The sequence below is a fragment of the Mycobacterium simulans genome (assembly GCF_900232995.1).
Lineage (GTDB): Bacteria > Actinomycetota > Actinomycetes > Mycobacteriales > Mycobacteriaceae > Mycobacterium > Mycobacterium simulans.
This window is the reverse complement of sequence record NZ_OCVX01000005.1, coordinates 575031-628872: the sequence shown is the minus strand read 5'-3', so window position 1 is coordinate 628872 and position 53842 is coordinate 575031. Positions and strand designations below refer to the sequence as shown.

The 53842-nt window shown below is 64.5% G+C and carries 45 protein-coding genes and 5 pseudogenes; 22 read left to right on the top strand and 28 right to left on the bottom strand.

The annotated features are described in order from the left end of the window. The 8 genes from MSIMFI_RS28430 to MSIMFI_RS21465 all read right to left on the bottom strand — a co-directional run. Positions 1-338 (bottom strand): NADH-quinone oxidoreductase subunit H (locus MSIMFI_RS28430; protein WP_224770369.1); only part of this gene is annotated, 338 nt, incomplete at its 3' end. 85 nt (positions 339-423) lie between these two features. Further along, a complete protein-coding gene (locus MSIMFI_RS21495; RefSeq protein ID WP_191499032.1) occupies positions 424-2823 on the bottom strand; it encodes an NADH-quinone oxidoreductase subunit G in 2400 nt (799 codons plus the stop codon). Beyond that, positions 2820-4148: an NADH-quinone oxidoreductase subunit NuoF gene (nuoF, locus tag MSIMFI_RS21490; protein WP_191499031.1), complete on the bottom strand. Its 1329-nt coding sequence runs from the start codon at positions 4146-4148 to the stop codon at positions 2820-2822. The genes MSIMFI_RS21495 and nuoF overlap by 4 nt, the downstream gene beginning before the upstream one ends. Next, positions 4148-4903, bottom strand: a complete 756-nt coding sequence (gene nuoE / locus MSIMFI_RS21485) for an NADH-quinone oxidoreductase subunit NuoE (RefSeq protein WP_191499030.1) — start codon at positions 4901-4903, stop codon at positions 4148-4150. Before nuoE ends, nuoF begins: the two co-directional genes overlap by 1 nt. Next, positions 4900-6198 (bottom strand): NADH dehydrogenase (quinone) subunit D, encoded by a 1299-nt coding sequence (nuoD, locus tag MSIMFI_RS21480; protein WP_186242060.1) that lies wholly within the window; start codon positions 6196-6198, stop codon positions 4900-4902. The genes nuoE and nuoD overlap by 4 nt, the downstream gene beginning before the upstream one ends. Beyond that, positions 6198-6905, bottom strand: a complete 708-nt coding sequence (locus MSIMFI_RS21475) for an NADH-quinone oxidoreductase subunit C (RefSeq protein WP_191499029.1) — start codon at positions 6903-6905, stop codon at positions 6198-6200. Before MSIMFI_RS21475 ends, nuoD begins: the two co-directional genes overlap by 1 nt. Next, positions 6902-7456 carry a NuoB/complex I 20 kDa subunit family protein gene (locus tag MSIMFI_RS21470; protein WP_191499028.1) on the bottom strand — a complete coding sequence of 185 codons (555 nt, stop codon included), beginning with the start codon at positions 7454-7456 and terminating at the stop codon, positions 6902-6904. The genes MSIMFI_RS21475 and MSIMFI_RS21470 overlap by 4 nt, the downstream gene beginning before the upstream one ends. Positions 7457-7483: 27 nt before the next feature. Next, positions 7484-7873 carry an NADH-quinone oxidoreductase subunit A gene (locus MSIMFI_RS21465; RefSeq protein WP_186242063.1) on the bottom strand — a complete coding sequence of 130 codons (390 nt, stop codon included), beginning with the start codon at positions 7871-7873 and terminating at the stop codon, positions 7484-7486. Between the two features lie 369 nt (positions 7874-8242). Between MSIMFI_RS21465 and MSIMFI_RS21460 the strand changes: the two genes are divergently transcribed. Then, the gene (locus MSIMFI_RS21460; protein WP_191499027.1) at positions 8243-9541 is read left to right on the top strand and encodes a PPE family protein; all 1299 of its coding nucleotides are present in this window, start codon (positions 8243-8245) and stop codon (positions 9539-9541) included. Between the two features lie 8 nt (positions 9542-9549). Here MSIMFI_RS21460 and MSIMFI_RS21455 read toward each other — a convergent pair whose 3' ends face one another. Next, the gene (locus MSIMFI_RS21455; protein WP_191499026.1) at positions 9550-9951 is read right to left on the bottom strand and encodes an Rv3143 family two-component system response regulator; all 402 of its coding nucleotides are present in this window, start codon (positions 9949-9951) and stop codon (positions 9550-9552) included. Positions 9952-10031: 80 nt separating this feature from the next. Here MSIMFI_RS21455 and MSIMFI_RS21450 point away from each other — a divergent pair, with 80 nt between their 5' ends. Continuing rightward, positions 10032-10460 (top strand): DUF6188 family protein, encoded by a 429-nt coding sequence (locus MSIMFI_RS21450; protein ID WP_186242066.1) that lies wholly within the window; start codon positions 10032-10034, stop codon positions 10458-10460. A gap of 11 nt (positions 10461-10471) precedes the next feature. Here the strand turns inward: MSIMFI_RS21450 and MSIMFI_RS21445 are convergent, their stop codons facing one another. The 9 genes from MSIMFI_RS21445 to MSIMFI_RS21405 form a co-directional block, all read right to left on the bottom strand. Continuing rightward, entirely contained in the window at positions 10472-11008 is a 537-nt protein-coding gene (locus tag MSIMFI_RS21445; RefSeq protein ID WP_191499025.1) for a YceI family protein, read from the bottom strand. 7 nt (positions 11009-11015) lie between these two features. Next, positions 11016-11426: a nuclear transport factor 2 family protein gene (locus tag MSIMFI_RS21440; protein ID WP_191499024.1), complete on the bottom strand. Its 411-nt coding sequence runs from the start codon at positions 11424-11426 to the stop codon at positions 11016-11018. Between the two features lie 11 nt (positions 11427-11437). Then, positions 11438-11770: a DUF6285 domain-containing protein gene (locus tag MSIMFI_RS21435; protein WP_191499023.1), complete on the bottom strand. Its 333-nt coding sequence runs from the start codon at positions 11768-11770 to the stop codon at positions 11438-11440. Further along, the gene (locus tag MSIMFI_RS21430) at positions 11767-12738 is read right to left on the bottom strand and encodes a phosphotransferase family protein (RefSeq protein ID WP_396820522.1); all 972 of its coding nucleotides are present in this window, start codon (positions 12736-12738) and stop codon (positions 11767-11769) included. Before MSIMFI_RS21430 ends, MSIMFI_RS21435 begins: the two co-directional genes overlap by 4 nt. Next, positions 12735-13973 carry an acyl-CoA dehydrogenase family protein gene (locus MSIMFI_RS21425; protein WP_191499022.1) on the bottom strand — a complete coding sequence of 413 codons (1239 nt, stop codon included), beginning with the start codon at positions 13971-13973 and terminating at the stop codon, positions 12735-12737. Before MSIMFI_RS21425 ends, MSIMFI_RS21430 begins: the two co-directional genes overlap by 4 nt. Positions 13974-14003: 30 nt before the next feature. Next, positions 14004-14888 (bottom strand): hydroxymethylglutaryl-CoA lyase, encoded by an 885-nt coding sequence (locus MSIMFI_RS21420; protein ID WP_191499122.1) that lies wholly within the window; start codon positions 14886-14888, stop codon positions 14004-14006. 9 nt (positions 14889-14897) lie between these two features. Further along, positions 14898-16103 (bottom strand): CaiB/BaiF CoA transferase family protein, encoded by a 1206-nt coding sequence (locus tag MSIMFI_RS21415; RefSeq protein WP_224770368.1) that lies wholly within the window; start codon positions 16101-16103, stop codon positions 14898-14900. 330 nt (positions 16104-16433) lie between these two features. Continuing rightward, positions 16434-17405: an NADPH:quinone oxidoreductase family protein gene (locus MSIMFI_RS21410; protein ID WP_191499021.1), complete on the bottom strand. Its 972-nt coding sequence runs from the start codon at positions 17403-17405 to the stop codon at positions 16434-16436. A 21-nt stretch (positions 17406-17426) separates the two neighbouring features. Further along, positions 17427-18434: an acrylyl-CoA reductase family protein gene (locus MSIMFI_RS21405; protein WP_191499020.1), complete on the bottom strand. Its 1008-nt coding sequence runs from the start codon at positions 18432-18434 to the stop codon at positions 17427-17429. A 23-nt stretch (positions 18435-18457) separates the two neighbouring features. Here MSIMFI_RS21405 and MSIMFI_RS21400 point away from each other — a divergent pair, with 23 nt between their 5' ends. From MSIMFI_RS21400 to MSIMFI_RS29805, 7 genes and pseudogenes are all read left to right on the top strand, one after another. After that, positions 18458-19324 carry an oxidoreductase gene (locus tag MSIMFI_RS21400; RefSeq protein WP_191499019.1) on the top strand — a complete coding sequence of 289 codons (867 nt, stop codon included), beginning with the start codon at positions 18458-18460 and terminating at the stop codon, positions 19322-19324. A gap of 228 nt (positions 19325-19552) precedes the next feature. Continuing rightward, positions 19553-20107, top strand: a complete 555-nt coding sequence (locus MSIMFI_RS21395) for a nitroreductase/quinone reductase family protein (protein WP_224770352.1) — start codon at positions 19553-19555, stop codon at positions 20105-20107. Between the two features lie 493 nt (positions 20108-20600). Further along, positions 20601-26966, top strand: a complete 6366-nt coding sequence (locus MSIMFI_RS21390; protein WP_191499018.1) for a type I polyketide synthase — start codon at positions 20601-20603, stop codon at positions 26964-26966. Further along, a complete protein-coding gene (locus MSIMFI_RS21385; protein ID WP_191499017.1) occupies positions 26963-28345 on the top strand; it encodes an aminotransferase class I/II-fold pyridoxal phosphate-dependent enzyme in 1383 nt (460 codons plus the stop codon). The genes MSIMFI_RS21390 and MSIMFI_RS21385 overlap by 4 nt, the downstream gene beginning before the upstream one ends. A 9-nt stretch (positions 28346-28354) precedes the next feature. Beyond that, a complete protein-coding gene (locus tag MSIMFI_RS21380; protein WP_191499016.1) occupies positions 28355-31219 on the top strand; it encodes an MMPL/RND family transporter in 2865 nt (954 codons plus the stop codon). Between the two features lie 65 nt (positions 31220-31284). Next, positions 31285-32058, top strand: a complete 774-nt coding sequence (locus tag MSIMFI_RS21375; RefSeq protein ID WP_224770367.1) for a class I SAM-dependent methyltransferase — start codon at positions 31285-31287, stop codon at positions 32056-32058. 191 nt (positions 32059-32249) lie between these two features. After that, a pseudogene (locus tag MSIMFI_RS29805) lies at positions 32250-32471 on the top strand (PE family protein); the annotation flags it as partial. A gap of 8 nt (positions 32472-32479) precedes the next feature. Here the strand turns inward: MSIMFI_RS29805 and MSIMFI_RS29040 are convergent. Beyond that, a complete protein-coding gene (locus MSIMFI_RS29040) occupies positions 32480-32764 on the bottom strand; it encodes a hypothetical protein (RefSeq protein ID WP_263597429.1) in 285 nt (94 codons plus the stop codon). Between MSIMFI_RS29040 and MSIMFI_RS29800 the strand changes: the two are divergent. After that, positions 32733-33005 (top strand): annotated as a pseudogene (locus MSIMFI_RS29800) (cellulose binding domain-containing protein); the annotation flags it as partial. The gene MSIMFI_RS29040 and the pseudogene MSIMFI_RS29800 overlap by 32 nt on opposite strands. A gap of 299 nt (positions 33006-33304) precedes the next feature. Here MSIMFI_RS29800 and MSIMFI_RS29380 read toward each other — a convergent pair. The 4 genes and pseudogenes from MSIMFI_RS29380 to hisN all read right to left on the bottom strand — a co-directional run. Next, positions 33305-33952 (bottom strand): annotated as a pseudogene (locus MSIMFI_RS29380) (PE family protein); the annotation flags it as partial. Positions 33953-34623: 671 nt separating this feature from the next. After that, complete coding sequence (locus MSIMFI_RS21355; RefSeq protein WP_191499014.1) at positions 34624-35829, bottom strand: acyl-CoA dehydrogenase family protein; 1206 nt, start codon at positions 35827-35829, stop codon at positions 34624-34626. Positions 35830-35849: 20 nt separating this feature from the next. Next, positions 35850-37253, bottom strand: a complete 1404-nt coding sequence (locus MSIMFI_RS21350; RefSeq protein ID WP_191499013.1) for an acyl-CoA dehydrogenase family protein — start codon at positions 37251-37253, stop codon at positions 35850-35852. 76 nt (positions 37254-37329) lie between these two features. Next, positions 37330-38118 carry a histidinol-phosphatase gene (gene hisN, locus MSIMFI_RS21345; protein WP_191499012.1) on the bottom strand — a complete coding sequence of 263 codons (789 nt, stop codon included), beginning with the start codon at positions 38116-38118 and terminating at the stop codon, positions 37330-37332. 78 nt (positions 38119-38196) lie between these two features. Here hisN and MSIMFI_RS21340 point away from each other — a divergent pair, with 78 nt between their 5' ends. Beyond that, positions 38197-38538 carry a hypothetical protein gene (locus tag MSIMFI_RS21340; protein ID WP_396820519.1) on the top strand — a complete coding sequence of 114 codons (342 nt, stop codon included), beginning with the start codon at positions 38197-38199 and terminating at the stop codon, positions 38536-38538. Between the two features lie 17 nt (positions 38539-38555). On the opposite strand, the pseudogene MSIMFI_RS21335 reads toward MSIMFI_RS21340, so the two are convergent. Continuing rightward, positions 38556-38931, bottom strand: a pseudogene (locus MSIMFI_RS21335) (cbb3-type cytochrome c oxidase subunit I); the annotation flags it as partial. Between the two features lie 145 nt (positions 38932-39076). Here MSIMFI_RS21335 and MSIMFI_RS21330 point away from each other — a divergent pair. The 3 genes from MSIMFI_RS21330 to dosS are packed head-to-tail and all read left to right on the top strand — an operon-like array spanning position 39077 to position 42294. Continuing rightward, a complete protein-coding gene (locus MSIMFI_RS21330) occupies positions 39077-39880 on the top strand; it encodes a universal stress protein (protein ID WP_191499010.1) in 804 nt (267 codons plus the stop codon). 36 nt (positions 39881-39916) lie between these two features. Next, entirely contained in the window at positions 39917-40573 is a 657-nt protein-coding gene (gene dosR, locus MSIMFI_RS21325) for a hypoxia response regulator transcription factor DosR/DevR (protein ID WP_191499009.1), read from the top strand. Further along, on the top strand, positions 40570-42294 hold the full coding sequence (dosS, locus tag MSIMFI_RS21320; protein WP_191499008.1) for a hypoxia sensor histidine kinase DosS/DevS: 1725 nt from the start codon (positions 40570-40572) through the stop codon (positions 42292-42294). The genes dosR and dosS overlap by 4 nt, the downstream gene beginning before the upstream one ends. On the opposite strand, the gene MSIMFI_RS21315 is transcribed toward dosS, so the two are convergent. Next, positions 42274-43269 carry an Acg family FMN-binding oxidoreductase gene (locus tag MSIMFI_RS21315; protein WP_191499007.1) on the bottom strand — a complete coding sequence of 332 codons (996 nt, stop codon included), beginning with the start codon at positions 43267-43269 and terminating at the stop codon, positions 42274-42276. The genes dosS and MSIMFI_RS21315 overlap by 21 nt on opposite strands. Before the next feature lie 199 nt (positions 43270-43468). Here MSIMFI_RS21315 and MSIMFI_RS21310 point away from each other — a divergent pair, with 199 nt between their 5' ends. Next, positions 43469-44863, top strand: coding sequence for a WS/DGAT/MGAT family O-acyltransferase (locus tag MSIMFI_RS21310; RefSeq protein ID WP_191499006.1), 1395 nt, complete (start codon positions 43469-43471; stop codon positions 44861-44863). Between the two features lie 2 nt (positions 44864-44865). Further along, complete coding sequence (locus tag MSIMFI_RS21305; RefSeq protein WP_191499005.1) at positions 44866-45261, top strand: group III truncated hemoglobin; 396 nt, start codon at positions 44866-44868, stop codon at positions 45259-45261. Here the strand turns inward: MSIMFI_RS21305 and MSIMFI_RS21300 are convergent. Continuing rightward, positions 45254-45682: a pyridoxamine 5'-phosphate oxidase family protein gene (locus MSIMFI_RS21300; RefSeq protein WP_191499004.1), complete on the bottom strand. Its 429-nt coding sequence runs from the start codon at positions 45680-45682 to the stop codon at positions 45254-45256. The two genes, MSIMFI_RS21305 and MSIMFI_RS21300, sit on opposite strands and share 8 nt — an antisense overlap. A 16-nt stretch (positions 45683-45698) precedes the next feature. Further along, positions 45699-46655 (bottom strand): Acg family FMN-binding oxidoreductase, encoded by a 957-nt coding sequence (locus tag MSIMFI_RS21295; protein ID WP_191499120.1) that lies wholly within the window; start codon positions 46653-46655, stop codon positions 45699-45701. Positions 46656-46797: 142 nt separating this feature from the next. On the opposite strand from MSIMFI_RS21295, the gene MSIMFI_RS21290 reads away from it, so the two are divergent. The 3 genes from MSIMFI_RS21290 to MSIMFI_RS21280 are packed head-to-tail and all read left to right on the top strand — an operon-like array spanning position 46798 to position 49982. Next, a complete protein-coding gene (locus MSIMFI_RS21290) occupies positions 46798-48174 on the top strand; it encodes an HNH endonuclease signature motif containing protein (RefSeq protein ID WP_191499003.1) in 1377 nt (458 codons plus the stop codon). Positions 48175-48178: 4 nt separating this feature from the next. Further along, a complete protein-coding gene (locus MSIMFI_RS21285; RefSeq protein ID WP_186242090.1) occupies positions 48179-48382 on the top strand; it encodes a hypothetical protein in 204 nt (67 codons plus the stop codon). 10 nt (positions 48383-48392) lie between these two features. After that, on the top strand, positions 48393-49982 hold the full coding sequence (locus MSIMFI_RS21280) for an FAD-binding oxidoreductase (RefSeq protein WP_191499002.1): 1590 nt from the start codon (positions 48393-48395) through the stop codon (positions 49980-49982). 14 nt (positions 49983-49996) lie between these two features. Here MSIMFI_RS21280 and MSIMFI_RS21275 read toward each other — a convergent pair whose 3' ends face one another. Next, complete coding sequence (locus MSIMFI_RS21275; RefSeq protein ID WP_191499119.1) at positions 49997-51355, bottom strand: FAD-dependent oxidoreductase; 1359 nt, start codon at positions 51353-51355, stop codon at positions 49997-49999. Between the two features lie 114 nt (positions 51356-51469). Between MSIMFI_RS21275 and prfB the strand changes: the two genes are divergently transcribed. The 3 genes and pseudogenes from prfB to MSIMFI_RS28415 all read left to right on the top strand — a co-directional run. Continuing rightward, the gene (gene prfB, locus MSIMFI_RS21270; RefSeq protein ID WP_191499118.1) at positions 51470-52585 is read left to right on the top strand and encodes a peptide chain release factor 2; all 1116 of its coding nucleotides are present in this window, start codon (positions 51470-51472) and stop codon (positions 52583-52585) included. Then, a complete protein-coding gene (locus MSIMFI_RS21265; RefSeq protein ID WP_191499001.1) occupies positions 52575-53531 on the top strand; it encodes a mechanosensitive ion channel family protein in 957 nt (318 codons plus the stop codon). The genes prfB and MSIMFI_RS21265 overlap by 11 nt, the downstream gene beginning before the upstream one ends. Then, positions 53528-53842 (top strand): annotated as a pseudogene (locus tag MSIMFI_RS28415) (hypothetical protein); the annotation flags it as partial. The gene MSIMFI_RS21265 and the pseudogene MSIMFI_RS28415, both read left to right, overlap by 4 nt.

Sequence of the window (53842 nt, the reverse complement as noted above, 5' to 3'; positions counted from 1 at the left end):
GGTGTCCGATGCCCGAAAACGGACACCTCCGGACCGAACGGGATGAACGCGAACGCGGTAAACGCGGGGATCACCGAAATGATCGGCGCTACAAAGTAAACGAAGCGATCGATGCCGCCGGGTGTGATGCTTTCTTTGAGCGCTAGTTTGATTCCGTCGGCCAGGCTCTGCAGGGCGCCTTTCGGACCCACCCGATTGGGGCCAGGCCGCAGCTGCATTCGGCCCAGCAGCTTGCGTTCGGCCAGGATCGCCACCAGGACCGTCAGCATCAGGAATACGAAGATGGCGATCGCCTTGGCCCCCACCAGCCACCAGACGTCGTGCCCGAAGGTGGTCATGCCGCTGCCCCATCGCGCGAGGGTGCGCAACTGTACGTCGAAATCGGCGTGTCGGCGTGCAGACACGCACGCTCGCGGCAACGGATCATGAGCTCACCCCAATCTTCACGACGCTGCCAAGCGTCACGCCCAGTTCCCGGTACACCGCCGAACCTTCTGAGTTAAGCGGGAGCCACACCACCCGGTCGGGCATATCGGTGACGTTCAGCGGCAAGGTGATTGAGCCGCGCGGCGTGCTGACCGTGACCGGTTCACCTTCGACGGCGCCGATCTCCGCGGCCGTATCGGGCGACAGCCGAACCACGGGCTTACGTGCCGTACCCGCCAGATATGGTTCGCCGTCCTGCAGCCTGCCGCGGTCGAGCAACATCCGCCAGCCGGTCAGTATGGCCTCACCCAACCCTGGCTGGGCGGGCTTGACCGACGCGACGTGCGGGGTGGGGACGTGCTTGCCGTTCCACATGCCCAAGGCGGACAACTCCTTGCGGGCCGCCTCGACAGTAGGCAAACCGAGGTGAACGCCCATCTCGTCGGCCAGCGCGTCGAGCACCCGGTGATCAGGCTGGGCGCTGGCGGGCAGGGCGGGTTGGAAGCCGCGGTAGCGGCCCTCCCAGTTGACGAAGGCGCCGGCCTTCTGCGTCGTGGGTGCGACCGGGAACACCACGTCGGCGCGCTCGGTGACCTCGCTGTGCCGCAGTTCCAGGCTCACCACGAAGCCGGCGGCGTCCAGCGCGGCCAGCACAGCGTCCGGGTCGGCGAAGTCAGCGGGTTCGATCCCGCCGACCAGCAGCGCGCCCAGCGTCCCATCGGTGGCAGCGGCCAGGATGCCGTCGGCGTCACGTCCAGGCGCAGCAGGCAATTCGGTGACATGCCAGGCGGCGCTGACCTGCGAGCGGGCGGTGTCGTCGGCCAGTGGACGGCCACCGGGCAGCAGCGTGGGCAGTGCGCCGGCTTCCAGCGCGCCGCGTTCCCCGGCCCGCCGCGGCACCCAGGCCAACCGCGCCCCGGTGGCGTCGGCCAACCGGGCCGCGGCGGACAATCCGCCGGGCACGGTAGCCAGGCGTTCCCCGACCATGATGACCGCCCCCGGTGTGCTCAGCAGGTCACCTAGCTCACCGGTAGCGAGCCCATCGAGCGTCGAAGGCTCTTCGCCGGGAACGGTTTTCAGCAACCGGCCGAACATCTTCTGCAACGAGCGAGTAGCGAACGGCGCGATGGCGTAGATGGGCACACCATGCTTCCGGGCCGCCTTGCGCAATCGCAGGAAAACGACCGGCGCCTCGTCCTCGGGTTCAAAGCCGACTAGCAGCACCACCGGGGCCGACTCCAGGTCGGAATAGCTAACAGTGACCGGGCGACCGGCGATGCGGGCCGCCAGGAAGTCGGTCTCTTCTGCCGAGTGCGGACGGGCGCGGAAGTCGATGTCGTTGGTGTCCAACGTGATTCGGGCGAACTTGGCGTAGGCGTAGGCGTCCTCCCAGGTCACTCGGCCCCCGACCAACACACCCGTGTGTCCGCGGGCGGCCTCGAGTCCCTGTGCCGCGGCCACCATCGCATGCGACCACGACGCGGGCACCAGCTCGCCCGAGGCGTCCCGGATCAGGGGAGTGGTGATCACGTCCGGCAGGGTCGCGTAGGTAAAAGCCCACCGGCCCTTGTCGCAGTTCCATTCCTCGTTGACTTCCGGGTCGTCACCGGCAAGCCTGCGCAGCACCTTGCCGCGGCGGTGGTCGGTGCGCTCGGCGCAACCGCCCGCGCAATGCTCACACACGCTTGGGCTGGAAACCAGGTCGAACGGGCGGGCGCGGAACCGGTAGGCGGTTCCAGTCAGCGCTCCCACCGGACAGATCTGCACCGTGTTGCCGGAGAAGTAGGACTCGAACGGTTGGTTGGCGTATATGCCGACCTGCTGCAGCGCGCCGCGCTCCTGCATGTCGATGAACGGATCCCCGGCGATCTGGTCGGAGAACCGCGTGCAGCGCGCACATAGGATGCAGCGCTCGCGATCCAACAGGACCTGCGAGGAGATGTTGATCGGCTTGGCGAAGGTGCGCTTGACGTCGGTGAAGCGAGAATCGGCGCGTCCGTTGGACATTGCCTGGTTTTGCAACGGGCATTCACCGCCCTTGTCGCACATCGGGCAGTCCAGCGGATGGTTGATCAGCAACAGTTCCATCACGCCATGCTGGGCCTTGTTGGCGGCCTCAGAGGTGAGTTGGGTGCGCACCACCATGTCGTCGGTGGCCACGGTGGTACAGGACGCCAGCGGCTTGCGTTGGCCCTCAACCTCGACTAGGCATTGCCGGCATGCCCCAACCGGGTCCAGCAGCGGGTGGTCACAGAACCTGGGGATCTGGATGCCCATCAGCTCGGCCGCGCGAATCACCAAAGTGCCTTTGGGAACGCTGATTTGGACGCCGTCGATGGTCAGCGTCACCATCTCCGGCTGGGCGACGCGGTTTTCGGTGTCGGCCGTTTGGGTCACGCATTCACTCCGTTCGGCGTCAGCATGGAGTCTTTGGGGTCGAACGGGCAACCGCCTCCCTCGACGTGAGCTAGGTACTCGTCGCGGAAGTACTTGATCGACGACATCACCGGGCTGGCAGCGCCATCGCCCAACGCGCAGAACGACTTTCCCAAGATGGAGTCGGAAATGTCCGACAGTTTGTCGATGTCTTCGTGGGTGCCCCGGCCGGTTTCCAGGCGTTCGTAGATCTTGTCCAGCCAGAAGGTGCCCTCCCGGCACGGTGTGCACTTTCCGCACGATTCGTGTTTGTAGAACTCGGTCCAGCGGCGCACCGCACGCACCACGCAGGTTGTCTCGTCGAAGATTTCCAGCGCCTTGGTCCCCAGCATCGAGCCGGCTGCGCCGACGCCTTCGTAATCCAACGGGACGTCGAGATGCTCGTCGGTGAGAAGCGGTGTGGACGAACCGCCGGGCGTCCAGAACTTGAGCTGGTGCCCGGCTCGCACTCCGCCGGCGTACTCAAGCAACTCTCGCAACGTAATGCCCAGCGGGGCCTCGTACTGGCCCGGGCGGGTGACATGCCCGGACAACGAATACAGCGTGAAGCCAGGCGATTTCTCACTGCCCATCGACCGGAACCAGTCGACGCCGTTGAGAATGATCGAAGGGACGCTGGCGATGGTTTCGACGTTGTTGATCACCGTGGGGCAGCCGTACAGCCCGGCGACGGCGGGGAAGGGCGGTCGTAGCCGCGGCTGGCCACGCCGGCCTTCCAGCGAATCCAGTAGCGCGGTCTCCTCGCCGCAGATGTAGGCGCCGGCCCCGGCATGCACCACCAGATCCAGATCGAAGCCGGAGCCGTTGATATTGCGGCCCAGGTAGCCAGCGGCGTACGCCTCGGCCACCGCGTTCTGCAGCCGGCGCAATACCGGGAGCACTTCACCGCGCACGTAGATGAACGCGTGATTGGCCCGGATCGCGTAGGCGGCGATGATCACGCCCTCAACCAGTACGTGCGGTGTCGCCAGCATCAGCGGAATGTCTTTGCACGTACCGGGTTCGGACTCGTCGGCGTTGACGACGAGGTAGTGCGGCTTGGCTGCTGGTCCGGAGTCGCCCTGCGGGATGAACGACCATTTCGTGCCGGTCGCGAAGCCAGCACCCCCGCGCCCGCGCAGTCCAGAGTCCTTGACCATGCCGATAACGTCGTCGGGCTCCATTGCCAGGGCCTTTTGCAAGGCCTGATAGCCGTCATGTCGTTGGTAGGTTGCCAGCGACCAGGACTCGGGGTCGTCCCAGTAGCGGCTGATCACTGGCGTCAATGGTGTTGCCTGGGCAGTCATCACTGACCTTCCGGTCCTGACGGCGCTTGCATGCCGTTCTCCTGCGCCACCCGAAGTCCGGCCAATGTGGCCGCGCCGGCGCCTCCCTGTCCGTCATCGGGTCGCTGGTCGGGCATGCCCGCCAGGATGCGCGACGTCTCTCGGAAGGCGCACAGCGGCGCGCCGCGGGTAGGCGCCTTTGGCGTGCCCGACCGTAGCGAGTCGACGAGTTCGCGTGCCGATTCGACCGTCTGGTTGTCGAAGAATTCCCAGTTGACCATCACCACCGGTGCGTAATCGCAGGCGGCGTTGCATTCGATGTGTTGCAGGGTGACTTTGCCGTCGGAGGTGGTCTCGTCGTTGCCGACGCCGAGATGGTCTTTGAGGGCGTCGAATATGGCGTCGCCGCCCATGACGGCGCACAGCGTGTTGGTGCAGACGCCCACCAGATAGTCCCCGGTGGGTCCGCGGCGGTACATGGTGTAGAAGCCCGCCACCGCCGACCCCTCTGCCCCGGTCAATTCCAGCTGCTCCGAGCAGAACTCCAAACCCGCCGGCGTCAGGTAGGAGTCCTCGCCTTGCACCAGGTGCAGCAGCGGCAACAGCGCCGAACGCTTGTTGGGGTAGCGGCCGATGATCTCCTTAGCGTCGACCTCCAGCCGCGCCCGCACCTCCGGTGGGTATGTCTGCGGGGCGCCCTCAACCACAAACTGATTGGGCTCCTCCGGCGGCGGTCCCAGCCGGAGGAACACCGGCTCGCCTTGCGGGCCGGTCATCGGTCGACTCCGCCCATGACGGGATCGATGCTGGCGACCGCGGTGATGAGGTCGGCGACCATCCCGCCCTCGCACATCGCCGCGACCGACTGCAGGTTGGTGAACGACGGATCGCGGTAGTGCACCCGGTAGGGGCGGGTACCGCCGTCGCTAACCATATGCACGCCGAGCTCGCCGCGCGGTGACTCCACGGCGACGTAAACCTGGCCCGCCGGAACGCGAATGCCCTCGGTCACCAGCTTGAAGTGGTGAATCAACGCCTCCATCGAGCTGCCCATGATTTTGGCGATGTGCTCCGGTGAGTTGCCCATCCCGTCGGGTCCCACGTACAGATCGGCCGGCCAGGCGAGCTTGCGGTCCTCAATCATGGTTGGGCCTGGCCGCAATTTGTCCAGACATTGCTCCACGATCTTCAATGATTCCCACATCTCTTTGACGCGAATGATGTAGCGCCCGTAAGCATCACAACGGTCATCGGTGATCACGTCGAATTCGTAGTTCTCGTATCCGCAGTAGGGTTCGCTCTTGCGCAGGTCGTGCGGCAACCCGGTGGCGCGCAGTATCGGGCCGGTGATGCCCAGTGCCACGCAGCCGGTGAGGTCCAGGTAGCCGATGCCTTCGGTGCGGGCCTTCCAGATGGCGTTTTCGTTGAGCAGGTCGCCCATGTCGCGTAGTGGTTGCCGCAGTTGCTTGAGGGCGTCGGCGATGTCGTCGACGGCGTTGGGCGGTAGGTCCTGGGCCACGCCGCCGGGCCGGATGTAGGCGCTGTTCATCCGTAGCCCGGTGATCTTTTCGAACAAGGTGAGGACAATTTCACGCGCCCGGAAGCCGACGAACATCGGAGTCATGGCGCCCAGCTCCATGCCGCCCGTCGCCAATGCGACCAGATGCGAGGAGATCCGGTTGAGCTCCATCATCATCACCCGTATGACGTTGACCCGCTCCGGAATCTGATCGGTGATGCCCAGCAGCTTTTCCACACCCAGGCAGAACGCGGTTTCGTTGAAAAATGGTGACAGGTAATCCATTCGGGTCACGAAGGTGACGCCCTGGGTCCAGTAGCGGTACTCGAGGTTCTTCTCGATCCCGGTGTGCAGGTAGCCGATTCCGCAGCGCACCTCGACCACCGTTTCGCCTTCGATCTCGAGGATCAAACGCAGCACTCCGTGGGTGGACGGGTGCTGGGGCCCCATGTTGACAACAATGCGTTCGCCGGGATCCGCGGCTCGCGCGGCGTCGACGATCTTGTCCCAGTCCTGCCCGCCGGCGACCAGGACAGTTTCGACGTCTGTCATCAGTTGTAGCCCCTCCGCTCGTCGGGCGGCGGTATCTGCGCGCCCTTGTATTCGACCGGGATGCCGCCGAGAGGATAGTCCTTGCGTTGCGGATGCCCGTGCCAGTCATCGGGCATCTCGATCCGGGTCAATGACGGATGGCCGTCGAAGATGATCCCGAAAAAGTCGTAGGTTTCGCGCTCGTGCCAGTCGTTGGTCGGATAGACCCCGAACAGCGAAGGGATATGCGGATCGCTGTCGGGCGCAGACACTTCCAGCCGGAGACGACGATTGTGGGTGATCGACTGCAGCGGGTACACGGCGTGCAGTTCCCGGCCGGTCTCGTGCGGATAGTGCACGCCGTTGACACCAAGGCAGAGTTCGAAGCGCAATTCGGGTTCATCGCGAAGACGCTGAGCAACCTGCGGCAGCAGCTCCCGTTTGACGTACAGGGTGAGTTCGTCGCGGTCCACCACGACTTTCTCGATCGCGTCCTCGAATTCGACGCCCTCACGCTGCAGTGCCTCGGCCAACCGGTCGGCGACGTCGTCGAAGTAGCCGCCGTAGGGCCGCGGGCTGCTGCCCGGGACCGTGATCTCACGCACCAACCGCCCATACCCGGAGGTGTCGCCGCTGCCCTTGACCCCGAACATGCCGCGGCGAACATCGACGACTTCTTCACCTGGGCGCGCCATTGCTTCCCGCGGGTCCTGGTCTGGCGAGCTCATCGGAGCAATCCACGCATCTCGATCGTGGGCCTGGCGGCCAACGCCGCCTCCTCGGCCTCGGCTATGGCGCGCTCCCGGTTGACGCCTAACGGCATTTCCTGAATCTTCTCGTGCAGCTTGAGGATTGCGTACAACAGCATCTCCGGCCGCGGTGGGCAGCCGGGCAGGTAAATGTCGACCGGGACGACGTGGTCGACGCCCTGCACGATCGCGTAGTTGTTGAACATCCCGCCCGAGGAAGCGCATACGCCCATGGCCAGAACCCATTTCGGCTCGGCCATCTGGTCATAGATCTGGCGCAGCACCGGCGCCATCTTCTGGCTGACCCGCCCTGCGACGATCATCAGATCGGCCTGCCGCGGCGTCGCCGAGAATCGCTCCATTCCGAACCGGGCGATGTCGAACCTCGGCCCGGCGGTCGCCATCATTTCGATCGCACAGCAAGCCAACCCAAACGTCGCCGGCCACAGTGAGTTTTTTCGGACGTAGCCTGCCACCTTCTCGACTGTCGACAGCAGGATCCCGCCGGGTAGCTGTTCTTCCAGTCCCACGCCCTTACCTCAATCCCATCTCGGCCATCAATCCCACGTCAGGCCCCCGCGGCGCCACACGTAGGCGTAGGCCACGAATACCGTGAGCATGAACACCAGCATCTCGACAAGAGCGAAGGTCCCCAGCGAGTCGTAGCTAACCGCCCAGGGGTAGAGGAACACGATTTCGATATCGAAGACGATGAACAACATTGCGGTCAGGTAGTACTTGATCGGGAAGCGCTGACTGGCGGCGGCGCCGGGGACTGCGGCCCCGGTTCTCGCGCCGGTATCGGTGGGCTCGATCCCGCACTCGTAGGCCGCCAGCTTTGACCGGTTGAAGCGGGATGGGCCGACCAAGCTCGCGATCACGACCGACACCACGGCAAAGGCTGCGGCGAGTGCCGCCAGCACCAGGATGGGTATGTAGACGTTCAACTCGCTCCATGATCCGTCGTACGGGCCGCCAGCACGGCGGCCAGGCGGTGGCTGGGCTGCCGTGACGGACCGGGCTTGTGGGCCGTCACAGTGACCTTCAACATAGTCGCGCGACGGCCGAAGCACATGGCCGGGGTCCAGGCGAGGATCGGTTAACGCACCCTGGCGAAATGTCAGCGATCGCTTAGAGGCGAGTCAAAGATGCGCATTTTGGCATTGCGGGAGGATTAGCGACGGGATTATATGAATGTCAGGCGAACCGGCCGACGGACGGAGCGATCGTTGTTACTCTCAGGTCTGGGGTTGGGTAGTCGCATCGCAATCGCGAGGTCAGTGGGGTGCCGGCAGCTGATCTGGAAGGACTGAGCTGTGAGTTTCTTTACGCTGCCACCGGAGATCAATTCTCTGAGAATGTTTATCGGAGCGGGCACTGCGCCGATGTTGCAGGCTGCGGCGGCTTGGGAGGGGCTTGCCGAAGAGTTGGGGACTGCGGCGAATTCGTTCGCCTCCGTGACGGCAGGGTTGGCCGGACAGGCGTGGCAGGGCGCGGCGGCTGCGGCGATGGCCGCGGCGGCGGCTCCCTATGCGGGGTGGCTTGCCGCGGCGGCGGCTCAGGCGGGCGGTGCGGCCGGGCAGGCACGTAGCGTGGCCAGCATTTTTGAGGCAGCCCAGGCGGCCACCATCCATCCAGGGGCGATAGATGCCAACCGCAACGCCTTCGTGCAGCTGGTGATGACGAATTTGTTCGGCCAGAACGCGGGGTTGATAGCGGCTGCCGAAAGCATCTACGAGGAGATGTGGGCCGCGGACGTGGCGGCTATGGCCGGGTACTACTCCGGGGCGTCGGCGGTGGCCCAGCAGTTGGTGCCATGGGCGGGTGTGCTCAAGGGCCTTCCCGGTCTTGGCGCTGGTCTTGCCGGCGGCGGCGTTGGTGGTGGTAGCACGGGCATCGCCGGTGGGGGCGACGGCAGCACAGGCAGCGGCACTGGTGGCGGTGCGGGTGACGGTAGTTCCGGGTCTGGTGGTGTGGGCACCGCTAACGTCGGCGGCGGCTACGTTGGCGGCAGCGTTGGCAGTGCAGCGGGGACTTACGGCGTCGACAGCGGCAGCGTTGGCGATCCAACCGTTGGTACTGCGAGCGCTACTGGCGCCACTAGCCCGACTATGGGGGCCGCCGCTACCGGCTCCTACGCGGGCTCGGTCAATCCCGCGGTCGGCTTCGTTCCGGCCGCGATGATAGCCGGCAGCGCGATGATGGCCGGCAGCAATAGCGCCGCAGCCGGTTTTACCAGCGACAAACCAGCGGTGGTTGGCGATCCGAAGCCGGGAACTGAAAATGCCGGCCCCGCTGCGCCGGCAGCGGAAGCACCGCCTGCTGAAACTCCAGAAGCCGAAACGTCCCTTCCGCAAATTGGTGTATTGCCAACAGCGGTGCCGGACGCTGCCGCGAAGGCGGCTCCGTCCTCGGTAACGGCCGCAACACAGGCAACCGGTTCTGGAATTCCGGAGTCGGCACTGCGGGCGGCTACACCGCAGGCCGAGGAAGCTGCGGAGAATTCGACGGAGGCAGCGCAAACAGTGGCGCCGTTAAGGCCGGATGCGGCCACCGGCGAATTGCGGCCTCGGGCGGCAGAAGAAGGCCCGCGCCTGCAGGTGCGAGGCGGCTGAACTAGCCGCTAGTGCGCGGGGGTGCGCAGCAGCCCAAGCACCGTCCGGCCCAACACGATGGGGTCGACCGGATGCGGCACCGCGGCCTCCGCTCGTGACCAACTGGCCAGCCAGGCATCGTCGGGACGTCCCGTGAGTACCAGGATCGGGGGGCACGCCTCAAGTTCATCCTTGAGCTGTTTGGCGATTCCCATGCCTCCGGTCGGCGTCGCCTCCCCGTCGAGGATGGCCAAGTCAATGCCACCCCCATCCATCTGCCGTGTCACCATCGGACCCGTCGCCACTTCGACGTAGCTCAACTCCGGCAAATCCGGGTGTAGCCGCTTGCCCAGTGCCCGCATTACCTGTTCGCGGGTTTGTACGTTGTCGCTGTAGACGAGGATTCGCAGGTCGTGATTGGAGTCGGGCACGCTGCAGATGGTACTGGCATCCACCTACAGCCAGGCGCGCGGCGGTTGTGCACGTGACATATAGGGGCCAGAGTGAATATATGACCGAACAGAAAACGATCGAGCAATGGCTTGAGGGCTGTGCTTTACAGCGGATTATGTTCCGCGACGGTCTGGTGCTGAATTTCGAGGATTACAACGAGCTTGTCATATCGGTACCGATAGTCCTGACCCTCCCGGTTATCGAAAGCGCGCCCGCGGAGGTGGTCGTTATCGATCCGAACGATCCAGCCGACCAGGAGCGTCCACTCTTCGATTTCGCCGGGGCTACGTGCACGGGTGTTGCCTGGACTGACACCGGAGATCTCCACCTCGACTTCTCCGACGGTCACCAAATCGACGTCCGCCCGGATGAGCACGTCACCGCGTGGGAGCTGTATGGCAAGTACCACGGATACGCAGCCTGCATGGCGCACGGCGAGCTGCGGGTGGTGCGGCATGACGTCGCCGAAACCAGCGGCGACGAGTGACCGAGCGACAGCTACCGCGGCGCCCGAACAAAGAGGGCGTCTGCAGCTACCGTCGCGGTTTCGGCGATCATGCCGAACCGGTTCCAGTCGACACCGAACGGGGATCGATCGACCTTAGCTGCTCCCGAGACCTGCACCGAGCCGTCATCGAGCTCGGTGACCGTCACCGGTAGGGGCACGGGTTCGGTATTGCCTTTGATGGTGAAGCTGGCCCGCAGGTCAGCCGCCCTGCCGGCGGTCGGGCGCAGGGCGGTGACGACGACGGCGATCTGTGGGAAGCGGTCAGCTTCGAAAAAGTCGGCGGAGAGCAGGTGCTTGTCGCGGCGCCGAATGCCGGTGCGCAACGACGCAACATTGATGTCGACTCGCCCGGTCACCTCGCCTTTCTCGGTGAGCTGACCGGTTCCGCTGAAATCGGTGAACCTGCCTTTGACGTTCAGCAGGCCCCACATGTTCTTGATCCTGAAGGTGATGGCCGAGCGATCTGGGACGAGATTCCACGCGCCGGCGGCGTCGGAGTCGCTGAGCAGGGTTTCCAGTGTCGTCATCGTCGCCTCATTGGGATTCGAGCAGGGGGGCGAGCCCGGCCGGGTCGAAATATTCGTCAATACGGTTGATCAGTCCATTTTCGTCCAGCTTGATCAGGATGCACACCCGAAGGGCGATCGACTGGGCGTCCTGGCCGGTCGCATGCAGCACGTGCTGCTGGACGAACCCGGTGCTGGCCTCCCCGGAGTCGAAGATCTGTCGGTCCAGAACCTCGTAGCGGCGCTCAGTGGTGGCCGAGATGAACCAATCAATCACCCGCAGCGCCCGGGCCTTGTCGTTGTCCCGGCGGGTGCCGACCCGCCACACGGCGATGTTGTCGTTCCACAGTCGATCCACCGCCGCCAGGTCGCCGTTCTCGATGGCCGTGAACAGCCGATTGGCCACCTCGACGATGGTCTTCGCGGTGGTAGCGGGCATGTGACTGGCTCCTATTCGCTGTCATATCCGGGGTGGGCAACAGCCAACCGATGTCGTACCAGTGCGCGCAGACACGCGATGACCTCGTCGGCGCTCCCGTCCAACTCGCCGGCCCGGATCGCGGCGGCGAGTGCGGCCTCGTCGGCGAAACCGAGCTCGGCCAGCGGGGCGCTGGACTCATCGGAGGCGAGCAATTCGCGCTCGACGATGCGTAGCGCGTTGGCCGCTACCCTCGCGTGGAAGTTGACCTGCCCGCTGGTTGCCTCGCGGACATCGTTCTCGAGGAATTCGGCGACGGCCGCCACCAGTTCGGCCGCGGTCGGGCGGCCATAGGCTGCTGTCATGGCGTGCCTTCCTGAAGCAGGTTGAGCAGGTCCCACTCGTTCTCGCATACCCGGCGGCCGATCGTCGCCAACTCCACCGAACGAACCTGTCCGCTCAAGTGGCGCTCGGCCTGGTACCGGCAGATGATTCCCCAGCGCAGCGTGGCCAGCACTAGCCACCAGCGAAACGCCTGGCGATCGACGCCTACCCCGCTGGCCTCTTCGTAGGCCCGCAGAAAGCTGTCGATGCTGCCTAGGCCGCCGGCACCGCGGCTGGCGGGCGCACCGAACCTCCAGGCGCGCACGCAGAACCACGCCAGGTCCTCGTAGGCTTCGCCGATGTGTACCAGCTCCCAATCCAGAACGGCGGCAAGGTCGGATCCGTCGACGATCAGGTTTCCCATTCGGTAATCCCCGTGCACCAGAACTGCGGGTGACGACTGGGATGTTCGAGGCCGGTGGGCCGCGAGCCAGCGGAAGGCCCATTCGAAGGTGGCGGTGGTGTCGCCCATCGCGTCGAGCCGCTCGCGCGACTGCGTCACTGCGTCTTCGCGAGGCAGGCTGGGGTCACTCGAATCGGCCTGGTGAATGGCTGCAATCGCCTGAGCGCATTGCCGAAGCAGCCGCGCCCGGCCCGCTTCGTCGAGTTGCCGGTGGATGCGTCGGACGATGGTCTCGCCCTTGATCTCTTCGCTTATCAGAAACGGATTACCCAGTGCTGCAGGGGAATCGGTGGCTGTCAGGACGTAAGGGACGGGAGCCCCGGCCGCAGCGGCTGCGGTCTGGACCCGGGCTTCCAGTTCCATCCCGGAGTGCACGTCATCGGGCGGCCCGATACGCAGGACCAAAGGCCTGGATCCGGCGCTTGTTACGGCGTCGAATGCCCACGTACTGCGGCTGGCTCCGCCGCTGAGCGCGCGCAGGTTCTCGACGGCCACCTCGCCGAGTACCGGCCGCAGTACCGACGGCAAGCTCTCCTGCAGCCTCACTTTTTGCCAAACTTGAACAGCCGCTGCGCCACTCGGCGAATCTGAATTTCCTCGGCGCCCTCGGTGATTCGGTAACGACGGTGATGGCGGTAGATGTGTTCGAACGGCTCGTGACGGCTGTAGCCGACGCCGCCGAACACTTGCATGGCGCGGTCGGCCGCCTCGCACACCAACCGGTTGGCGCGGTAGTTGGCCATCGAGACCTTGTCGGACACTTCCATGTGGTGGTTGCGGTCCAGGTGTTCGGCGGCGTAGTACACCAGCAGCCGCACCATTTGCGCCTCGGTCTGCAGCTCGACCAGTGGCCACTGTACGGCCTGGTTCACCGACAGCGGCTTGCCGAAGACCGTACGTGCGCTGGCGTAGGCGACGGCGCGGTCGATGCAGTACTGTGCGGCGCCCAAGCTGCTGGCGGCCTGGCGAATCCTGTTCTCGTGCAAGAAGGTCTGGCCGACCTCGAGGCCACGGTCAACCTCGCCGAGCACCGCGTCGTCGGGCACCCGAACGTTGTTGAGCTCGACCTCGCCGTGGTCGGTCGGCATGTTGAACGTCCACCAGTAGTACGGCACGTCGAAGCCGGGAGTGTCGGTCGGGACTAGGAACGCGGTGATGCCCTGGGCCTGGCCCGGCTCACCCGAGGTGCGGGCGAACACCAGGTCGTGCGTGGCGCGATGCACGCCGGTGTTGAATCGCTTGGCGCCGTTGATGACCCAGCCGTCGCCATCTTTCTCGGCGCGGGTCTGCAGCCAGGTGGCGTCCGATCCGTGGTTGGGCTCGGTCAGCCCGAACGCCATGGATCGCTCGCCACTGATGAGCGCCTCGGTCCATTCCCGCTTCTGGGCGTCGGTGCCGAACCGGTCCATCATGATGACCTGGGGGAAGTTGCCGACGATCGACGACTCGTTTTGCAGGTCGTTGTGCAGGCCGAGTCCTTTGTGCGCCAAATGCTCCCGGATGACGGCCATGTCGATGTTGGTGCCGTCGCGGCCGCCGAACTGTGCCGGCAGACCATAACGCAGCCAGCCCGCCTTATCGGCGCGCCTGCGCATTTCGTCCAGCAGGTCCTCCCACTCGCGCCGTGGTATGCCGCCGTTGTCCCAGTCGGTGCGGGCATGTTCTCGGCGATGGTCGAAGTACTGAATATGTTGGCGCTCGAGCGGTTTGATCTCGATCTCGATGAACTCGTCCATCTCGGCGAGCAGGCCCGGAAGGTGTTGTGGGAGAGAGAAGTCCATGATGATCTCCTTACGCGCCGTACGGCGACTTCAGTTTCTGATCCGGTCTCCCGCACGTAACAGAGCGCTCGGCAAGTCATGTCCGACAACTGATTTCGCCACGCCAGCCGCGGCGACGGCGGCGTGCAGGTCGACGTCGACATCGAAACCGCTGTCGGTCAACAGGTACACCAGATCCTCGGTAGCGATATTTCCGGTGGCCCCCGGTGCGAATGGACAACCACCGAGCCCGCCGACCGACGCGTCCAGCCGAGTGACGCCCGAGTTGACGGCCGCATAGGCGCTGGCCAGTCCGGCGCCGCGGGTGTTGTGGAAGTGTCCGCCCAGCGGAAGGTCGCCGATCATCGAACGTAGCTGTGCGATCAGTGAAGTCACCCGTCCAGGGGTGGCGGTGCCGATCGTGTCGGCGATCGAGAAGCGATCGACGCCTTGGTCGCGCGCCGCCGCGGCGATGTCGAGGACCCGCCGCGGCGGGGTAGGCCCTTCGAAGGGGGAGTCCCATGCGGTTGCGACGATGACCTCGACGGAGACGTCGCTGTTATGCGCAATGGTGACGATGTCGCCGATCTGAGCGGTGGCTTCGGCACTGGTCCGTCCGACGTTGGCGGTGCTGAATGAGTCGTCGGCCGCCACGACGTATTCGATAGCGCGTAGTCCGGCGGCGATGGCCCGCTTGGCGCCGTTGGGACTGGCTACCAGCGCGGAGAATTCGATGTCGGGGTAGTTGTGCAGTTCGGCCGCGAGCTCAGCGGCGTCGGCCATCGACGGCACCTTCGACGGGGACACGAACGCCGTCGCCTCCACCTCGCGCACACCGGTGGCCGCAACCGCGGCGAGCAGTTCGAGCTTGGCCGACAACGGAATTGGCTTCTCGATCTGCAGGCCGTCGCGTAGCGAAACCTCGCGGATGTCGATGTGCGTCAGTTAAATCACCGCCTCAGCTCGCAATTCGGTAAGCTCGGCGGCGGTCTTGCCCAGCAGCCCGACATAGACATCGTCGTTGTGTTGTCCCGGATGCGCGGGCCCGGCGTGGCGGACACTGCCCGGTGATTCGGAAAGCACCGGCACCACCCCGGGGCCCAACACGTTACGCTCGATGCGTTCGTCATAGTGATCGACCAACATTCCGCGGGCCCGCAGCTGAGGATCCATGACGACGTCGGCGACCGTGTTGATTGGCCCGGCGATCACGCCGGCGGCGCTGAGCGTTTCGATGATGTCGCCGGGTTTGCGTTGCGCGGCCCAGTCGCCAATGATCTCGTCGAGCTCATCCTGGTTGCGGCCGCGTGCGCGGTGGTTGGCGAATCGCTCGTCGGTGGCCAGCTCTGGGCGGCCCATCGCTTGACACAGGCGGGCAAAGACGCTGTCCTGGTTGGCTGCGATCACCACCCAGTGGCCGTCGGCACTGCGGTAGATGTTGGAGGGCGCGATGCCCTCCAACCGGGTGCCGGACGGGCCGCGCACCACGCCGGCGACGTCGTAGTCCGGGATCGTGGAGTCCTGGACCGCCAAGCAGGCTTCAGTGAGCGCCACGTCAACCACCTGGCCTTGCCCGGTGATCCCGCGGCGGTACAGCGCGGCCAGAGCGCCCTGGGCGGCGAACATGCCCGCGAGGCTGTCGCCCAGCGATACCGAAAGTCGGGGCGGCGGCCCGCCGGGGAATCCGTTGAGGTGGCGTAGGCCGCTGGCGGCCTCGGCCATGGAGGCGTAACCGGCCTTGTGGGATTCGGGTCCGTTTTGCCCGTAGCCGGACACCCGAACCAGGACGATGCCTGGATTGCGGTCCCGAAGCTCGTCGTAACCGAGGTTCCATTTCTCCAGAGTGCCCGGGCGGAAGTTCTCCACCACTATGTCGGATTTGGCGACGAGTTCAAGGAACAGCTCCCGACCACGCGGCCTGCGAAGGTCGAGCGTGACGGCCTTCTTGTTGCGGGCGTGCACCGTCCAGAAGAAGTGGTGTCCGTCGACTTTGGCCTGGCCCCAGGTGCGCAGCGGGTCCGGAGCGCCAGGCGGTTCGATCTTGATGACCTCGGCGCCCATATCTCCGAGCAGCCGGCCGGCGAACGGACCGGCGATCAAGGTGCCGAGTTCGAGCACCCGGATGCCGTCGAGCGGCCCGGTGGCTGCTATGCGCCGCTCTCCCCCGCAAGCGGGAGGTGCCCCCACCTCATCGCTTCTCGCGAAGTTCTCGCGGGCCATCATGATGGCCGTTCGCCCGGTGAAGCCGCCGCGGCCCAGCTGGTCGTCCTCGACGCCCTCGTGATGGTCATTCTCGCGTGTCGCTGCATTTTCGCAGGTGGACAAAGGATTCCATGGCTAGCTCCCGGGGATCTTTGCCAAACTAAAAGTGACATTACTTTGCTTCTCGACGGGCGCAACAGCCGTCGCTCAGACTCAAGCCACGCACACGCTTCGCGGCGTGTCTTGTGTGTGGTGTTAGTGTCGCGGACACTTGCGGGGCTAATCGCGAACGCGCAGGACGACTTTCCCTTTGGCGCTGCGATTCTCCAGCGATGCGATCGCGGCGGCCGCCTCCTCGAGCGGGTAGACCACCGGCTCGGGCGGGGACAGCTTGCCCGAGGCGAGCAGCTGCTCCAGCGCGGCCCACTGTTCGGTCAGCGCGCCGGGGGGGGTCCCGGCCCAGGCGCCCCAGCCGACACCGACCACGTCAATGTTGTTGAGCAGCAGCCGGTTTACCTTCACGGTTGGTATGTCACCGCCGGTGAAGCCGATGACGAGCAAGCGTCCCCCCGGGGCGAGCGAGCGGAGCGAGTCGGTGAACCGGTCACCGCCCACGGGGTCGACCACTATGTCGACGCCGCGGCCGCCGGTCAGCTCCTTGGCCGCGTCCTTGAAACCCTCGGCCAGCACCACATCGGTTGCCCCAGCAGCGGTTGCGATTTGGGCTTTCTCCTCGGTGCTGACCACCGCAATGACGCGGGACGCCCCGAGCACCGACGCCAGTCGCAGCGCAGATGTGCCGATCCCACCGGCTGCGCCGTGCACCAGCACCGTCTCGCCCGTTTGCAATCGGCCACGCACGCTCAGCGCGAAATACACGGTCAGGTCGTTGAACAGTACGCCAGCACCCGATTCGAAGCTGACGTTGTCCGGCAGCTTGAACACCCGGTCGCGTGGCAGCACCGCGATTTCAGCCATGCCGCCGGTGAGCATGGTCAGGCCGACAACACGGTCGCCAGGCCGCACCCGCGCAGCATCGGGTGCCGAACGGACCACGCCGGCGATTTCGGCCCCGAGCACGAACGGCGGTTCCGGTCGGTACTGGTACAGGCCGCGGGGGAGCAGCGCATCGGGGAACGCCACCCCGGCGGCGGGCACCCCGACGACGACGCCATCGCGGGCGGGGTCATCGACCTCTGCCACCTCAACCGCGTCGGGACCATCCAGTCGAGTCACCCGTGCTGCGCGCATGGCGAACAGCGTACTTCCGGTTCAGAATCCGCCGGCGACCCGCACCACAGCCCGGCCGGTGAACGCCCCGGCACGTACCTGGTCGAGCACACCGACAACGTCTTTGACATCGACCTCGGTGGTGATCTGGCCCAGATGACGCGGCCGCAACGAATCGCCGAGCCGCGCCCACAGTTCGCGTCGCGGACCTATGGGTAGCTGTACGGAATCGATGCCCAGCAATGCGACGCCGCGCAGGATGAACGGCATCACCGTGGTGTGTAGGCCCGCGCCACCGGTGAGCCCACTCGCGGCCACCGCGCCGCGGTAGTCGACGGCGCTGAGCACATCCGCCAACGTCGCGCCGCCCACACAGTCCACCGCTGCCGCCCAGCGCGCCTTGGCCAGTGGCCGCGGTTGGGCGTCGGGATCGGCGGGCAGCCGGCCGATAACTTCCACGGCGCCAAGGGCTTTCAGTAGTTCAACGGCGCTCTTTTTGCCGGTCGAGGCCACCACTTGATAGCCGGCACCTGCCAATAGATCCACGCTGACCGAGCCGACGCCGCCGGAGGCGCCGGTGACGACGATGGGTCCAGCGTCGGCCTTAATGCCCCAGTCGATGAGCGCCTGCACGCTCATGGCGGCGGTGAAGCCCGCGGTACCGATCGCGGCGCCGTCATGCGGACTTATGGCGCCCAGCGCCACCAACTGATCGGCCGGCAGCCGCGCATATTCGGCGTAGCCGCCGTGGTGGCCGGTGCCGATTTCGTAACCGTGGGCGAGGACGCTGTCTCCGACCGCGAAGTCCGGTGACCGGGACTCGACGACTTGGCCGGTCAGGTCGATGCCCGGCACCAGCCCTGTTGGGGGGTAGTTGCGCACCACGCCGCCGCCCGGGGTCAGCGCCAGCGCGTCCTTGAAGTTGACGCTGGAATACAGCACCTGGATCGTCACCTCACCGGGCGGCAGGTCGGACTCGGTGAGTGTCTCGACCGATGCTGATATCCGGTCGCCGTCCTGGCGCGCCACCAGCGCTTGAAATGTGTCCATGGCCTCGACGCTAGCCTCACAAGATGGATTCCTTTACGTTTGGCCCACTTGGGCGCTTTTCGGTTGCCCGCATCGGCTTCGGCGCGATGCAACTGCCGGGCCCGGGCGTGTTGGGTCCGCCGCGGGATCGCGAAGCGGCGCTGGCCGTGCTGCGGCGGGCGGTCGAGCTCGGCGTCAATCACATCGACACCGCACAGTTCTACGGGCCGGATGTCGCGAACGAACTGATCCGGGAGGCGCTGTATCCGTATCCGGAGAACCTGGCGCTGGTGAGCAAGGTGGGCGCGCGCCGCGATGAGGCCGGCGCCTGGCTGCCGCTCCCAGATCCCGGCGACCTGCGCCGGGATCTGGAAGCCAACCTCCGCACCCTCGGCGTCGACCGGTTGGCGGTGGTCAACCTACGACTGATGGGTGGCGAGGGGCCGGACCAGCTGTTCGACGACCAGCTTTCGACGATGATCGCGGCCCGCGATGAAGGGCTGATCGGCGGCATCGGGCTCAGTGAAATCACCCGCGAACATCTGCTGCACGCGTTGCAGCGCACGGAAATCGCTTGCGTGCAAAACGCTTTCAACCTAGTCCACCGAACATCGACTCCGGTGTTGGAAGAATGCACCGCGCGCGGCATTGCGTTCGTGCCGTTCTTCCCACTGGGATCGGCATTCGCGCCATCGAACCCGGTATTGGGAAACGACGTGGTCCAGCGGGCGGCCGCGCAATTGGGCCGGACTCCGGCTCAGATCGCGTTGGCGTGGACGCTGAATGTGGCACCCAATGTGCTGCTGATCCCGGGCACCTCGTCGGTGCGGCACCTGGAGGAGAATCTCGCCGTCGCGGACATCGAGCTCGACGATGACACCCGCGAGCGGCTCAATGCAGTCGCTGGCTGATGCTTGTCCGCTCGGCGAGTGCCGATGATGCCGCCGGCTGGTGCTCGAGGTGGACGGCTTTGTCGCCGGTTCCGGCGAGCCCGAGATCGCTACGTCGGCGGCGGATGGTTGCGCTTTAGCAAGTCGCAACCTACGATGGCGTAACCATACGCTTGCATAGCGCAATAGTTGCATATAGCAACGCTGGCGAGGAGTGCTCGCCCCCTTATCGAACGAAGCGAGTTCAGGATGAATGACATTGAGCGCAGCTTTCACGCGGGTGCGACGGTGAACGGGCTGTATGGCCTATACGTCCGCATGATGCGGTGGCTGGGCCACTATCGCTGGTTCTCGCTGTATGTGAAGCACATTGGTTCGAAGTTCGACCGGGCGCTGCTGCGAGTGACTCGGGGCCGGCTATCGGCGCTGGGCCGCGCAATGCCCACGATGCTGCTCACCACTACCGGCAACAAGACCGGCAAAAAGCGGACGGTTCCGGTGTTCTACGTGCTCGACGGCAAGAACGTGGTCGCCGTTTGCGAGAACTTCGGATTGGAAGCCGCCAGCAGCTGGCCCAAGAATCTGCGCTCTGACCCCAGGGCGCGCATCGAGATCGAGGGAACCGCCGCAAGCTATATCGCCCGGTCTGCGACACAGGAAGAGATCGACCGCAACATGCCGAGCTTGATCGCTATGTGGCCGGCGCATGACACCTACCTAAAACGCGGGGGTGCGCGCTACGTCTTTGTCTTCGAGCCGGTGGACGTCACGACTCCCATGGAGGCGACTGTAGCGACTGCCTGAGCCGCTGCGTTTGATCTCCCACTGCGCGGGCTAGCCAGCTAACGTCACGCCACGCAGCCATCCATTAACTGGACGTGCCGATCTTTCGCAAGTGCCGGCCCGATTGCGTCTGGCCGGCGAAATTCCGTGGCAACACTCGACCGCGGATTATATTGCGGGACAATCAAATTACTGGGCCGCCGTAGCTGTGGTGGTTGCTGAGGTGCGCGCGATCGTCAGCTCGTCTGATCCAACGGGTCGTCAGGAATTTGTCCCCGGCGATAATGCCTCTTGCGTTCTAGCTACCCACGGCCTAATATAAACAATCGAATGATTACATAAGCAACAGTTGCGCATCGCAACGGATGCATATGACAACGCGTGCAGCGCAGCAACATGTCTTGGCGCGCGGGGTGGTTGACATCCCCCGGTGCTAGTAGTCAGTCCCCGGTGGCCCGGTGGCGTCCAGCGTCGAAAGCCTTGTGCCAAAACAATTATCGTAGGAGTGTCGGCAGTGAGTCGTATCGCAATTGTGGGGATCGGGTGCCGGTACGCCGGCGGGATCGATTCCGCGGAGTCGTTCTGGGACTTTGTGGTGCGCAAGGGCGACGGTGTGGTGGACATACCGGCGGAGCGTTGGGACTATCGGCGTTACTACGACCCGGACAAGCGCGCCGCCGAACGGATGTACACCAAGCGAGCCGCATTCCTGGAATGCGATCCGTGGCAGTTCGATTCGGACTTCTTCGGCATCTCGCCGCGCGAAGGAACGACCCTGGATCCACAGCAACGACTGATCATGGAGGTCGCGTGGGAAGCACTCGACGACGCCGGCGTGGCAGGCCAGGTATCGGGCCAGGCGGTCGGTGTTTATGTCGGCGCATTTACCACCGATCACGTGATCAACGCGGTTTCGGGTTCGGCCCTGGCCCACGTCAATATGCACTCGGCGGCTAGCGCCTCGTTCACCATGCTGTCGAATCGACTGGCGTATGCGCTAAACCTGAAGGGGCCCGCGCTCACCGTCGACACCGCGTGCTCGTCGTCGCTGGTGGCGTTTCATCTTGCATGCCAAGGGATTTCCAATGGTGATTGCGACATGGCACTGGTCGGCGGGGTCAACATGATGCTGCAGCCGGAAACGTTCGTCACGATGTGCAAGGGCGGATTCCTGGCTACTGACGGACGTTGCAAGTCGTTTTCGGCATCCGCCGACGGCTATGGCCGGGGCGAAGGAGCCGGGATGGTCTTGCTCCGCAAGCTCGACGACGCCGTGCGCGATGGGGATCGGATCTACGCGGTCGTGGAAGCCACCGGTTCCAATCAGGACGGCCGAACGACCGCGATCACCGTTCCCAGCTTGGATTCCCAAGAGGCACTGGCGCGTTCGGTGTGCGAACGCTCCGGCATCGCCCCACATCGGGTCACCTACGTGGAGGCGCATGGCACCGGAACGCCGGTCGGTGATCCGGTGGAGTTGCGTGCGCTCGGACGGGTATACGGCGCCGTTGAAGGGCGCAACGAACGCCTTCCGGTGGGGTCGGTGAAGTCGACCTTGGGGCACACCGAGGCGGCCGCCGGCGTCGCCAGCGTGATCAAGGGCGCGCTAGCCGTCTACCATCGAACGCTGCCGCCACAAGGCTGGTTCGAGGATCCCAATCCCGACATTCCGTTCGAGGATCTGCGGATCGCGGTTCAGCTCGAGGCGGAGAAGGTTGGTGCCGACGTCGAGCGGATGACGGTCGCAATCAATGGTTTTGGCTACGGCGGCACCAATGCACATGCAATTCTCACCGAACCACAGAGCTCATCAGCCTCGCAGACGCCGCTTCCCCTGGCGTCGAGTCGCCCCGACATAAACGTGTTTCCGCTTTCGGCGCGTAGCGAGGCCGCAGCACGTGCACTGGCCGGTACGTACGCCGAGCTGCTGGAATCAACGACGGATCTTGACCACTTCCTCAAGGCGGCATGGACGCGCCGGGCGCACCACCGCCATCGAGCCGGACTCGCGTTCTCTGATGCCGAGGATCTCGCCGAGGGGCTGCGCAAGATCTCGTCCGGCGCTGCCCCCGTCGGATCGGTGGTGGGCCGCTCTGCCGGTTCGGTGTTCGTGTTCTCCGGTATGGGGCCGCAATGGTGGGCGATGGGCCGCGACCTGCTTAACGCCGGTGGCGCGATCGCATCGGAAGCGGCTCGCATTGACGAGGTGTTCACAGGTATCGCGGGCTGGTCCATCATCGAAGAACTGCTGCGCCCCGAGGACGAGTCACAGATTGCTTCAACAGCGATCGCGCAGCCGGCGAACTTCCTTGTCCAGGTCGCACTCACGCATGAACTGGCCACGTTCGGAATCACGCCGAGCGTTGTGGTCGGGCACAGCGTCGGTGAGGTCTCCGCGGCTTATGTAGCCGGGATGCTGTCATTGGAGGACGCGCTCCGGGTTTCCCATCATCGCGGGAGGCTGCAGGCCACTACGGCCGGGACCGGCGGCATGCTCGCAATGGGGTTGCCGGTCGATGAGGTCCGACCGCTGCTGCACGAATACACCGAAGTCGACGTGGCGGCAATCAACAGCCCGTCATCGGTGACGGTTGCCGGCGATCCGCGTGACTTGGAAAGCCTCTCCGAGAGCTTAAGTGACCGTGGCATTTTCACTCGGATGCTGCGGGTGGAAGTGCCCTACCACAGCCGCCGCATGGACCCAATCCTCGACGAACTGCGGGCCGTGCTCGCGGACATCGCACCGCAACAACCGAGCGTCCCCCTGTACTCCTCGGTTACCAGCGAAGCCGCCACCAACTGGGATGCCGACTACTGGTGCGACAACGTACGCCAACCTGTGCGATTCGCCGATGCGGTCAAGACACTGATCCGTGCCGGACACCGCATCTTTGTTGAGGTCGGCCCACACCCCGTCCTGTCAGCGAACATTCGCGAAATCTTGCTGGCAGAAGGCGAATCGGGCACCACGGTTTCAACCCTGGATCGTAACCGCCCGGACGCTGAAAGCATCCGGCAAACGATCGCCGGACTTTACGTGGCCGGGCATCTGGATCCAGCCGACCTGTTCACGAAACCCGCAGCGCATTACCATCTTCCGCACTACCCCTGGCAGCGACAACTCTTGCACCAAGAGCTACCCGAACACGTGCAAGCCAAGTACGGCACGCCCGACGGTTACTCGATGCTCGGCGATCCAGACCTCTATGACCGGCTCGCCTGGGAACTGCGAGTAAGTGGGCAATCGCTGCCGTGGCTCGCGGATCACGTTGTCAATCGCGCCTGCTTGATTCCTGGCGCAGCGTATCTAGATGCCGCCCTGAGCGCCGCCGCAGCGCGCACCGGAGCCAACACCGTGACGGCCGAAGATGTGCGGTTCGTCGCGCCGTTAATTGTCGACCCGGCAGACGGCACCATACTGCGCACCGAGTTCGATGAACCGAGTCGCCGGTTCACCATTCGCTCTCGCGCCGCCGCCAACACCGCGTGGACGGTCCACGCCACCGGCCGCCTGGTTGACGGAACTTACCTGGTCACAAAACATTCCGTCCCCGACACCCGCGACATGACGGAGATCGCTCCGGCGGCGCTGTACGCGGTTCTGGGTACTCGAGGACTGACCACCGGCCCGAACTTTCAGCGCATCCGGTCGCTACACGCCAGCGCCATCGAGGCGGTCGCCACCGTAGACGCAAGGCCAGAGTCCGACGTGACAAGGCACTTGGCTCATCCCTGCGTCATTGATGCTGCGTTGCAAACCGTGGCTCCACTCATTGACCAAGCCGTTGGTCGCACTTACGGAACCGTGGTGCCGATCGCGGTCGATGCGATCCGTGCCTTCGCCCCATTCACCGATGACGTGACCGTGATCGCCCGCCGGCACGTCACCGAACCGATGTGCGCCGACATCGTGATCCTCGACACCGAACAACGCGCATGCATGCAGATTGTCGGCGTTCGATTCGGCTCCATCACTCCCGGACGTGGGGCGCTGGACCACATGGATCCGCTCTTCTACGAAGAGGTTTGGGATCTACGTGATCCGCTCAGCCTCGATGCGCTGGTGCCCGCTGAGCAGACCGCGACGTTGGTGGTGGCAGTTGGGGACGGGCCGCACGCGCGGGCCCAGGAACTGTGCGACAACCTGCCGCACGCCACCTACCACGAGTGGACTGCCGGGGTGGGCCTTGAGGCAGATGCCGAAGCCCAACTCATGCAACAGCTCTGGGACGTGTCACGGGATCGTCCGCGACTTCATGTCTGTGTCGTTGCGGGGCATATCACCGACGACACCGGCGCGCTGTGGGCGCTGCAACGGATCGCCATCACCACCGAGAGGTTTCTCGACGAGCAGGCTGGCGCGGGATCCGAGGAGAAGTCGGTGTTCGGCGACGGTTCGGTTGGCGACGACTCCTTCTATGTCAGCCTGGTCACCGAACGAGCGTTTGCCCACCATACCGATGTTTCGGTGCCCAACCCCAGTCATGCCGGCCTGGCCGGAGCACGGCGCGTCATGGTCGGCGAGCAGCCACGGTTGCGTTGGCGTCTGATTGACGTCGACCCGGACACCAACATGGCCGACCTTGTTTCGGAATTGCTGGTGCCCGGCGCATTCAGCAACGACATGGCTGATGAAGTGCTGTTGCGCAGCGGTTTACGGTTCACTCCCGTCATTATGCGTACGTTGTCGCAGCGGCTCGGCGAGATGGCCAAGATCGAGCCGCTCCACGACCCGGAAGCAAACTTCACTGTCGAGGTTCCAAAGTCGCGAATCATGTCAGAACTCGGTTGGCGGCGCTGCCCGCGGCGGTCGCCGGGCCGCGGTCAAGTGGAGCTGCGCATGCAGGTCGTCGGCTTGAACTATAAGGACGCTATCAAGGTGCTCGGCCTTCTGGGTGAACGAGAGTTGGCGCCAACACATTTCGGCACGGAGTTGGGTATGGAAGGCGTCGGGGTGGTGACCCGCGTCGGACCCGACGTCAGCGAGCCTCAGGTTGGAGACGTTGTCATTACCGCAGCCAAGGGCATGCTGACCCGGTATCACCTCGCCGAGGCGGCGTTGTGCGGGAAGCTATTGCCGGCTTCGGGGCACGGCGGCATCCGTCCCGAGCACTGCACCAGCATCACCGCGTTTCTCACTGCCGAGCGTTCGCTGCTGACCTTGGCGCGATTGCAGCCGGGTGAGACGGTGCTGATTCATGGTGCTGCCGGCGGCGTGGGATCGGCTGCGATTCAGGTCGCCAAGGCGCGCGGCGCAGCGGTTATCGGTACCGCCCGAACGGATGAACGCCGTGCCTATGCGCTGGCCGCCGGCGCTGACCATGTGATCGATTCACGTTCGCTGAATTTCGTCGAGGACGTGTACGAGATCACCAACGGCCACGGCGCCGACGTGATCATCAGCAGCGCGCCAGGGGAGATCCTGCGCCACAACTTCGATGCGGTCGCCGAGTTCGGCCGCATCGTGGAGGTCGGCAAGGCCGACATCTACCAAGGTGGCACTTTGGATTTGGCGGCGTTCGACAAGAACGTCGGCTACTTCTCGATCGACATGGACCGAATGCTGGCTCACGACTCGGCGGGCTTCGTGGAGCTGATCACCAGCATCTGCGAAAAGTTCAGCAACGGCACCTACCAGCCGCTGTCGGTGGAGGTTTTCGGCACCGCGGACCTAGCGCGGGCATGCGAGGAGGTATTCCGCTCGGACCGGACCGGTCGCGTTGCGGTTCGGCTCAACGACGTCGCGCCAGCGGTGCGGCCCAGTTGGCAGGAGGTCGTCACCGACCCCGAAGCCGCCTACATGATTACCGGCGGATACGGCGGATTCGGACTGGCGACCGGACGGTGGCTGGTCCGGCGGGGCGCCCGACACCTAATCCTGGTCGGCAGGAGCGGCGCGACAACAGAGATAGCGAAAAAGCAACTGGCGCAGTGGCGGACGGTGGGGATCGAGGTCACCGAGGAATTGCTCGACGTGACCGACGCCGACGCGGTGAAGGCGCTGGTGCGCCGCAGCCACCGCGCCGAGCGCCCGTTGCGTGGCATTTTCCATACCGCGGGTGCCGTTGCCGATCAGCGGGTCGCTGATCTGGAACTGGAAAGCCTCAAGCGTGTCTACGACGCCAAGGTCCAGGGCGCTCGTGCGCTGTGGGCTGCCGTCGCCGACGCTGGGATCACACTTGACCAGTTCGCGTTCTACTCCTCTGGCGGTTCGATGTTGGGCACCATGGGGCAGTTCAGTTACACGGCCGCCAATCTCGCGTTGCAGTGTCTTACCGAAGAGATCGTTCGCCAAGGGCAGTCCGCGATCTGCATCGGCTGGGGCCACATGTCGGGTTTGGCGGGCGGTATGGCCTCCGACGAGACGGCCGCGCGGTATCTCAATGCCGCCGGCTTTGATCCGATCGACATGGACGACGGTCCAATCTATTTGGAAGCGGCGATGCGATTGGGCATCACGCAAGCGGCGATCATCCCGATCAACTGGTCCAAGGTGAACGCCACGGTAGGCCACTTACGGAACCTGCTACGCACCGCCGCGCTCGTTTCCGCCGCGGCCGACGCGAATTCGACCGGGGAACGCCTGCGCGCCAACCTGGCCGCGCTCGACGAGGGCAAGCGCGGCGAGGTGGTGGCGTACATGCTCGCGGAACAGCTTGCCGCCGTCATGGGTGTATCGGCCGAGTCGATCGAGATCGACATCCCGGTAACCGAACTCGGCCTGGACTCACTTATGGCCGTGGAGTTCGGTGCCCGCGCCAGTCAAGCGCTTGGTGTGCATCTGGCCACGCTGCAAATGGGACGCACCTTCGACCTTCGGCAGGCGGGATCGCACATCGCCGAAGTAATCACCACGGGAACAGGAGTCGTAGCAGCATGACCGCAGGTCTGACAAGCAATTCCGCGCGCGACATCGCGCGCAGTTTGCTCGCCAACTCGGACGGCGCCGACACGACGGCGTCGGCGGCAGAGGTGACCCCGGCCGTCAAGGCACCGCCCGCAGTTGGCAAGCCGCGACGCGACACGGGCCGACAGTTCGGCGATCAGACTGGTGTCGTTGCCGCCCGCGAGCGCGCGGCGCGCGCGCTGACGATGGGCGAGCTGACCGGGATGCCGAATCCGTTGTTCATCCCGAGGCAAGGGCCCAACACCTCCGTCATCGAAGGTCCCTACGGGGCCACGACCAATTTCTCCAACTACAACTACCTTGGCATGGCTCACCATCCGAAAGTCATTAAGGCAGTTCAGGATGCGGTAGGCCAGTACGGCGCCTCGGCTTCGGCCAGCCGCATCACGTCCGGGGAGATCGAGATCTACCCTCGACTGGAACGCAGGCTGGCTGAAATCTATGACGTGGAATCGGCCATCATCGCCACGAGTGGATACCTCACGAATTCCGGAGTTATCGGATTCCTCCTCGGCGAACGCGACGCCGTCGTGGCCGATGCGCTCATCCACTCGAGCGTGGTCACCGGTGCACGGTGGGCGGGTGCGCGCAGCATGACGTTCCGCCACAACGACCCGGAGTCCTTACGGGGTGTGCTGCGCATGTCGCGCGAGCGTTTCGACCGAGTACTCGTCGTCATCGAGGGCCACTACAGCATGGACGGCGACGTCGGGAGGCTTCCCGAGATCGCAGCAGTTGCACGTGAATTCGACTGTGCGGTAATGGTGGATGAGGCGCACTCGATAGGGGTATTTGGCGCCCACGGGCACGGCGTACGCGAACACTTTGGACTGCCCGGCGACGCCGTGGACATCTGGATGGGCTGCCTGTCCAAGGCGTTGGGCAGTTGCGGCGGGGTCATTGCCGGGAGTGCCGAGATCGTTCAAGCCCCGCACACCTCGCCTGTGGCCACCCCTACCGTCGGACCGCCACCGAGTGCCGCAGCAGCCGCACTTGCGGCACTTGAGGTACTTGAGAGCGAGCCTCAGCGGGTTTCGCAGCTGTGGCACAACGCCAAGCTATTCACAGCCGCACTGCGCGAGCGCAATCTCAACCTGGGGTTCTCAGAGGGCACACCGATCGTACCGGTGTTGGTGCCGGGCGAGATTCAAGTGTTGTACGCGTCTTCGCTGCTGCTGCAACGCGGCGTCTACGTCGGCCCGGTGGCAGCTCCGGGTGTCGGCCCGGGCCAGGAACGGCTGCGCTTCTTCGTCACAAGCGAGCACAGCCAGGAGCAATTGGTAACAACAGCCGACCTGGTCGCGGAGGTGGTTGCATTAGCCACCGACGTCGGTGCCGCTCTCACGATGTGAGCCGCGAGCATGGCCAATGCCTTCACCGCGCTCGCACGATATAGCCATCGCTACGCCCTATGGGTCATCGTCGCCTGGGTTCTGGTTGCCGGGGTGGCGAACACCTTTGTCCCGCAACTGGAACGCGTGGTCGCCGCCCACGAGCGGCCACTGCTGCCTGCCGATGCTGCGAGTTCGCTTGCAGTGCAACGATCGGCAGCGGCACTCTCTCAAAAGGGCACCGACAACATCGGATACGTGGTCCTGCAACGCGGCGCGCCCCTCAATGATCGTGACCGCAAATTCTACGATCAGCTGATCGCGGCGTTGCGCAGCGATTCGCGCGATGTTAGCGATGTCATGGACTGGTGGGGCACCCCGGCGGCTTCAGAGTCTGCGGTGAGCAATGACCATAACGTGGCGATAGCAGTGGCACGTCCATCGGGAATGATTGGAACATCGCAAGCCAGACAGTCGATAACCGCCATGCGCGACATCGTGGCACGGCTGCATCCACCGGACGGACTGCACGTCTATGTCACCGGTCCAGGCGCAACCATCATGGACGAGTTTGGGGCTATCGACAGGCAGACGGTTACCATCTCGACGGCAACGGCGGTGGCGCTCCTAGTTCTCTTACTGATCGTCTATCGATCCCTTATCACCGCGATGGTGCCGCTGGCGTCGGTCGGCTTGGCGTTAGCGGTGGCCCGGCCGATCCTTGCCATCCTCGGCGACCACAACCTCATTGAGGTCTCACCGTTGTCGATTGCACTGGGTGCCGGGGTGGTTCTCGGCGCCGGGACCGACTTCGGGATCTTCCTGCTCGGGCGTTACCACGAACGGCGACGGCAGCATGTTGCCCCGGCGGAGGCGCTGGAAGACGCCCACCGGGGCGTGGCGCCAGTAATTGTGGGATCGGCGCTGACCGTGGCCACAGCATTCGGGTGCCTGGCTTTTGCGCGCATCAGCATTTTTCGCACCAACGGAATCGCTTGTGCCGTAGGTGTTGTCACCGCGATGCTGGCGGCGCTGACGTTGACACCAGCGCTGATCGCGGTAGCGGAACGCCGGGGTCTGCTCAAGCCGCAACGTCCTGCAATAGCGCGCCGATGGCGACGCATCGGGGTGGCGGTGGCGCGGTGGCCGGGGCCGATACTGGTAACCAGCGGCGCATTGATACTTGCGCTGGCGATTCCGCTGTGCGGGCTACATATTGGTTGGGACGAAACCGCGTCAACCCCGGCCGACGCTGAATCCAACCGCGGGTACCAGGCGGTCGATCGTCACTTCGCCCCCAATCAACTGCTGCCCGACGTCGTCACCATCGCAATGGATCACGACATCCGCAACCCCGCGGGCCTGGTTGCTGTCGAACGAATCACCAGCGCGATTATGGCAATTCCGGGCGTACGCAGGGTGCAGTCAGCGAGTCGTCCCGACGGGACAGTTCCGCAGGAAGCTACCCTGACCGCTCAAGCGGGAACCATTGGCGATCGGCTGGACGATGCCCTCCAACAGCTCACGTCGCGGCAGGCGACGTTCAATGACCTGGACGCCTCACTCGGTCAAATGGCAACGGCGCTGGATGGGTTTCGGAGCGGACTGCACCGCGGTGCCGCCGGACTTGGCGAGGTGACGTCGGCCGCCGCGCGGATGCACGACGCGATGACCAGGCTCGCGGGCACCATCGACGATGTCTCCCAGAACTTGGCTCCCTTGCGAAGTTTCACCACCCAAATACCGAACTGCTCGATGAACCCGTTATGTGCGGATGTCCAAGGAATGGTGCAGTGGGCGGACACCGTCGTCGAGAGCTCCACGCAGCTGACCAACAGCGCAGGACAGCTCGCCACCGGGTCTGCTACCTCCGAAGCCGGGTTGGCTGAGCTACCAAACGTATTGAACGGTGTGGCCGTTGAATTGCAGCGGGCCCGAACGGCGACGGCAAGCTTGAAGCAACTCGTCGACGGCGTCAGCTCGCCGATACGACAACTGTCCGGGTACCTGCACGACCTGGCCGACGCTTTCCAGGGCAGCCCCGGTACCGGCTACTACGTCTCCAGCAAAGCCATGACGGACCCGCTCATGCGCGAAGTGCTAGACGAATTCATCTCCCCAAACGGGCGTGCCACGGTTCTACTGGTCTTCGGCGACGGGCACGAGTGGGGAAGTGATGGCGCCCAACGTGTTCGCGAGATCAAGTCCGCAATCCGGGAGTCGACCAAGGAGGGCACCTTGAAGCCGACCGCTGTCGAACTGGCGGGCGTCGGGCCTGCCACGCACGACCTGCAGGGTCTGGAGCGCGGGGACTTCACATTGCTTGCGGCCGCAGTACTGATCGTTGTCTTCGCGATCGTTGCGCTGCTACTAAAGAGCCCGGTCGCCGGCTTCGTGGTGGTCGGCACCGTCGTGATTTCCTATGCCGCGGCGCTCGGCGCCAGCGCGTTGATCTGGCAACAGCTGCTTGGTCATGAATTGCATTGGGCGGTACCGCCGATCGCGTTCGGTGCGCTGGTCGCTGTTGGCTCCGACTACAACCTGCTCCTGGCGTTACGCATCCGGGAAGAACGTTGCGCAGGGCCACGTATCAGTATCGTTCGAGCCTTCGCCGCCACGGGTGGTGTGGTGACAACCGCCGGACTTGTGTTCGGGATGACGATGTTCGCGCTCGCGTCGAGCAGCGTACTGAGCGTCGCGCAAATCGGCACCACGATCGGCGTCGGGCTGGTGTTGGACACCCTGGTTGTTCGCAGCTTCATCCTGCCGTCGCTGATTGCTTTGCTTGGTCGTTGGCTTTGGTGGCCGCGACCCTTCGTCCCAGGATCTGTCGAAATTCCTGACATTTCCATGGCTTCGGCAATCTCCGGGCTCGTGAAAGGTGCAACCAGGTGAGCATTGAAACCGCAACAGAACCAGGCTTGACGCCGATCTCTAAGACCGCCTTCTATTGCTGTGGCATGCGCGCCGCAGACGCGCGGTCGGCGCGATCGATATGCGCCGACATCTACGCCGACGATCTCTTGACTGACGAAGGTCGGGCGATCTTTGCGATGTTTCACGGTTCGTCCCGACAAAATGTCAGCACCGTGGTGCGGTCGCGGATCTTCCAGGATGAGATCGCTGCGCATCTGAAAGCAGATCCGGATCTGCAGGTCGTCAACATCGGTGCCGGCTTCGACAGCCGCGCATTTCGGATCGCCGGCGGCCGCTGGTTTGAGATCGATGAACCAGCCATCATCGAGCACAAGAATGCTCGGCTACCGGAACAGGACTGCCCCAACCCCTTGCAGCGCATCGCTGTGGAGTTCGACAACGACGAACTGCTAACCGCGTTGCGTGCCTGCGATCCTGGCGCGAACACCTTGATCGTGATGGAAGGGGTGTTCATGTATCTAAATCGCGTGCAAGTAATCGATTTGCTGCAAGCGCTGCGCGAAGCGCTGCCGATGCACACCCTGATCTGCGACCTGATGAACAAAACGTTCTTTGAAAAGCACATGGGCAAGGCTTACGAAGCCATCACCGCCCTCGGCAGTGAATTCAAATTGCTTGAGCCTCAGCCTGAATACTTGTTTCTTGGCAACGGCTATCAGCACAACGACGATCCGATCTCGATCGTGGGCCGCGCACGCGACTTCGGCGTGCTCTGGGTGCCTGGACTGTTGTTCAGGACCATTCTCAAGAGTGTGCGAGATGGCTACTGCGTGCACAGTTTTCGAACGGCGCTCTAATTTCCCGCTATGCGGGCTCGGACGACCGCCTTGTGCACGTCGACCGCGATAGTAAGCCGTGTTAAGCAATAAATCGAAGAATCACACCGCAGTTCGTACACCACAGGGCCTAGACATGATCCGACTGTCGGCCTATGGTTGCGATACTCCACCTGCCGCCGATGGTCGTGAATGTTGATTAGGAGACGGCTATGGCGTATGTGGTGGCAGTGCCGGAGGTATTAGCTTCGGCGGCGGCAGATTTGGAGGGCATTGGCAGAGCGCTGCGCGCTGTCAGTGCGGCGACGGTGGCATCGACTACCGGGTTGATGCCGGCCGCCGCCGATGAGGTGTCGGCGTCAATCGCGGCGTTGTTCGGGAGGTTTGGTCAGGAATATCAATCCGTGAACGCCCAAGTTGCGGCGTTTCAGGCCCGGATTGTTCAGACCTTGACCGGGAATTCGCAGTCGTATGCGACAGCGGAGGCGACCAACGCGTCGCCGTTACAGGGCGTCACGCAGGAGGCGCTCAGCGATACGACTATGCCCACCGGCGGCGGCAGCAGCGCCGCAACCAGCGGTGTCGGCACCACCGGCGGCAGCAGTGACGGCGGCGTAACCGCCAGTGCCGCCGCCAGTGGCACGGCTACCACCAGCGGCGGCACCACTGGCGGCAGCACCGTAACCACCAGTGCTGTGACCGGCGGCGCCACCACAGGCGGGGCCACCGGGGTAGGGGTGACGTACGCGGTGGGGTCGCACTGGGATAGCGGCTTTGTGGCCAGTTACACGATCAAAAATTCGGGTACGACTCCGCTGACCAACTGGCAGCTCGAATTCGATCTTCCCGCAAATGAATCCATCACGAGTCTGTGGAGCGGGCAGGTTGCCCAGTCCGGTACGCACTACGTCGTGACCCCTGAGTCGTGGACGCAGACGATTGCACCGGGCGGTTCGGTTACCGTCGGCTTCCAGGCCTCGCAGACCGGTGCGTACTCGGCACCGACGAATTTGGTGGTCAACGGAGAACCAGTCAGCGGTGGCGGCACCACCGGCGGTGGCACCAGCGGTGGTGGCACGACCGGTGGTGGCACTAGCGGTGGTGGCACGACCGGTGGTGGCACGACCGGTGGTGGCACGACCGGTGGCGGCACCAGCGGCGGTGCCACCACCGGGGGGGGGGTTACCGGGGGGGGCACGACCGGGGGCGGGGCTACGGGCGGGGGGACCGGGGGGGGGGCGACGGGGGGGGTCTCGCCCCATATCGGCAACCACGCATTACCGCCATTACCGCCGAGCCCACCGGCAATCCCGCCGGTCCCACCGGCGCCGCCATTGCCCCACAACCAGCCACCGTCGCCGCCAGAACCGCCGGCCGCGCCGGCGCCACCAACTCCGCCGGCCCCGCCGCTGCCCACTAGCCCTGCAGCACCTCCGGCGCCACCGGCCATCCCGGCATTGGCGCCGGCCGCCCCGTTACCGCCGTTGCCATACAGCAGCCCACCAGCTCCGCCGGCCTGTCCTGGTGCCGTCCCGTTGGCGCCGTTGCCGATGAGCGGGCGCCCGAACAGCGCCTCGGTGGGCCCATTGATCACGGCCAGCACGTCGCGCTCCAAGGTCTGTAACGGGGAAGCGTTAACGGCTTCTGCAGCCACATAGGAGCCTCCGGCAGTAGCCAACGCCTGCACAAACCGGTCATAGAAGGTCGCCGCTTGCGTGCTCAGGGATTGATATTGCTGCGCGTGGGTGGCGATCGATGCCGCGATCGCGGCCGATACCTCATCAGCACCCGCGGCGGCAATCGCAGTTGTCGAGCGTGCGGCCGCAAAGTTGGCGTCGCTGATCGCAGAGCCAATGCCAGCCAGATCCGAAGCCGCGGCCGTTACAAAGTCCGGTGCCACATTGACAAACGACATCGTCTTTCCTCCCACCACACCTGAACAACAGGCCGTTTAGCTGGTGCTCCCAGCAGGTGCGCCGGATGTAGTGGGGCGTCTAGTAGAAGGTTTTGAATAAAATCTTGCATCAAGTAGAAGCGTTGGCGGTTCCCGTCAGGGGTCGCGACATCGCCGGTTGCCGAGCCGCGTCGCGCTGCGTGCACCCGTGCTCGAGACGCTGGCTGGATCCACTTCGTTAGTGCCGTGTGCAATATTTGCGGTCGATGCAATCGTTTATTAAGAAGCTTCCATACCATGGCGCTTCTGCACGAGGGATGCGTCGCGGCCGCGACCGGGTCAAAGAAGCATGGTTTGGCGGGTCACCGTGAGCCAGGGCCTCGAAGCGTTCGAGTGTGTAGCCGGCGCTAGAGACCATCAGCTTGTAGATGGCTGGACTGGCGCTGGCCCATGGGGTAACCACGCATCTTGTCGCGGAAGTCGCTACGTGTCGCTCTGGGTGTCAGTCGACGGAGCCGATGACGACGGCTTTCGTGGGTGCTAAGAAACGGATTGACCAACAAAGACAGATGACTGATTCGACGTGTCTGCCTGGTTCAGGCCGGGCGGACGCCTTGCGGCTGTTCTCTATTGGCAGGGATAGGAAACTTCACGACGGCGTAGTCGGACGAGGTCGACTGGTACAAACGCGACTACTTCAGTTCGGACGACGACAGGCCCAACAGTCGGCGGGCGACCACCAGCTGCTGGATCTGCTGCGTCCCCTCAAAGATATCCAGGATCTTGGAGTCGCGAGCCCACTTCTCTAACAGCGTTTGCTCGGAATAGCCTGTGGTGCCTGCCAATTCGACAGACTTGAGGGTGACGTCGCTGGCCATCCGGCCAGCCTTGGCCTTGCTCATCGAAGCCTCTTTGGAGTTGGGGATGTTGTTGTCGGCCTGCCAGGCCGCGCGCAGCGACAACAAGTAGCTGGCCTCCCAGTCGGCCTCCATCCGCAAAAACTCTGCCGCAGCCGCGGTTTGGACGTTTGCGGGCTTGTCGTAGTCGATCTCCACCCCGGCATTGGTGAGGATCTTGCGGATTTCCTCCAATGCGGCGCGGCCGATTCCAACGGCCATTGCGGCGACGATCGGCCGGGTGTTGTCGAAGGTTTCCATCACCCCCGCAAAACCCTTACCGACTTCGATCTCCGGGTTGCCCAGCAGATTGTCCTTGGGGATGCGGGCGTTGTCGAACCGGATCACGGCGGTATCGGAACCCTTGATGCCGAGCTTGTGCTCGAGGCGTTCCACCGTGACACCGGGATGCTCGCGCGGCACAACGAACGATTTGATTGCCGGGCGGCCCAGCGACTTATCCAGCGTGGCCCACACCACGATGTGGGTGGCGCGCGAGCCGGCGGTGACAAAGATCTTCTCGCCGTTGATCACGTACTCGTCGCCGTCCAGGGTGGCCGTCGTCGAGACGGCTGCCGAGTCCGACCCGAATCCCGGCTCGGTGATGGCCATTGCCGCCCAGACCTTGCCCAACCGTTCCAGCTGCTCGTCCGTGGCGACCGCGGAGATGGCCGCGTTGCCCAGCCCCTGATACGGGATGGACAGCATCATCGCGACATCGCCCCAGCTGGCCTCCAACGTCTGCACAAGTGCGGCCATGTTGGCGCCGTTGTGGTTTTCGTCCCTGGTTTCCTCCTCGTCGCGAAGCGCGTCGGCTCCGGCGAATGCGAATGATTCCGAGGCTCCCTCGAACAGATTGATCAGGGTGTCGAGCTCGACCGGATAGGCGTGCTCTTTCAGGTCGTATTTGCGGGCGATCGGCCGCACCAGTTCCGCGACGCCCTGATGTGTCTTGTGCATCACCGCTTGCAGTTTGCGCGGTAGCTCCAGATTGATTGCCATGACTAAACTTTCAGCTCGTATCAGATAACGACAACACCCTCGGCGACACCGATGGCCCGCAGGTCGCGGTACCAGCGCTCGACCGGGTGCTCTTTGGTGTAGCCGTGGCCGCCCAGCAGCTGGACGCCGTCCAGGCCGATTTGCATGCCTTTGTCGGAGCCGAGCCGTTTGGCCAGAGCGGCTTCCCTGGCGAACGGCAGGCCTTGCTCCGCGCGGGACGCGCCGCGCCAGGTGATCAGCCGTAGCCCGTCCAACTCGATGGCGATGTTGGCGCACATGAAGGCAACCGCTTGACGGCGGGCGATGGGCTCACCGAAAGCTTGGCGTTCCTTCACATACGGGACGACGTAATCGAGCACGGCGTGCGAGGTACCGACCGCCAGCGCCGCCCAGCCCAGCCGAGCCAGCGCGAGCGCCTCGCAGTAGTCGTCATCCGTGGCTTCGTCCTCGCCCAGCCGGGCGGACTGCGGCACCGCAACACCGGACAGTTCAACCAGGCCGAGGGCTGCCGCGCGAACTCCCATGCTCGGGTCCGACTTGACGGTCAACCCTTTGGCCGACGACTCGACGATGAATAGCGCGGGCTTGCCGTTCAGTTGTGCGCCCACGATGAACAACTCGGCGTTGGCCGCCGCCGGAACCAATGACTTCACCCCATCGAGCCGGTAACCGGATGGGGTGCGCACCGCGGTGGTCTTCAGCCGGGTGGGGTCGAACAACGGCTGAGGCTCGGCGATCGCCACACAGGCCTGCGGGACATTCTCGCCGGCGAACTCTTTGAGGTAAGTGGCCTGCTGATCCGCACTGCCCCAATGCGTTAGCGCCGAGGCGACGCCACCGGGTGCGAGGATCGGCAGCGCCAGTCCCATATCGCCGTACGCCAACGCCTCGGCGACCAACACGTTGGTCACGCTGGAGCGATGCTCGGCGATACCGTCGAAATCTTCAGGGATGTTGATTGCAGTGATGCCCAATTCGGCGGCTTTGGCAATCAGATCGGGCGGGTAGGCCGCGGCTTCGTCGGCGTCGTGCGCGGCCGGTCGCAGTACCTCTTTGGAGAATTCATCGACGGTCTCGACGATGAGCTTCTGGTCGTCGTCGGGCGTCAGGTCGAAGTAGTCCTTGCCGCTGGACTTCAGCCGGGTCGGTCCACCGCGCAGGCATTGCACCCGCTTGAACTGTCGGGTGACGGCGCCGGCGGTGGAGAACGTCGTCTTCACGCCGTAGCGCAGCGTCCGGTTCAGCGGATCGCGCAGGTTGTACTTGTCCAAGAACTCCTGGCCGACGATCGGGGTCAGGAGCGCAATTGCGATGTCGGTCCCGGTGCGCTTGTGTGGCTGCATCCCGATTCCGGTCTGGCGGCCACGCCGTTTGGGGCGGCGGGGGCGTGAGCGAGTGGGTTTTGCAGACGTGGTGTCGGTCATGTCAGCGGCCTCGGTCGTTGGGGCGATGCGAATAACCGTATCTTACTCCTGAGTAAGATAAGTAGCGACGTGTTAGCTAATTCACACCTGGTCGAAGGTGGCTGAGCACCCGTTCGTGCAGTAGGCCGTTGGTGGCCAGCGCGTCACCGCCGTGCGGTCCGGCGGTGCCGTCCAGGCTGGTGAACCGCCCGCCCGCCTCACTCACCAGGATGTCGAGGGCGGCAAGATCCCACAACGACACTTCCGGCTCGGCGGCGATATCGACGGCGCCCTCGGCCACCAGGCAGTACGACAGGAAGTCGCCGTAGGCGCGTACTCGCCATACGGCATCCGTCAGCTCGATGAAGCGTTCGCGCAGGCCCCGCTGTGCCCATCCCGAGAGACTCGAGAACGACAAACTCGCCGAATCCAGCTCTGCCACCGAGGAAACCGATAGGCGGCGTGGCTGTGCTTCATCGACCGATGCGAACGCGCCCCGACCGCGCGCCGCCCACCAACGTCGGCGTAGTGCCGGCGCAGTTACAACGCCGACCGACGGCACACCGTCCTCCAGCAACGCGATCAAACGGGCCCACACCGGCACCCCGCGAACGAAGTTCTTGGTGCCGTCGATCGGGTCGACGATCCACTGCCGTCCGCTGAAGGTGGCCGTTCCGCCGAACTCTTCGCCCAGGACGCTATCGCCGGGCCGGTCGCGGGCGATCACCTGGCGCAAGTCGGCTTCGACCGCTCGATCGGCATCGGTTACCGGGGTCAGATCCGGCTTGGTTTCGATACGAAGGTCCAGCGCACCGAATCGGGCGCGAGTTGCGACGTCCGCGCGGTCGGCCAACGCCAGCGCGAATGTCAGATCGGTCTCAGTCATCTGCACCGCTCCTCCTCATCGCTTTCGCTCTGCATCGTCGCCGGTGCGGCTCATACCCGCAGTCCTACCATGGGCCGCATGTGGGAATTTGCCATACTGATCCTGCTGGTGGCGGTTCTGTTGGTGTTTCTTGCTCCGCGGATCATTCCGCGCGGGCCGCGCGGAGCCCTGGCGAGTGGCACATTGTTGGTGACCGGAGTCAGCTCGCCGCCAGACGGTGTCGGCGAGCAGTACGTCATCATCGCCGGGGTCATCAACGGACCCACCGTGAGTGAGCACGCTGTGTATCAGCGGATGGTCGTCAGCATCGATCGTTGGCCGACGGTGGGCCAACTGCTTCCGGTCGTATATTCGCCGAACAATCCGGACAACTGGAAGTTCGCACCCGAGGAGCCGCCCGAGGAACAGCCCGAGACGTAACGGCGGCGGATCTGGCTCCATGCCAGGCCAATGTTCATGCACCAGAACGATATTCGCGCCAGCTTCTCCGGCCACTTGTCGGGCGAGATCACATAGCGGAACGCGAACATGGTCAGGCCGACGGCGAGCATGCCGTAGACGCCCATTATGGCGGGGTGCCCGTGGTTGGCCGTCAGCGCTGTCCCAATCTGGTAGTAGGACACCACCGGCAGGATGATCGGGAAGCCGAAGAAACCCGCGCCCAGGAAATTCCAGAAGCCCACCGCGACAAGGAACATCACCGCCCAGCGGGTGGGAACGGGTGGCGTCTCCGGACTGCTGGAGCGCTCCCAGTTGCAGGAACGCCCACGCTTCCACGGTCAGGAAGGTCAGTGGGATGACCTCGGCCGCCGACGAGGGCGTTATCGCGCTGGCTAACGCTAGGTCTCGCAGTCGGGTCCTAGGGACCTATGGCACTCGGTTGGGGACCAATGTCCCTGGGAGATTGGGGTTCCAAATCAATAACGTACGAGGTGAGCATTGGGAAAGGAAGACTGCAATGAGCGACATCAATCCGGCTCCGTCAGTCGTCGTCGGTGTCGACGGATCTACGGCGGCAACGCATGCGGCCCTGTGGGCGATCGATGAGGCGGTCAGCCGAGACATCCCGCTGCGCCTCGTATACGTCATCGACTCACTGGACTCTGCCGGCCCAGCAGTTGATGAAGGCTCACACGCAGCTGCTCGTGCAGCGCTGTTCGATGCCTACCGAGCCGTCGAGAACACCGGCAAACCGGTCAAGATCGAAACCGAGATCCTGTGGGGAAGGCCGCTCACCAAGCTGATGCAGGAGTCGAGGTATGCGGTGATGGTCTGTGTCGGGTCTATTGGGCTCAACCATGCCCGCCGCGGCGGGGGTTCCGTCGCGGCGACCCTGGCCGGGTCGGCCATGTGCCCGGTGGCGGTGATCCATCGTCCACCGGGTGGGCCGGCAACCCCCGAGGTCAGCGCGATTGTTGCGGAAGTGGACAATGGTTCTGTGCTGCGACACGCGTTCGAGGAGGCCAGGCTGCGAGAAGTCCCGCTGCGAGCAATCCGCGCACATGTTGCCGAGACACCCGATGATGTCGGTGACGTAAACCGTTTGGCGCAAGCGCAACTGAGCCGCCGGCTGGCCCGTTGGACGAGGCTGTACCCCGACGTGCGGGTCGAGTCGACGGTGGTCCGCGGCAGTATTGGCCGCTATCTGGCCGCCAGCAAGGAAGGCCAGCTTTTCGTGACCGACTCGCGCACCGCGGAGGACCTCTGCGGTGCGTACGGCGCGGGATGCTCGGTACTGACGGTACGTTGCGGCAACCTGTAGGGAGCCAAATACGGGGAGAGGGGCCGGAGAGAAGCGGTGGTAACAGTCTTCTTGGTCGACGATCACGAGGTGGTGCGGCGCGGCCTGATCGACTTGCTCGGCGCGGACCCCGAACTCGATGTTGTTGGTGAGGCCGGCTCGGTTGCTGAAGCAATGGCCCGGATTCCGGCGGCGAGCCCGGATGTGGCGGTACTCGACGTCCGGTTACCCGACGGCAACGGCATCGAACTGTGCCGTGATCTGTTGTCCCGCATGCCTGATCTGCGTTGCCTGATCCTGACGTCGTATACCTCCGACGAGGCGATGCTGGATGCGATCCTCGCCGGCGCCAGCGGTTACGTGGTCAAAGACATCAAGGGCATGGAATTGGCGCGCGCCGTCAAGGAAGTGGGCGCCGGGCGGTCGCTGCTGGACAATCGAGCCGCGGCCGCGCTGATGGCGAAACTGCGGGGCGCGGCCACCGAAAAGCAGGATCCGCTTTCCGGTCTTACCGATCAGGAACGGACACTGCTGAGCTTGCTCAGCGAGGGCCTGACCAACAAGCAGATCGCCGACCGGATGTTCCTGGCCGAAAAGACGGTAAAGAATTACGTATCGCGGCTGCTGGCCAAACTGGGCATGGAGCGGCGGACGCAAGCCGCGGTATTCGCAACGGAATTGAAGCGTTCCCGGCCGCCGGGTGATGGACCATGACGGGAGACGATGGGGCATCAGACGCCGTGGGTCCGCTCCGCCAAACGCTTTCCCAACTGCGTCTGCGCGAGCTTCTCGTTGAGGTTCAGGACCGTGTCGAGCAGATCGTCGAGGGTCGCGACCGCCTCGATGGGCTGCTGGACGCCATGCTGGTGGTTACTTCCGGCCTGGAGCTGGACGCAACCCTGCGCTCGATCGTGCATTCCGCGACCAATCTGGTTGACGCCCGGTACGGCGCCCTGGAAGTGCACGACCGGGACAAACGCGTGCTGCACTTCGTCTACGAGGGAATCGACGAGGAGACCGTCCGTCGTATCGGTCACCTACCCGAGGGCCTAGGTGTCATCGGTCTGCTCATTGACGAACCCAAACCGCTACGGCTGGACGACCTTTCGAGACATCCGGCGTCAGTCGGCTTTCCGGCGCACCATCCGCCGATGCGGACTTTTCTTGGGGTACCGGTTCGGGTGCGCGGCGAATCGTTCGGCACTCTGTACCTGACCGACAAGACCAACGGGCAGCCGTTCAGCGACGACGACGAGGTGCTGGTGCAGGCGCTGGCCGCTGCCGCGGGTATCGCCATCGCGAATGCTCGGCTCTATCAGCAGGCCAAGGCGCGCCAGTCGTGGATCGAGGCCACTCGAGACATCGCCACCGAATTGCTATCCGGAACCGATCCCGCCTCGGTGTTCCGGCTTGTCGCCGCGGAAGCACTGAAACTGACCGCGGCCGACGCGGCCCTCGTGGCCATCCCGATCGGCGAAAACATGCCCGCCGATGAGGTGGCGGAGTTGCTGGTAATTGAAACATTAGGTAGCGCTGTGGTTTCCATTGCCGGGGGGACCATCCCGGTGGCAGGCACCGCGCTTGGAGACGTCTTCGTCAATAGCACCCCGCGACAGGTCGACCGGCTGGAGCTGGTCGGTCTGGACGGGCTGGCCGACCCCGGCGCGGCGTTACTGCTGCCGTTGCAGGCCACCGACACCGTCGCCGGTGTCGTTGTTCTGCTGCGCCAAGGCAGTCCGGGATCGTTCACCGACGAACAACTTGAGATGATGGCCGCATTCGCCGACCAGGCCGCGCTGGCCTGGCAGTTGGCCACCTCGCAGCGCCGGATGCGTGAGCTCGACGTGCTGACCGACCGCGACCGTATTGCGCGTGATCTCCACGACCACGTGATCCAGCGGCTCTTCGCCGTCGGCTTGTCCTTGCAGGGCACCGTTGCGCGGACCCGCGATAGCGAAGTGCAGCAGCGGCTTTCGGAAGCCGTCGATGAGCTGCAGGGTGTCATCCAGGAAATCCGTACCACCATTTTCGACCTTCACGGAACGTCACAGGGCATCACTCGGCTCCGGCAGCGAATCGACGCGGCGGTCGCCCAATTCGGGGACTCGGGGTTGCGCACCACTGTCCAATTTGTCGGGCCATTGTCGGTGATCGGCGGCGCGCTGGCGGACCACGCCGAGGCGGTGGTGCGAGAAGCGGTCAGCAACGCCGTCCGCCACGCGCAGGCCACCACATTGACGGTACGGGTTGCCGTCGACGACAACTTGACCATCGAGGTGATCGACAACGGTCGTGGCATGCCCGAGGAGTTCACCGGTAGTGGCTTGGCGAACCTACGTCGGCGGGCAGAGCAAGCGGGGGGGGTTTTCGCGATCGAGGACATACCCGACGCGGGTGGCACACTGTTGCGTTGGTCAGCTCCGCTGTTGCCATAGCGCGGGCCACTCAACGACGCGGGATAGCGTGCGTCTGGGCGTCGCGGCCAACGGGTCGGCATTGATCGGGGCCCAGCCCACTCGGAGCAGCATCTGGGGGTAACCGCTGGCGCCAAAGACGTCGGCACGGACCGCCTCGCGTGTTTCGGCGATCTCAAGGGGTTCGGTGATGGGGCAGCAGGCCAAACCCATCGCCGTCGCAGTCAGCAGGATGACGCTGGTGGCCTCGCCGGCGCGCAACCGCGCCAACCGGTCGTCGGTCTCGGTGCCCAGTGCCAGGATCGCCGCGCAGTCATCTTCTGGTACAACGCCCGACGGTTGGTCCAGCTTGGGTCCGGCGAAGAGTCGCCCGGGAATCGGGGCGTGCGGGTCAGACGGCGGCGTGCTGCGGGCCGGCACACCGGCCACCGAACCGTAGCGCCCGCTCCACGTGGTCAGCTCCCGAAGGTATTCCTCATTTGTTGCATGGTCCCGAACAGCATGCGCCACAATGCCTTTCATTTTGTCCACGGCATCGACCCGACGTAGCATGACACCACTGCGGGCTGCCCGGGCAACCAGCTGGGCAATATCACCGCCGGCTACCGGCCAGTTACTGTAGGCGCGCCGGTCGGTGCGTCGCCGCGGTATGGCTGCGGCCAGCGCGATGTCGACCTGATCGGGAGTGTGGGGCCGGACCTCGATGGTGGCCAGGTGCCACGGGTTGTCGGGATGGGGAAGGCGACTTACCTTGGCATGCCACCCCATCGACGCCAAAGCGACGACGCAATGATGCAACGCGATGCCGCAGCTGATGATCAGGTCGCGCCCGTCCGGATCGGTTTTCTGCAGCTGCATGTCCGGTTCGCAGAACAGGTCCAGGCTCGTAGCGTTCACCCGCCAACGCCACGGTTGCGTGTTGTGGATCGAGGGCGCACGAGTGGCCAGAGTGAGTACCGTGCGGAGGGTGCCAGCGTCCGGGAAATCGGCGTTCATCTCTGCCTTTCTGGTCGGGCAAGCCCTCCTATCGATGATTGCGGCCATACTTCAGGATCGTCCGTCAACGCTCGCGGCGGCAGAGGACGAAGCCCCCGGCAGCACAGGACCTTTGGCCCTGCCACACCCGGTCCTGCCGGCGGATAGTGGTACTGCAAGTAGCAGATAACTTGGGAAGGTCCTGGGAAGGGCACAGATCATGAACCACCTGACGCCACTGGATGCCGGGTTCCTCAAAGCGGAGGACGCCGATCGCCGGGTAAGTATGGCGATCGGCGGGCTTGCGCTCATCGAAGGCCCGGTGCCTGACCAAGACACGCTGGTGTCGGCATTCGCGCAACGGATGCGCGCGTGTCCTCGCTTGAGGCAGCGGCTACGGCTGCGCCCATTCGACCTCGGTGCGCCCGAGTGGGTGGACGATCCTGGATTCGACATCGCCCGGCATGTGCGCCGCGTTGCGCTGCCGCATCCCGGCGACGACCGAGAGCTGTTCCGGTTGATTGCCGACGTGATGGCGCGGCGTTTGGACCGGAATCGTCCGCTATGGGAAATCTGGGTTATCGAAGGCCTCAGCAAGGGCCTCGACGGGGACCGCTGGGCCATGCTGACCAAGGTTCACCATTGCATGGCCGATGGAATTGCGATCACCCATATGCTCGCCGGCTTGTCCGATGACGGGGTCAGCGACAGCTTCGCGCACCACATTCGCGCCGCCGGAGAGCCGAGTGGAGCGGCATCGGGTCCATGGGGTGTGCTTGGCGGCCTGTGGAAGACGTCGGTGGCCGTCGTGGCAGGCGCGTTCCACGCGGTCCAGGGTGCTGGCGAGGTCGCCGCCGGCCTATTGAGCCCGGCCGCGTCGCCGCTGAATGGACCGATCGGCGATCTGCGTCGTTACAGCGGCGCGCGGGTCCCGCTGGCTGACATCGAATTGGTCTGCCAGACGTTCGGCGTCACCGTCAATGACGTTGCGCTTGCCGCGATTACGGAGAGCTTTCGCAACGTCATGGTGGCGCGGGGACAGCGACCCAGAGCCGATTCGTTGCGCACTTTGGTGCCGGTGTCCGTGCGTTCGGCCGACGCGTTCGACAAGGCTGATAACCGGGTGTCGGTGATGCTGCCGGACTTGCCGGTTGACGAAGAGAACGCAGTGCAGCGACTGCGCACGGTGCACGCGCGATTGCGTCGGGCCAAGGCTGGAGGTCAGCGCCAGGCAGGAAATGCGTTTGTATCCATTGCGAATCGTGTTCCGTTTGTGCTTACCGCATGGGCGATCGGGGTGCTGACTCGTTTGCCGCAGCGTGGTGTCGTGACCGTGGCGACGAATGTGCCTGGCCCGCGCCGGCCGCTGCGAGTCATGGGCAGGCGGGTGCTTGGCGTGTACCCGATCCCGCCAATCGCGATGCAGCTGCGGACCGGTGTTGCGATGCTCAGCTACGCCGACGACCTGTTCTTCGGAATCCTCGCCGACTACGACGTGGTGGCCGACGTCGACGAGCTGGCCCGGGGAATCGAGGCCGCGGTAGCGCGGCTGGTGGCGATCAGCAAGCGGCGCAAGGCGTCTCGCACTCGCGGACCGCTGTCGTTGGTTGTGTGATGATGGGTGATTTGACCGACCGTGCCGACGTTGAGGCGTTGCTGCGCCGCTTTTACAACCGGGCATTGGTGGACGATGTCCTGGTCGAGCCGTTCGCGCCTGTGCGAGAAATCGGATTGGATGCACATATTCCAACGATGTGCGACTTTTGGGAGACTGTGTTATTTCGGGCCGGACGCTACCCCGGAAACCAGCGCCGCAACGCGCTAACGGCTCACCGAGCGGTTCACCAGCGGACTCCGCTGACCGATCGCCACTTTGCCCGGTGGCTGACCATCTGGCATAGCACGGTCGACGAGATGTATCGCGGACCGGTTGCCGAGCGCGCGAAGGTCCAGGCCATTAGGATTGCCGGCGCTCTGGAGCGCCGGCTGACTGGCCGTGCAGGTGTCAGGTAGCGGTCTCGTTGCTGTCTGGCTCCGGGCCGAACTTGAAATGGCGGCCGGTGATTTCGGAAGGGGTTACCCGCACGTAGTGATTTTTGAGAGTCGCGGTCCATGGCATTAGCTGTGCGCGTTCGGCTTTCTGGATCTCGGCGTCGGTCTTCAGGATGTGGGCGCGTCCCCTGACGATTACGCTCCAGCCTTCGGCGACGTTATGATCGTCCGCCTCGAATACCACAGTTTTGCTTGCGACGGCCGAAAATAGCTTGGTGCCCTCGGCAGTTCGAAACAGTACGGTCCGGTCTTGCACGACAAAGTTGACCGGGAAAATTTCGGGCTCACCGGCGAAGGTGGTAACCAGCCGTCCCAGGGTGACGCCGCTCAGTCGCTGCCAACTTTCGTCTTCGGATAGGACAGCAACTGGCTCGTCGGTCATGGGATTAGCCTTTCACTTAACGAATCTCGAGGACAGTGTGCAACGGGCGCCGCGGTGTCGGGGCGGGAAGTTCTTCTAATGGTGGGGAAATTCCAACGCGGATCAAGACCTGGGGCTGGCCACGCTGACCGGTCAGGCCTCGCACGATGTCGCGACTCTGGCTCGATTCGATCAGGTGGGTCAAGATACAGGTCGCCATGCCGGACATCGTGCACTCGAGTAAGACGGTGGATAGCATTTCGCCACAACGCAATACGTCGGTCCTGGTGTCCTCGGATGTCGATAGCGCAAGGATTTTCGAGTAGTCGGACGTGATTTCCTTGCGCCGATCCTGGTGGCTGCGGACTGGGAAGTCCCGGCCCACGTCAACCCGGCGGCGTTCTGCCTTCGAAGGCAGGGTTCCCGGCGGCACACCTTGAGCCAGTGCGAATGGCGAAGTCCACCACTCGAGTTCGGCGTGATAGGACGAGTCGTCACGTCGCAGGGCTTCACTGAGTTGCGACGCCTCTGCTAATCGCGGCCGTAGATCATCGGGGAGGACCTCCAGCATGGCAACGCTGCCATCGACGGTGCTACGCAGTACCGGTTCGAACCGATCCCAGAACGTGGGACGGTCAAAGGGAAGTCGATCGGTTCGGCGCTGCAGGATCGCCCGAGCACGGTTTCGCTGCGTTGCCGTGACGTGATCGGCGGGCCTGAATTCGATTGTCGCCAGATGGTCGGGGTTGTTCGGGTTGGGGAAGCGCGTGATACTGGCCTGCCAGCGTGCGGCAAACATGGCGATGCGAAGGTGATCGAGTACAGCGCCACAACTGAGGATCGCTTCCCGGCCGGAATGATCGGTGGCCGGGACGGTTCGGCGACGGTCGACGAACAGGTGGACACCGCCTTTTTCCGACACCCATCGCCAGGGTTGGCTGTTGTGCACTGACGGCGCCCGACAGGCCAGCTGGACTGCGTTCTTGAGAACCATAATGTCCACGTTGCTAACGGTATAGAAGTTTGACGCGGGGCTGAAGGGCCGTTGGTCATCTCGGCCAAACCCCTTGCATCACTTTAGTTTCAGTGGTTTCAGCGCGGGGATTTCTGTCGGTGGGTGCTCATAGTATGCAGGCATGGGTTCGGGTACGCGTGAGGAGATCGTTGAGGTCTTCGACGCGCTCGATGCCGGGCTGGATCGGTTGTGCGGGTTGACGTTCGAGGTGTTGACCACCCCGGAACGATTAGCGTTGCTGGAACGACTGGAACGGATCGCACGGCGGCTGCCGGTGCCCGGGCACGCGCTGATCAACCAGCTCGCCGAACAATCCAGCGAGGAAGAGCTGGGCGGAAGGTTGCCTGCGGCGTTGGCCGACCGGCTGCGCATCACCCGCGCCGAGGCCGGCCGGCGGGTGGCCGAAGCGCAGGATCTGGGGGAGCGGCGGGCGTTGACCGGTGAGCCGTTGCCGGCGCGGCTGTCCGCTACCGCTAAGGCGCAGCGGGATGGGCTGCTCGGCCAGGGACACGTGCATGAGATCCGCAGCTTCTTTAAGCGGTTGCCCGACGCGGTGGACCTGTTCACCCGCGAAGCGGCCGAAGCCGACCTGGCACACAAGGCCAGCCAGTATCGGCCCGACCAGGTGGCCAAATACGCCCGGGTGCTCATGGATTGCCTCAACCCCGATGGCAACTACAGCGACGACGACCGGGCACGGCGGCGCGGGATCAGCATCGGCAATCAGGAATTCGACGGCATGTCACGCATTAGCGGCCTGCTCACCCCGGAGCTGCGGGCCAGCCTGGAAGCTGTGTTGGCCAAGCTGGCCGCCCCGGGCATGTGTAACCCGGCAGATGAGATTCCGACGGTTGACGGGGAAGCGTCGCCGGAGGCGGTGCGCCGCGACACCCGCAGCGAGGCCCAGCGTCAGCACGACGGACTGCTGACCGGGTTGCGCGGGTTGCTGGCCTCAGGGAAGCTGGGTCAGCACAACGGGCTGCCGGCTTCGATCATTGTGACCACCACGCTGCAAGAGTTGGAGGCCGCCGCCGGCCGGGGCCTGACCGGTGGCGGCACCCTGCTGCCCATGTCCGAGGTGATCCGCCTGGCCCGCCACGCCCACCACTACTTGGCCATTTTCGACCACGGCACAGCGGTCGCGTTGTATCACACGAAGCGGCTGGCCTCTCCGGGTCAGCGAATTGTCTTGTACGCCAAGGAGCGTGGCTGCACGGCACCGGGCTGCGATGTGTCGGGGTATTACTGCGAGGTGCATCATTGCACACCCTATGCCCAGTGCGGTACCACCGACGTCAGCGACCTCACCTTCGCCTGCGGCAGCCATCACCCACTGGCCGAAACGGGTTGGACCACCCGCAAAAACGCCAACGGCGACACCGAGTGGATTCCGCCTCCGCACCTCGACTATGGGCAGCCTCGCATCAACGGGTTTCACCATCCGGAACGACTTTTGTGCGACAACGATGAAGACGATGGCGACTGTCTGGCATTCTGAACGTATGGCAGGCAAGGAAATCGATCGGATCCGGGCGAAGAGCGCGCTCGAGGTGATCAAGCAGCACCCGCTACTGGTGCTCTTCGCGCTGTCGCCCGCGATCGCGGTATTGGGTGTCATCTGGTGGCTCGCCGGCGCTGGCTGGGCGATCGCGGCGGCGCTCGTGCTGCTGGTCGCTGGCGGAGCCCTCGTCGTGCTCAAACGCTGACAGCGCCATCATGCGTTCCTGGTGGGGTTGGGGCACCGTCGAGGACGCGCTGTCCGAGCAGGAGACGCGAGACCTGGAGTCACGAGTCGCCACGCTGTTGCCCGGCCATGACCTAACCGACCATCGGCCCCCGAATCCGAACGAGCTCGGTTTGGTCGCGCCGCGGATTGCCCCGCCGCCGTCGCTAGCCGCGATCTGTTCCGCCGACCCGGTCGATCGGGCAGCACACGCGCGCGGCAAGGCCTTTCGCGACGTCGCTCGCAACTTACAGGGCCACCTCGACCACCTGCCCGACCTGATCCTGCGGCCGCGCCGCGAACAAGACGTCGTCGACGTGCTCGATTGGTGTACGCGTGAGGGGATTCCGGCGATCCCCTACGGCGGTGGCAGCTCAGTCGTCGGCGGCGTGGAGCCACGCTTCGACGGGCCGGCGGTCACCGTGGACGTCTCCGTCATGAGCGCGGTCCTCGAGATCGACCAGGTCAGCCGGGCCGCGCGCATCCAGGCGGGGGCGCTTGGGCCGTGGATCGAGCAACAATTGCGCCCGCATGATCTGACCTTGCGGCATTTTCCGCAGTCGTTTGCGTTCTCCAGCCTGGGTGGGTGGTTGGCCACCCGTGCCGGCGGACACTTCGCCACGCTCTACACGCACATTGACGACCTCACCGAATCGCTGCGGGTCGTTACCCCGGCCGGGGTCAGCGAATCTCGGCGGCTGCCGGGCTCCGGCGCCGGACCGTCGTCGGACCGGTTGTTCCTCGGCTCCGAGGGCGCGCTCGGCATCATTACCGAGGCGTGGATGCGGTTGCAGGACCGGCCGCGGTGGCAGGTCACGGCGTCGGTGGCATTCGAGGATTGGGCCGCTGCGGTCGCCGCGACCCGCATGATCGCGCAGGCCGGGCTTTTCCCGGCTAATTGCCGGCTGCTGGACCCGGCCGAGGCGTTCCTCAACGCCGGTACGCCGGTAGCCGGTGGGTTGCTGGTACTGGCTTTCGAATCGGCTGACCACCCAATAGACCCCTGGCTCAACCGAGCTGTGGAGATCGCCGTCGAACATGGCGGCACTGTCACCGCACGACGCAGCCGCGAAACCGAAAGTGATACAACCGAAGACGATGCTTCCGACGCGTCCAAAACCTGGCGGTCGGCGTTCTTGCGGATGCCTTACCAACGAGATGCGTTGGCGCGCCGCGCAATCATCGCAGAAACATTCGAAACCGCGTGCACCTGGGACGGATTCGACACCCTGCATGCCGCGGTGATGGATGCCGCGCGGGCAGCGATCGAGCGGGTCTGCGGAACCGGTGTGGTGACCTGCCGGTTCACCCACGTTTACCCCGACGGTCCGGCCCCGTACTACGGCGTTTACGCCGGCGGGCGGTGGGGCTCCCTTGACGCGCAGTGGGACGAGATCAAGGCCGCCGTTTCGGAAGCGATCAGCGCAACCGGCGGCACCATCACCCACCACCACGCCGTCGGCCGCGACCACCGCCCCTGGTACGACCGGCAGCGCCCCGACCCGTTCGCGGCCGCGCTGCGGGCGGTGAAGTCCGAACTGGACCCCGCCGGGATTCTCAACCCCGGGGTGCTTCTCGACTAGATGACCGCGACGGATCAGCCGTGCCCGATGCGCAGCAGCTCGGCCAGGTTCGGCAGTTTCACGCGCGGACGGCCGTGCGGTTCCCCGGCCGCGCGCTCAAACTTGTCGATGTTTTGCCAGTGCGCCGACGTGACCAGCTTCGGCTGGCGTGAGGCCAGCCAGTCGGTGAGCTTGTCGGCATGGTCCTCCGGGAAATCTGCGAGCTGGGCGTTGGCAAGATCGCCGAGCAAGGTGTCGACGGTGTCTTGGGAGTCCTTCTTGTTGGTGCCGATCACACCCGTCGGTCCGCGCTTGATCCATCCCACGACGTATTCGTTGCGACGGCCATCCACTCGGCCGTCGGTGTTGGGGATGGTCCCACGTTTGTCGTCGAACGGTAGCCCGGGAGTTGGCACACCGCGGTAGCCGACGGACCGCACGATCAACTGGGCCGGCAACTCTTCGCGCTTGCCGGTGTCCTTGGCCGATACCCACCCGCTGTCGTCGGTAACCAGTTCGTTGCGGCCGAGCACGATCCGCTCAACTTTGCCGTCCCCCTTGATCTCGATGGGAGATGTCAAGAACCGGAACACCATTCGACGGTGTCCTGGGCGGGGTTCGCGGACTGCATAGTCGCGTAGCACCTTGATGTTCTGCTTGCAGACCTTGCCCACCGCTGCCGCATCCTCGTCGGTAATGCCGTCGAGCTCGGCCGGGTCGACCACCACGTCAACCCCTTCCAGGTCAGCCAGCTCGCGCAACTCCAGCGTGGTGAATGCCGTCTGCAGCGGGCCGCGCCGGCCGATGATCACCACTTCTTCCACGCCGCGCGGGCGTAGCGATTCCAACGCGTGATCGGCGATATCGGTGCGTGAGAGCTCATCGGGGTCGGTGACCAGAATGCGTGCGACGTCGAGTGCGACGTTGCCATTGCCGACGACAACTGCGCGACCGCCAGACAAGTTCGGCGACATCTGCTCAAAGTGTGGGTGTGCGTTGTACCAGCCGACGAAATCGACCGCCGCGATGCTGCCCGGCAGATCCTCACCCGGAATGTTCAGCGCGCGATCCGACTGCGCGCCGACGGCGTAGATCACGGCGTCGTAGTGTTCGGCGAGTTCAGCGGCCTCTACGTGTTCGCCCACGATCACGTTGCCGTAGAAACGGAAGCGCGGATCTTCGGCGGTCTTTTCGAATTGCTTGCTGATCGATTTGATCTTGGGGTGATCGGGTGCCACGCCGGAGCGCACCAGACCCCAGGGCGTCGGCAACATCTCCAGCATGTCGACGGCCACATCGATCTCGTCGGAACTGTCGGCGGCCTTCAGCAAAGACGCCGCGGCGAAAAACCCGGACGGCCCGGAGCCGACGATGGCTATGTGGTATGGACGCAATTCGTTAGCCTTCTGTTCGTGCCCGGCTGCGCGCGAGGGGCTGAGCATCGCAGTCGCGGGGTGCACATGATGGTGATCTGATGCTAATCGCTGATGACGGTAACGTGGGCGGCTGTGGAACCTGACCGTCAAGCCGACATCGCCGCCCTTGACTCCACCCTTACCACAGTGGAGCGGGTGCTCGACGTCGACGGTCTGAAGAGCCGCATCGAGAAGCTCGAGCATGAGGCGTCCGATCCGAAACTGTGGGACGACCAGGCTCGCGCGCAACGCGTGACCAGCGAGTTGTCCCACACTCAGGGCGAGCTGCGGCGCATCGAAGAATTGCGCCGCCGCCTCGATGACCTGCCTGTGCTCTACGAGCTCGCTGCAGAGGAAGAAGGCGCAGCAGCCGACGAGGCGCTCGCCGAGGCCGACGCCGAACTCAAGGCGCTGCGCGCCGACATCGAGGCCACCGAGGTGCGCACGCTGCTGTCGGGCGAATACGACGAGCGTGAGGCGCTAGTCACGATCCGTTCCGGCGCGGGCGGGGTCGATGCCGCCGACTGGGCCGAGATGCTGATGCGGATGTATATCCGCTGGGCGGAACAGCACAAGTACGGCGTGGAAGTGTTCGACACCTCCTATGCGGAAGAAGCCGGGATCAAAAGCGCCACATTCGCCGTCCACGCGCCGTTTGCCTACGGCACATTGTCCGTCGAGCAAGGCACCCACCGGCTCGTGCGAATCAGCCCATTCGACAACCAGAGCCGACGGCAGACCTCGTTCGCCGAAGTCGAGGTACTGCCCGTCGTGGAGACCACCGACCACATCGATATCCCGGAGGGCGATATCCGGGTCGACGTCTACCGATCCAGCGGGCCCGGCGGTCAATCGGTGAACACCACCGACTCCGCGGTTCGTTTAACCCACATCCCGACGGGTATTGTCGTGACTTGTCAGAACGAGAAGTCGCAGCTACAAAACAAGGTGGCGGCGATGCGGGTGCTTCAAGCAAAGTTGTTGGAGCGCAAGCGTTTAGAAGAGCGCGCCGAGTTGGATGCCTTGAAAGGCGAAGGCGGTAGCTCTTGGGGTAACCAGATGCGGTCCTACGTGCTGCACCCCTACCAGATGGTCAAGGACCTGCGCACCGAGTACGAGGTGGGCAATCCGGCGGCCGTTCTGGACGGAGACATCGACGGGTTCCTGGAAGCGGGCATCCGGTGGCGCAACCGAAAAGATGACGACTAACGCAGGCGTTCTTGCCGTAGCTGGGGCCTTCTGGGGGGCTTCCTGGCCGCAGCGCTGGCACGACTTCTGGCGTGGACAGATCGGCGAATGGATCATCACCAGGGGTCTGCGCATTGTCATGCTGCTCATCGCGGCGGTGCTGGCGGCCCGCTTCGTCAATTGGGTGGCGCAACGAGTGACCAAGCAGCTCGACATCGGCTTTGCTGAAAGTGATGCATTGGTTCGCTCGGAGGCAACCAAGCACCGCCAGGCCGTTGCGTCGGTGATCTCCTGGGTATCGATCGTCATCATCGCGATCGTGGTCATCATGCAGATCGGCGACGTCCTGCAATTTTCGGTGGGTGGGCTGATCGCGCCGGCCACCGTGCTGGGCGCGGCGCTGGGTTTCGGTGCCCAACAGCTGGTCAAAGACCTGCTCGCTGGCTTCTTCATCATCGCCGAGCGGCAATACGGCTTCGGAGACCTCGTCAAGCTCACCATTCAGGGGTCGACGACGGATGCGACCGGCACCGTCGAGAACGTGACGTTGCGGGTCACCAAATTGCGTTCCCCTGACGGCGAGGTGTTCACCGTTCCGAACGGCCAGATCGTCAAATCGGTCAATCTCAGCAAGGACTGGGCACGCGCGGTGGTGGACATCCCGGTCTCAACCAGCGCCGACCTCAACCGGGTCAACGAGGTCTTGCACCAGGAATGCGAGCACGCCCGTGACAATGCGGCGTTGGGGGAGCTGCTGCTGGACGCGCCCACGGTGATGGGGGTGGAACGCATCGAAATCGACACCGTCACATTGCGGCTGGTGGCCCGTACGCTGCCCGGCAAGCAGTTTGAGGCCGGTCGACAGTTGCGAGTGCTGGTCATCCGCGCACTTGCCCGCGCCGGTATCGTGACCGCGGCCGAGGCGAGGGTGGCTGTTGTTGACGATCCCGCGGTGCAGCAGGGGTGAAGTTCACGCTGAACCTCCTTAACAAGCGTCGCGAAGACGTGAAACGGCGCTGGCCGACCCACCTGTTTGGGGGGCGGGTTCGCACCTCGACCCTGGCGTTGATTGTTGCGTTCCTCGCAGTGTGGTGGGTTTACGAGACCTACCGCCCGCAAGAGCCGCCGCCCCGCAACACCACGCCACCCGCTCAGGTGGTGCCGCCGGGTTTCGTGCCCGACCCCAACTACACCTGGGTGCCCCGCACCCGAGTGGAGCAGCCGGCACCCCCAATGACGAGGATCCCGACCACGACAACGTCGCCCCCACCCACCACC

Coding starts and splice junctions, on each gene's coding strand:
- MSIMFI_RS21300 (WP_191499004.1), bottom strand. CDS start 45,682: ATGACCGACGAGCCAGTTGCTGTCCTATCCGAAGACGAAAGTTGGCAG.
- MSIMFI_RS21450 (WP_186242066.1), top strand. CDS start 10,032: ATGACCGAACAGAAAACGATCGAGCAATGGCTTGAGGGCTGTGCTTTA.
- hisN (WP_191499012.1), bottom strand. CDS start 38,118: ATGACTGAGACCGATCTGACATTCGCGCTGGCGTTGGCCGACCGCGCG.
- nuoE (WP_191499030.1), bottom strand. CDS start 4,903: ATGACCGGCCCGCAAGGCGAGCCGGTGTTCCTCCGGCTGGGACCGCCG.
- MSIMFI_RS21330 (WP_191499010.1), top strand. CDS start 39,077: ATGAGCGACATCAATCCGGCTCCGTCAGTCGTCGTCGGTGTCGACGGA.
- nuoD (WP_186242060.1), bottom strand. CDS start 6,198: ATGACAGACGTCGAAACTGTCCTGGTCGCCGGCGGGCAGGACTGGGAC.
- MSIMFI_RS21315 (WP_191499007.1), bottom strand. CDS start 43,269: ATGAACGCCGATTTCCCGGACGCTGGCACCCTCCGCACGGTACTCACT.
- MSIMFI_RS21425 (WP_191499022.1), bottom strand. CDS start 13,973: ATGGACTTCTCTCTCCCACAACACCTTCCGGGCCTGCTCGCCGAGATG.
- MSIMFI_RS21435 (WP_191499023.1), bottom strand. CDS start 11,770: ATGACAGCAGCCTATGGCCGCCCGACCGCGGCCGAACTGGTGGCGGCC.
- MSIMFI_RS21265 (WP_191499001.1), top strand. CDS start 52,575: ATGACGACTAACGCAGGCGTTCTTGCCGTAGCTGGGGCCTTCTGGGGG.
- MSIMFI_RS21375 (WP_224770367.1), top strand. CDS start 31,285: ATGCGCGCCGCAGACGCGCGGTCGGCGCGATCGATATGCGCCGACATC.
- dosS (WP_191499008.1), top strand. CDS start 40,570: ATGACGGGAGACGATGGGGCATCAGACGCCGTGGGTCCGCTCCGCCAA.
- MSIMFI_RS21280 (WP_191499002.1), top strand. CDS start 48,393: ATGCGTTCCTGGTGGGGTTGGGGCACCGTCGAGGACGCGCTGTCCGAG.
- MSIMFI_RS21395 (WP_224770352.1), top strand. CDS start 19,553: ATGAATGACATTGAGCGCAGCTTTCACGCGGGTGCGACGGTGAACGGG.
- MSIMFI_RS21400 (WP_191499019.1), top strand. CDS start 18,458: ATGGATTCCTTTACGTTTGGCCCACTTGGGCGCTTTTCGGTTGCCCGC.
- MSIMFI_RS21350 (WP_191499013.1), bottom strand. CDS start 37,253: ATGACCGACACCACGTCTGCAAAACCCACTCGCTCACGCCCCCGCCGC.
- MSIMFI_RS21440 (WP_191499024.1), bottom strand. CDS start 11,426: ATGCCCGCTACCACCGCGAAGACCATCGTCGAGGTGGCCAATCGGCTG.
- MSIMFI_RS21445 (WP_191499025.1), bottom strand. CDS start 11,008: ATGACGACACTGGAAACCCTGCTCAGCGACTCCGACGCCGCCGGCGCG.
- MSIMFI_RS21475 (WP_191499029.1), bottom strand. CDS start 6,905: ATGAGCTCGCCAGACCAGGACCCGCGGGAAGCAATGGCGCGCCCAGGT.
- MSIMFI_RS21305 (WP_191499005.1), top strand. CDS start 44,866: ATGGGTGATTTGACCGACCGTGCCGACGTTGAGGCGTTGCTGCGCCGC.
- MSIMFI_RS21295 (WP_191499120.1), bottom strand. CDS start 46,655: ATGGTTCTCAAGAACGCAGTCCAGCTGGCCTGTCGGGCGCCGTCAGTG.
- MSIMFI_RS21410 (WP_191499021.1), bottom strand. CDS start 17,405: ATGCGCGCAGCACGGGTGACTCGACTGGATGGTCCCGACGCGGTTGAG.
- MSIMFI_RS21290 (WP_191499003.1), top strand. CDS start 46,798: ATGGGTTCGGGTACGCGTGAGGAGATCGTTGAGGTCTTCGACGCGCTC.
- MSIMFI_RS21340 (WP_396820519.1), top strand. CDS start 38,197: ATGTGGGAATTTGCCATACTGATCCTGCTGGTGGCGGTTCTGTTGGTG.
- MSIMFI_RS21285 (WP_186242090.1), top strand. CDS start 48,179: ATGGCAGGCAAGGAAATCGATCGGATCCGGGCGAAGAGCGCGCTCGAG.
- MSIMFI_RS21380 (WP_191499016.1), top strand. CDS start 28,355: ATGGCCAATGCCTTCACCGCGCTCGCACGATATAGCCATCGCTACGCC.
- MSIMFI_RS21385 (WP_191499017.1), top strand. CDS start 26,963: ATGACCGCAGGTCTGACAAGCAATTCCGCGCGCGACATCGCGCGCAGT.
- MSIMFI_RS21310 (WP_191499006.1), top strand. CDS start 43,469: ATGAACCACCTGACGCCACTGGATGCCGGGTTCCTCAAAGCGGAGGAC.
- MSIMFI_RS21355 (WP_191499014.1), bottom strand. CDS start 35,829: ATGGCAATCAATCTGGAGCTACCGCGCAAACTGCAAGCGGTGATGCAC.
- nuoF (WP_191499031.1), bottom strand. CDS start 4,148: ATGACTGCCCAGGCAACACCATTGACGCCAGTGATCAGCCGCTACTGG.
- MSIMFI_RS21405 (WP_191499020.1), bottom strand. CDS start 18,434: ATGGACACATTTCAAGCGCTGGTGGCGCGCCAGGACGGCGACCGGATA.